Annotated in this window: 57 protein-coding genes (2 of these 57 only partly in view); 49 read left to right on the forward strand and 8 right to left on the reverse strand. The window is 72.2% G+C overall.

Annotated features, from left to right (window positions below):
- Both aroC and ACFY1S_RS27180 read left to right on the forward strand, forming a co-directional pair.
- On the forward strand, nt 1-830 hold the 3' portion of the coding sequence (gene aroC, locus ACFY1S_RS27175) for a chorismate synthase (protein WP_357987556.1). The gene continues 349 nt to the left of window position 1, outside the view; only the last 830 of its 1179 coding nucleotides appear in the window; the start codon falls outside the window, past its left edge; the stop codon is at nt 828-830.
- Nucleotides 830-1333 carry a shikimate kinase gene (locus ACFY1S_RS27180; protein WP_387123459.1) on the forward strand — a complete coding sequence of 168 codons (504 nt, stop codon included), beginning with the start codon at nt 830-832 and terminating at the stop codon, nt 1331-1333. Before aroC ends, ACFY1S_RS27180 begins: the two co-directional genes overlap by 1 nt.
- 6 nt (nt 1334-1339) lie before the next feature.
- Here the strand turns inward: ACFY1S_RS27180 and ACFY1S_RS27185 are convergent, their stop codons facing one another.
- Nucleotides 1340-2068: an alpha/beta fold hydrolase gene (locus ACFY1S_RS27185; RefSeq protein ID WP_387123461.1), complete on the reverse strand. Its 729-nt coding sequence runs from the start codon at nt 2066-2068 to the stop codon at nt 1340-1342.
- 79 nt (nt 2069-2147) lie between these two features.
- Here ACFY1S_RS27185 and ACFY1S_RS27190 point away from each other — a divergent pair, with 79 nt between their 5' ends.
- From ACFY1S_RS27190 to nusB, 5 genes are all read left to right on the forward strand, one after another.
- The gene (locus tag ACFY1S_RS27190) at nt 2148-3146 is read left to right on the forward strand and encodes a helix-turn-helix transcriptional regulator (protein ID WP_387123463.1); all 999 of its coding nucleotides are present in this window, start codon (nt 2148-2150) and stop codon (nt 3144-3146) included.
- 10 nt (nt 3147-3156) lie between these two features.
- Entirely contained in the window at nt 3157-4236 is a 1080-nt protein-coding gene (gene aroB / locus ACFY1S_RS27195) for a 3-dehydroquinate synthase (RefSeq protein ID WP_387123465.1), read from the forward strand.
- Nucleotides 4237-4292: 56 nt separating this feature from the next.
- Nucleotides 4293-4718 carry a type II 3-dehydroquinate dehydratase gene (gene aroQ / locus ACFY1S_RS27200; protein ID WP_387123467.1) on the forward strand — a complete coding sequence of 142 codons (426 nt, stop codon included), beginning with the start codon at nt 4293-4295 and terminating at the stop codon, nt 4716-4718.
- 86 nt (nt 4719-4804) lie between these two features.
- Nucleotides 4805-5362, forward strand: coding sequence for an elongation factor P (gene efp, locus ACFY1S_RS27205; RefSeq protein WP_007458344.1), 558 nt, complete (start codon nt 4805-4807; stop codon nt 5360-5362).
- A gap of 23 nt (nt 5363-5385) precedes the next feature.
- Nucleotides 5386-5796 carry a transcription antitermination factor NusB gene (nusB, locus tag ACFY1S_RS27210; protein WP_184188983.1) on the forward strand — a complete coding sequence of 137 codons (411 nt, stop codon included), beginning with the start codon at nt 5386-5388 and terminating at the stop codon, nt 5794-5796.
- Nucleotides 5797-5863: 67 nt separating this feature from the next.
- Here nusB and ACFY1S_RS27215 read toward each other — a convergent pair whose 3' ends face one another.
- Nucleotides 5864-6352 carry a transcriptional regulator gene (locus ACFY1S_RS27215; RefSeq protein ID WP_007458348.1) on the reverse strand — a complete coding sequence of 163 codons (489 nt, stop codon included), beginning with the start codon at nt 6350-6352 and terminating at the stop codon, nt 5864-5866.
- Between the two features lie 289 nt (nt 6353-6641).
- On the opposite strand from ACFY1S_RS27215, the gene pyrR reads away from it, so the two are divergent.
- The 19 genes from pyrR (at nt 6642) to ACFY1S_RS27310 (ending at nt 29037) form a co-directional block, all read left to right on the forward strand.
- On the forward strand, nt 6642-7223 hold the full coding sequence (gene pyrR / locus ACFY1S_RS27220) for a bifunctional pyr operon transcriptional regulator/uracil phosphoribosyltransferase PyrR (protein ID WP_387123469.1): 582 nt from the start codon (nt 6642-6644) through the stop codon (nt 7221-7223).
- Between the two features lie 61 nt (nt 7224-7284).
- Nucleotides 7285-8211: an aspartate carbamoyltransferase catalytic subunit gene (locus tag ACFY1S_RS27225; protein WP_364371088.1), complete on the forward strand. Its 927-nt coding sequence runs from the start codon at nt 7285-7287 to the stop codon at nt 8209-8211.
- Nucleotides 8208-9485: a dihydroorotase gene (locus ACFY1S_RS27230; protein WP_387123471.1), complete on the forward strand. Its 1278-nt coding sequence runs from the start codon at nt 8208-8210 to the stop codon at nt 9483-9485. The genes ACFY1S_RS27225 and ACFY1S_RS27230 overlap by 4 nt, the downstream gene beginning before the upstream one ends.
- A 55-nt stretch (nt 9486-9540) precedes the next feature.
- A complete protein-coding gene (gene carA / locus ACFY1S_RS27235; RefSeq protein WP_387123473.1) occupies nt 9541-10704 on the forward strand; it encodes a glutamine-hydrolyzing carbamoyl-phosphate synthase small subunit in 1164 nt (387 codons plus the stop codon).
- Nucleotides 10697-14044, forward strand: coding sequence for a carbamoyl-phosphate synthase large subunit (gene carB / locus ACFY1S_RS27240; protein ID WP_387123475.1), 3348 nt, complete (start codon nt 10697-10699; stop codon nt 14042-14044). Before carA ends, carB begins: the two co-directional genes overlap by 8 nt.
- Nucleotides 14041-15087, forward strand: coding sequence for a quinone-dependent dihydroorotate dehydrogenase (locus ACFY1S_RS27245; protein WP_364371076.1), 1047 nt, complete (start codon nt 14041-14043; stop codon nt 15085-15087). Before carB ends, ACFY1S_RS27245 begins: the two co-directional genes overlap by 4 nt.
- A gap of 373 nt (nt 15088-15460) precedes the next feature.
- The gene (locus ACFY1S_RS27250; protein ID WP_387123478.1) at nt 15461-16735 is read left to right on the forward strand and encodes an adenosylmethionine--8-amino-7-oxononanoate transaminase; all 1275 of its coding nucleotides are present in this window, start codon (nt 15461-15463) and stop codon (nt 16733-16735) included.
- Between the two features lie 18 nt (nt 16736-16753).
- The gene (gene pyrF / locus ACFY1S_RS27255; protein WP_387123480.1) at nt 16754-17590 is read left to right on the forward strand and encodes an orotidine-5'-phosphate decarboxylase; all 837 of its coding nucleotides are present in this window, start codon (nt 16754-16756) and stop codon (nt 17588-17590) included.
- A gap of 178 nt (nt 17591-17768) precedes the next feature.
- Nucleotides 17769-18086, forward strand: coding sequence for an integration host factor, actinobacterial type (gene mihF, locus ACFY1S_RS27260; RefSeq protein WP_007458370.1), 318 nt, complete (start codon nt 17769-17771; stop codon nt 18084-18086).
- A 25-nt stretch (nt 18087-18111) separates the two neighbouring features.
- The gene (locus ACFY1S_RS27265; protein WP_387123482.1) at nt 18112-18645 is read left to right on the forward strand and encodes a guanylate kinase; all 534 of its coding nucleotides are present in this window, start codon (nt 18112-18114) and stop codon (nt 18643-18645) included.
- Between the two features lie 64 nt (nt 18646-18709).
- Nucleotides 18710-18973, forward strand: a complete 264-nt coding sequence (gene rpoZ / locus ACFY1S_RS27270; protein WP_007075826.1) for a DNA-directed RNA polymerase subunit omega — start codon at nt 18710-18712, stop codon at nt 18971-18973.
- A 14-nt stretch (nt 18974-18987) separates the two neighbouring features.
- On the forward strand, nt 18988-20199 hold the full coding sequence (gene coaBC, locus ACFY1S_RS27275; RefSeq protein WP_387123484.1) for a bifunctional phosphopantothenoylcysteine decarboxylase/phosphopantothenate--cysteine ligase CoaBC: 1212 nt from the start codon (nt 18988-18990) through the stop codon (nt 20197-20199).
- An 87-nt stretch (nt 20200-20286) separates the two neighbouring features.
- Nucleotides 20287-21480, forward strand: coding sequence for a methionine adenosyltransferase (gene metK / locus ACFY1S_RS27280; protein ID WP_387123486.1), 1194 nt, complete (start codon nt 20287-20289; stop codon nt 21478-21480).
- A 59-nt stretch (nt 21481-21539) separates the two neighbouring features.
- Entirely contained in the window at nt 21540-23483 is a 1944-nt protein-coding gene (locus ACFY1S_RS27285) for a primosomal protein N' (protein WP_387123488.1), read from the forward strand.
- 252 nt (nt 23484-23735) lie between these two features.
- Nucleotides 23736-24719: an AAA family ATPase gene (locus tag ACFY1S_RS27290; RefSeq protein ID WP_387123490.1), complete on the forward strand. Its 984-nt coding sequence runs from the start codon at nt 23736-23738 to the stop codon at nt 24717-24719.
- An 87-nt stretch (nt 24720-24806) separates the two neighbouring features.
- The gene (locus ACFY1S_RS27295; RefSeq protein ID WP_387123492.1) at nt 24807-26075 is read left to right on the forward strand and encodes a cytochrome P450; all 1269 of its coding nucleotides are present in this window, start codon (nt 24807-24809) and stop codon (nt 26073-26075) included.
- Between the two features lie 45 nt (nt 26076-26120).
- Nucleotides 26121-26681: a peptide deformylase gene (gene def / locus ACFY1S_RS27300; RefSeq protein WP_387123494.1), complete on the forward strand. Its 561-nt coding sequence runs from the start codon at nt 26121-26123 to the stop codon at nt 26679-26681.
- Nucleotides 26682-26686: 5 nt separating this feature from the next.
- Nucleotides 26687-27613 carry a methionyl-tRNA formyltransferase gene (gene fmt, locus ACFY1S_RS27305; RefSeq protein ID WP_387123495.1) on the forward strand — a complete coding sequence of 309 codons (927 nt, stop codon included), beginning with the start codon at nt 26687-26689 and terminating at the stop codon, nt 27611-27613.
- A gap of 71 nt (nt 27614-27684) precedes the next feature.
- Nucleotides 27685-29037: an RsmB/NOP family class I SAM-dependent RNA methyltransferase gene (locus ACFY1S_RS27310; RefSeq protein ID WP_387123496.1), complete on the forward strand. Its 1353-nt coding sequence runs from the start codon at nt 27685-27687 to the stop codon at nt 29035-29037.
- Nucleotides 29038-29088: 51 nt separating this feature from the next.
- Here the strand turns inward: ACFY1S_RS27310 and ACFY1S_RS27315 are convergent, their stop codons facing one another.
- On the reverse strand, nt 29089-29979 hold the full coding sequence (locus ACFY1S_RS27315) for a septum formation family protein (RefSeq protein WP_387123497.1): 891 nt from the start codon (nt 29977-29979) through the stop codon (nt 29089-29091).
- A gap of 85 nt (nt 29980-30064) precedes the next feature.
- On the reverse strand, nt 30065-30955 hold the full coding sequence (locus ACFY1S_RS27320) for a septum formation family protein (protein WP_364371038.1): 891 nt from the start codon (nt 30953-30955) through the stop codon (nt 30065-30067).
- A 253-nt stretch (nt 30956-31208) separates the two neighbouring features.
- Between ACFY1S_RS27320 and rpe the strand changes: the two genes are divergently transcribed.
- From rpe to ribH, 7 genes are all read left to right on the forward strand, one after another.
- Complete coding sequence (gene rpe / locus ACFY1S_RS27325; protein WP_364371035.1) at nt 31209-31889, forward strand: ribulose-phosphate 3-epimerase; 681 nt, start codon at nt 31209-31211, stop codon at nt 31887-31889.
- A gap of 1 nt (nt 31890) precedes the next feature.
- Nucleotides 31891-32847: a response regulator gene (locus ACFY1S_RS27330; protein WP_387123500.1), complete on the forward strand. Its 957-nt coding sequence runs from the start codon at nt 31891-31893 to the stop codon at nt 32845-32847.
- A gap of 409 nt (nt 32848-33256) precedes the next feature.
- On the forward strand, nt 33257-34318 hold the full coding sequence (gene ribD, locus ACFY1S_RS27335; protein WP_387123502.1) for a bifunctional diaminohydroxyphosphoribosylaminopyrimidine deaminase/5-amino-6-(5-phosphoribosylamino)uracil reductase RibD: 1062 nt from the start codon (nt 33257-33259) through the stop codon (nt 34316-34318).
- A 1-nt stretch (nt 34319) separates the two neighbouring features.
- Nucleotides 34320-34937, forward strand: a complete 618-nt coding sequence (locus ACFY1S_RS27340) for a riboflavin synthase (protein ID WP_387123504.1) — start codon at nt 34320-34322, stop codon at nt 34935-34937.
- Nucleotides 34937-35626, forward strand: a complete 690-nt coding sequence (gene pnuC / locus ACFY1S_RS27345; RefSeq protein WP_387123506.1) for a nicotinamide riboside transporter PnuC — start codon at nt 34937-34939, stop codon at nt 35624-35626. Before ACFY1S_RS27340 ends, pnuC begins: the two co-directional genes overlap by 1 nt.
- Before the next feature lie 67 nt (nt 35627-35693).
- A complete protein-coding gene (locus ACFY1S_RS27350; protein WP_387123508.1) occupies nt 35694-36956 on the forward strand; it encodes a bifunctional 3,4-dihydroxy-2-butanone-4-phosphate synthase/GTP cyclohydrolase II in 1263 nt (420 codons plus the stop codon).
- A gap of 2 nt (nt 36957-36958) precedes the next feature.
- Nucleotides 36959-37459: a 6,7-dimethyl-8-ribityllumazine synthase gene (gene ribH / locus ACFY1S_RS27355; protein ID WP_387123583.1), complete on the forward strand. Its 501-nt coding sequence runs from the start codon at nt 36959-36961 to the stop codon at nt 37457-37459.
- Nucleotides 37460-37487: 28 nt separating this feature from the next.
- Here the strand turns inward: ribH and ACFY1S_RS27360 are convergent, their stop codons facing one another.
- The 3 genes from ACFY1S_RS27360 to ACFY1S_RS27370 are packed head-to-tail and all read right to left on the reverse strand — an operon-like array spanning nt 37488 to nt 39939.
- On the reverse strand, nt 37488-38231 hold the full coding sequence (locus tag ACFY1S_RS27360; protein ID WP_364371020.1) for an amino acid ABC transporter ATP-binding protein: 744 nt from the start codon (nt 38229-38231) through the stop codon (nt 37488-37490).
- Nucleotides 38231-39079 (reverse strand): amino acid ABC transporter permease, encoded by an 849-nt coding sequence (locus ACFY1S_RS27365; RefSeq protein WP_387123510.1) that lies wholly within the window; start codon nt 39077-39079, stop codon nt 38231-38233. The genes ACFY1S_RS27360 and ACFY1S_RS27365 overlap by 1 nt, the downstream gene beginning before the upstream one ends.
- Nucleotides 39076-39939 carry a transporter substrate-binding domain-containing protein gene (locus tag ACFY1S_RS27370; RefSeq protein ID WP_387123512.1) on the reverse strand — a complete coding sequence of 288 codons (864 nt, stop codon included), beginning with the start codon at nt 39937-39939 and terminating at the stop codon, nt 39076-39078. Before ACFY1S_RS27370 ends, ACFY1S_RS27365 begins: the two co-directional genes overlap by 4 nt.
- A 115-nt stretch (nt 39940-40054) precedes the next feature.
- On the opposite strand from ACFY1S_RS27370, the gene ACFY1S_RS27375 reads away from it, so the two are divergent.
- The 9 genes from ACFY1S_RS27375 to pheT all read left to right on the forward strand — a co-directional run bounded on the left by ACFY1S_RS27375 (nt 40055) and on the right by pheT (nt 48426).
- Entirely contained in the window at nt 40055-40336 is a 282-nt protein-coding gene (locus ACFY1S_RS27375; protein WP_387123585.1) for a phosphoribosyl-ATP diphosphatase, read from the forward strand.
- Between the two features lie 47 nt (nt 40337-40383).
- Entirely contained in the window at nt 40384-41229 is an 846-nt protein-coding gene (gene hisG, locus ACFY1S_RS27380) for an ATP phosphoribosyltransferase (protein WP_364371012.1), read from the forward strand.
- A 204-nt stretch (nt 41230-41433) separates the two neighbouring features.
- Nucleotides 41434-41907, forward strand: a complete 474-nt coding sequence (locus ACFY1S_RS27385) for a PH domain-containing protein (protein ID WP_387123514.1) — start codon at nt 41434-41436, stop codon at nt 41905-41907.
- Nucleotides 41908-42352: 445 nt separating this feature from the next.
- Nucleotides 42353-43000, forward strand: a complete 648-nt coding sequence (gene infC / locus ACFY1S_RS27390) for a translation initiation factor IF-3 (RefSeq protein ID WP_364371006.1) — start codon at nt 42353-42355, stop codon at nt 42998-43000.
- A 19-nt stretch (nt 43001-43019) separates the two neighbouring features.
- Nucleotides 43020-43214 carry a 50S ribosomal protein L35 gene (gene rpmI / locus ACFY1S_RS27395; RefSeq protein WP_030488428.1) on the forward strand — a complete coding sequence of 65 codons (195 nt, stop codon included), beginning with the start codon at nt 43020-43022 and terminating at the stop codon, nt 43212-43214.
- A gap of 32 nt (nt 43215-43246) precedes the next feature.
- A complete protein-coding gene (gene rplT, locus ACFY1S_RS27400) occupies nt 43247-43639 on the forward strand; it encodes a 50S ribosomal protein L20 (RefSeq protein ID WP_007458417.1) in 393 nt (130 codons plus the stop codon).
- An 83-nt stretch (nt 43640-43722) separates the two neighbouring features.
- Complete coding sequence (locus ACFY1S_RS27405) at nt 43723-44520, forward strand: TrmH family RNA methyltransferase (RefSeq protein ID WP_387123517.1); 798 nt, start codon at nt 43723-43725, stop codon at nt 44518-44520.
- 214 nt (nt 44521-44734) lie between these two features.
- A complete protein-coding gene (gene pheS / locus ACFY1S_RS27410) occupies nt 44735-45802 on the forward strand; it encodes a phenylalanine--tRNA ligase subunit alpha (protein WP_363615810.1) in 1068 nt (355 codons plus the stop codon).
- 41 nt (nt 45803-45843) lie between these two features.
- Nucleotides 45844-48426, forward strand: a complete 2583-nt coding sequence (gene pheT, locus ACFY1S_RS27415) for a phenylalanine--tRNA ligase subunit beta (RefSeq protein WP_387123519.1) — start codon at nt 45844-45846, stop codon at nt 48424-48426.
- 45 nt (nt 48427-48471) lie between these two features.
- Here the strand turns inward: pheT and ACFY1S_RS27420 are convergent, their stop codons facing one another.
- Nucleotides 48472-49341: a Crp/Fnr family transcriptional regulator gene (locus ACFY1S_RS27420; protein WP_387123521.1), complete on the reverse strand. Its 870-nt coding sequence runs from the start codon at nt 49339-49341 to the stop codon at nt 48472-48474.
- Between the two features lie 230 nt (nt 49342-49571).
- On the opposite strand from ACFY1S_RS27420, the gene ACFY1S_RS27425 reads away from it, so the two are divergent.
- From ACFY1S_RS27425 to ACFY1S_RS27455, 7 genes are all read left to right on the forward strand, one after another.
- On the forward strand, nt 49572-50357 hold the full coding sequence (locus tag ACFY1S_RS27425) for a hypothetical protein (RefSeq protein ID WP_387123523.1): 786 nt from the start codon (nt 49572-49574) through the stop codon (nt 50355-50357).
- Entirely contained in the window at nt 50354-52657 is a 2304-nt protein-coding gene (locus tag ACFY1S_RS27430; RefSeq protein WP_387123525.1) for a hypothetical protein, read from the forward strand. The genes ACFY1S_RS27425 and ACFY1S_RS27430 overlap by 4 nt, the downstream gene beginning before the upstream one ends.
- A gap of 140 nt (nt 52658-52797) precedes the next feature.
- Entirely contained in the window at nt 52798-53484 is a 687-nt protein-coding gene (locus ACFY1S_RS27435) for a hypothetical protein (RefSeq protein ID WP_387123527.1), read from the forward strand.
- Nucleotides 53485-53636: 152 nt separating this feature from the next.
- A complete protein-coding gene (gene argC, locus ACFY1S_RS27440; RefSeq protein ID WP_387123529.1) occupies nt 53637-54638 on the forward strand; it encodes an N-acetyl-gamma-glutamyl-phosphate reductase in 1002 nt (333 codons plus the stop codon).
- Nucleotides 54635-55807: a bifunctional glutamate N-acetyltransferase/amino-acid acetyltransferase ArgJ gene (gene argJ / locus ACFY1S_RS27445; RefSeq protein ID WP_387123531.1), complete on the forward strand. Its 1173-nt coding sequence runs from the start codon at nt 54635-54637 to the stop codon at nt 55805-55807. Before argC ends, argJ begins: the two co-directional genes overlap by 4 nt.
- Entirely contained in the window at nt 55804-56691 is an 888-nt protein-coding gene (gene argB, locus ACFY1S_RS27450) for an acetylglutamate kinase (RefSeq protein ID WP_387123533.1), read from the forward strand. Before argJ ends, argB begins: the two co-directional genes overlap by 4 nt.
- On the forward strand, nt 56688-56935 hold the beginning of the coding sequence (locus tag ACFY1S_RS27455) for an acetylornithine transaminase (protein ID WP_387123535.1). Its footprint extends 1015 nt past the window's final position; only the first 248 of its 1263 coding nucleotides appear in the window; its start codon is at nt 56688-56690; its stop codon lies off the right edge, out of view. The genes argB and ACFY1S_RS27455 overlap by 4 nt, the downstream gene beginning before the upstream one ends.

A 56935-nucleotide genomic window follows, 5' to 3' on the forward strand; every position in this document is an offset into this window, starting at 1 on the left:
ACCTGGCCGGCATGCAGAAGTACGGCCACACCGACGCCCGCCCGATCCTGGAACGCGCCAGCGCCCGGGAGACCGCCGCCCGGGTCGCCGTCGGCGCGGTCGCCAAGGCGCTGATCCGTCAGGCGCTCGGCATCGAGATCGTCTCGCACGTCGTCGAGCTGGGACCGGTGGCCGCGAAGCCCGGGCTGCGCCCGACCCCGGCCGACGCCGCCCGCATCGACGCCGACCCGCTGCGCTGCCTCGACCCGGACGCCAGCGCCCTGATGGTCGCCGAGGTGGACGCCGCGAAGAAGGCAGCCGACACCCTCGGCGGCGTGGTCGAGGTCCTGGCGTACGGGGTGCCGCCGGGCCTGGGCAGCCACGTGCAGTGGGACCGCAAGCTCGACGCCCGGCTGGCCACCGCGCTGATGTCCATCCAGGCGATCAAGGGCGTGGAGATCGGCGACGGTTGGCAGCAGGCCCGCTCCCGGGGCTCCGAGGCGCACGACGAGATCATCCCCTCGGCGACAGGCGTCCGACGGGTCACCGACCGCGCCGGTGGGCTGGAGGGCGGCATCACCACGGGCGAGCCGCTGCGGGTGCGCGCCGCCATGAAGCCGATCTCGTCACTGAACCGGGCGCTGGCCACCGTGGACGTCACCACCGGCGAGCCGGCCACCGCGATCAACCAACGCTCGGACGTCTGCGCGGTGCCCGCCGCGGCGGTCGTCGCCGAGGCGATGGTGGCGCTGGTGCTCGCCGAGGCGGCCACCGAGAAGTTCGGCGGAGACTCGATCACCGAGATCCGCCGCAACCTGGCCGGCTACCTCGACGCGCTGGTCATCCGCTGATGGCGCCGGTCGTCGTGCTGGTCGGCGCGCCGGGCTGCGGCAAGACCACCGTCGGGCAGGCGCTCGCGGCCGCCCTCGGGGTGGAGTTCCGCGACACCGACGCCGACATCGAGTCGATGGCCGGCAAGCCCATCCCGGAGATCTTCATCGACGAGGGTGAGGCGCACTTCCGTACCCTCGAGCGGGCCGCCGTGGCCGCGGCGCTCGCCGCCGGCACGGGCGTGCTCGCCCTCGGCGGCGGCGCGGTCCTGGCCGAGGAGAACCGCGCCGCACTGGTGGGCCACCGGGTGGTGCACCTGTCCGTGGAGCTGCCCGACGCCGTGAAGCGGGTCGGGCTCGGCGCCGGCCGACCCCTGCTGGCGATCAACCCGCGGGCCACCCTCAAACACCTGCTGGACCAGCGCCGGCCGCTCTACGCGGAGGTGGCCACCGAGACGGTGGTCACCGACGGCCGGACCCCGGCGCAGGTCGTCGCCGAGGTCGCCGCGCTGCTGCCCCGCTGACCCGGCTCAGCCCCGGGCGGCCGCGTCGAGCACGTCGGCAAGCGCCTTCGGTTCGCTGAGCATCGGCCAGTGCCCGGTGGGCAGCTCGAACAGCTGACCATCGGCGAGCCCGGTGAAGAACGGGTGGCCCTCGTCGATCATCTCCCGCACCACGCTGAGCGGGAAGGTGCTGGCGACCAGGGCGGTGGGCACCGGGCGGCCGCCGGTGCGCCGGACCGGATCGGTGGCCGTGCGCAGCGGCTGCGGGGTGGCGCGGAAGCGCAGGACGGCGAGTGTCGCCTCGTCCAACCCGGCCAGGTTGCTCGGGTCGGCCACCGGATCCCAGGCGGGCGGCGGCAGCAGGTGCCCGTCGCCGATCGCCTCCCGCAGCCGCTGCTGCTCAGGTGGGGGGACGGTGTCGAACTGCGCGGTGCCGTCCGGCAACGGTCCACTCTCCACGTAGACCACGCGGGCGACGCGCTGCGGGATGCGGTCGGCGGCCTGCGCGACAGGCATCCCACCGCCGGAATGCCCGACCAGCAGCACGTCGTGCAGGTCCTCGACCTCGATCAGCCGGACGATGTCGGTCGTGTGCGTCTCCAGGCTCACCTCCGGCCCGGCGAGGTGGTCGCGCTCGGCCAACCCGGTAAGGGTCATCGGGTAGACGTCATGCCCCTGCGCGCGCAGCAGTCCGGTCACCTCCCGCCACGCCCACGCACCCAACCAGAACCCCGGCACCAGCACGAACGTCGCCATCTGTCGCTCCTTCTCTCGGCTACCGACAGACCGTACGATCGAAACCGGACAACATCCGCCCGGTTTCCAGGAGTTTTCCGTGTCCCATCCCGCTGGCCGGGTGCTCGCCCTGCTCGAACTGCTCCAGGCCCGGCACCGGGCCACGGCCGGCGAACTCGCCGGCCGGCTCGGCGTCGACGAGCGGACCGTGCGCCGCTACGCGGCGACCCTGGTCGAGCTGGGCATCCCGGTCACCGCCGACCGGGGCCGACACGGCGGCTACCGCCTGCACCCCGGCTTCAAACTGCCGCCGCTGATGCTCACCGACGACGAGGCGGTCGCCGTGCTGCTCGGCCTGGTCGTCGCCGAACGGGTAGGTCTCGCCACCGAGCAGCCGGCCACGGCGACGGCGCTGGCGAAGATCCGCCGGGTGCTGCCGGCGGCACTCGCCGACCGGCTGACCGCCGTGCAGGAGCACCTCGGCTTCACCCTGCGGCCGCCCGGATCGGAGCCCCGGCCCGCGTCCGGCACCCTGCTCGCCCTGGCCGAGGCCGCCCGGCACCGGCGGCGGGTGGCACTCGACTACCGATCCTGGCGCGGTGAGCGGACGCACCGGGAGCTCGACCCGTACGGCCTGGTCTTCCACGCCGGCCGCTGGTACGTCACAGGCCACGACCACCGGCGCGGGGAGGTCCGCACCTTCCGGCTGGAGCGCGTCGGCGCCGTCACCCCCGGCACTGCGACGTTCACGGTGCCGGACGGCTTCGACCCGGTGGACCGGGTGACCCGGTCGCTGGCCGGCGTGCCGTACACCCACGAGGTCGAGGTGCTGGTGGAGACCGACCTGGTCGCCGCCCGCCGCCGCATCCCGCCGAGCGTGGCCGAGTTGACCGCCACCGCCGACGGGGTGCTGCTGCGGGCCCGGGCCGAGAGCCTGCCCGGGATGGCGGCGCTGCTCGCCGGTCTGGGCTGCCCGTTCACCGTGCGACACCCGGACGCGCTGCGCGCCGCCGTGGCCGAGCACGCCCGCCTGCTCGCCGGCTGGGCGGGCCGGCCAGCAGGTGGGCAGCCACCCGCACCACGCCGTCCGCTCGACTAGGCTGCCGGCGATGGACGAGGTGACCCGGATCCCGGTCGGCGGCGAGCGGCCGTACGACGTGCTTGTGGGACGCGACCTGCTGGGCGCGCTGCCCGGCCTGCTGCCCGGCGCGAGTCGGGCGGCGGTGCTGCACGCGCCCCCGCTCAAGGCCCTGGCGGACGCGCTCGGCGAGCGGCTGCGCGCGGCCGGCGTCGAGCCGCTTCCGATCGAAGTGCCCGACGCCGAGTCGGGCAAGCAGATCGACGTGGCCGCCGCCTGCTGGGACCGGCTCGGTGCGGCGGGCTTCACCCGTACCGACGCGGTGGTAGGCGTGGGCGGCGGCGCGGTGACCGACCTGGCCGGTTTCGTCGCGGCCTGCTGGCTGCGCGGCGTGCGCTGGGTGCCGGTGGCCACCTCACTGCTGGGCATGGTTGACGCGGCGGTGGGCGGCAAGACGGGCATCAACACGACCGCCGGCAAGAACCTGGTCGGCGCGTTCCACCCGCCGGTCGGGGTGCTCGCCGACCTGGCCACCCTGGACAGCCTGCCCGCGGTCGACCTGAGGGCGGGGCTCGCCGAGGTGGTCAAGTGCGGGTTCATCGCCGACCCGGTGATCCTGGACCTGATCGAGGGTGACCCGGCGGCCGCCACCGACCCCCGGGGGCCGGTGAGCCGGGAGCTGATCGAGCGGGCGATCCGGGTCAAGGCCGACGTGGTCGCCGGCGACCTGCGTGAGTCGGGCCCGCGGGAGGTGCTCAACTACGGGCACACCCTCGCGCACGCCATCGAGCAGAACGAGGGCTACCGCTGGCGGCACGGCCACGCCGTCTCCGTCGGCCTGGTGTACGCGGCCGCGCTGGCCCGCCTCGCCGGCCGGCTCGACGCGCCGACCGCCGAGCGGCATCGAGGCACCCTGACCGCGCTCGGTCTGCCGGTGAGCTACCCGGCCGACGCCTGGGAGCGGCTGCTTGCCGTCATGCGGGTGGACAAGAAGGCCCGGGGCAGCCGGCTGCGGTTCGTGGTGCTGGACGGGCTGGCCCGCCCGGCGATGCTGGAGGGCCCGGACGACGCGCTGCTGGAGGCCGCCTACCGGGAGGCGGTGGCTCCGTGAGCGCGAGGAGTGAGCCGGGTTTGCGAGCCCCGCAGTCGCGAAAGAACGACGGTCCCGTGAGGGTGTACGTCCTGAACGGGCCGAACCTGGGTCGGCTGGGCACCCGGGAGCCGGCGGTGTACGGCTCGACCACCTACGCCGATCTCGTGGCGCTCTGCGAGGAGACCGGCCGGGAGCTGGGGCTGGACGTGACGGTCCGGCAGACCGACGCCGAACACGAACTGCTCGGCTGGCTGCACGCCGCGGCCGACGAGGAGGCCGCGGTGGTGCTGAACCCGGCCGCCTGGTCGCACTACTCGTACGCGGTGCGGGACGCCTGCGCCATGCTGCGCGGGCCGCTGGTGGAGGTGCACCTGTCCAACATCCACGCCCGCGAGGAGTTCCGGCACCATTCGGTGGTCTCCGCCGTGGCGACCGGTGTGATCTGCGGTCTCGGCATTGACGGTTATCGTCTCGCGCTGCACCATCTGGCCGCCCGTTGAAGGGCCGCCCCGAGCGGGGGCGGGCCGATTCGACGCAGCTAGTAGACTCGTAGGGTCTGTCCGCCAATTGATGATCAAGGCAGGAAATGGCCTCCACCAACGACCTCAAAAACGGCCTGGTACTCAACCTTGACGGCGAGCTCTGGGCCGTCGTCGAGTTCCAGCACGTCAAGCCCGGTAAGGGTGGTGCCTTCGTGCGCACCACGCTGAAGAACGTGCTGTCCGGGAAGGTGGTCGACAAGACCTTCAACGCGGGCACCAAGGTCGAGACCGCGACCGTGGACAAGCGCACGATGCAGTACCTGTACGCCGACGGCGAGGACTTCGTCTTCATGGATCTGGAGACCTTCGACCAGATCACCGTTCCCGGTGGCACCGTTGGTGAGGCAGCCAACTACCTGCTGCCCGAGGCGGAGGCGACAGTCGCCCAGCACGAGGGTGTGCCGCTCTACATCGAGCTGCCCACAAGCGTCGTGCTGGAGGTCACCTACACCGAGCCCGGCCTTCAGGGCGACCGCTCGACCGGCGGGACCAAGCCGGCGACCGTGGAGACCGGTGCCACCGTGCCGGTTCCGCTGTTCATCACCACCGGCGAGAAGATCAAGGTCGACACCCGCGACGGCCGTTACCTCGGCCGCGCCTGATGGCCGAGGGTTCCAAGCAGCAGATGCCGGCGCGCCGCAAGGCGCGCAAGCGGGCGCTGGATGTCCTCTACGAGGCCGACCTGCGGGACAAGCCTCCGGTGGAGGTGCTCGCCGGTTACGTGCAGCGGATCGAGCAGCCCCGACCGGAGCACCTCGGCTACGCCGTCGGCCTGGTCGAGGGTGTCGCCGAGCACCTCAACCGGATCGACGAACTGATCGCCAGCTACGCCGAGGGGTGGACCCTGGAGCGGATGCCCGTGGTCGACCGCAACCTCGCCCGGATCGCCGTGTACGAGCTGCTCTACGTCGACGAGATCGACGACGCGGTGGCGATCAGCGAGGCCGTGGAGCTGGCCCGGCAGATGTCGACAGACGATTCGCCGCGCTTCCTCAACGGGGTACTCGGCCGGATCGCCGAGTACGCCACCCGCTGAGTCACCACCCGCAGCACCGAAAGGGCCCGTGCCGTACGGCACGGGCCCTTTCGGGTGAAGCGACAGCTCAGGAGGCGAAGAACGCCCGGGGGTCGGCCACCAGCACGCCGTGCTCGGTGAGCCGCTCGATCAGACCCGACGGCGAGGCGTCGTAGACGATCGCGAGCGCCCGCAGGTCGTCGGCGCGGATGGAGAGCACCCGACCGTTGTAGTCACCGCGCTGCTGCTGGATCGCGCGGGCGTAGCGGGCCACGTAGGCCAGGTCCTCGGAGGCCTCGTCGTAGAGCCGCTCCAGGTCCAGGACGATCTTGCTGGTGGGCTCGTGACGGACACCACTGCCGTCGGGCAGCAGTTCCGAGACGGGGACACGGTAGAACTCGGCCAGCTCGGCCAGACGGGAAACCGTCACGGCCCGGTCGCCGCGCTCGTACGAGCCGACCACCACTGCCTTCCACCGCCCGTTCGACTTCTCCTCCACGCCCTGCAGGGACAGACCCTGCTGCTGGCGGATGGAGCGCAGGCGGGCGCCCAGAGACTTGGCGTATTCAGAGGGCATTCGGACACTCCCAGTGCTGCTCGGGGTTCTCCCGTCGATCGCTACGGAGCGTGACGGTACGGGGATTGCGACACCTGGTCAAGTGGTCGTGACCTTACCGTTGGGGAGCACCGGGGGAGTTATCCCCATTTCGTCGACCTGATCCGGTGGTCAGTGGCCGCCGGCCATCGGCCCGGTGACCACTGGTAACGTGGCGTGAAGCCCCGGCCCAGGTCCGCTACCGCGGTCCGCCGGAGGTGCCCGACATCCTTTAACGACCCGTCCCGTGAGGCGGGGAAGGAGGTCCGCCGTGGCGTACCCACCGGCTGCCCGTTCGTCACCACCGCGACAACCCTCGGTGAAGGTGATCCTCGCCAGCGCCGACGTGCAACGCGTGGTAGACCGCATCGCCCACCAGATCCTGGAGAAGACCCAGGGCGCCGCCAACACGGTGCTGCTGGGGATTCCCACCAGAGGTACGCCTCTCGCTCGGCGGCTCGCCAACCGGATCAGCACCTTCGAGGACGTCGTCGTTCCGGTGGGTGTGCTCGACATCACGCTCTACCGCGACGACCTGCGCCGGCACGCCACCCGCGCGATCGGCCCGACCCAGGTGCCCACCGGCGGCATCGACGGCAAGCGGGTCATCCTCGTCGACGACGTGCTCTTCTCCGGCCGCACCGTGCGGGCCGCGCTCGACGCGCTCAACGACGTCGGCCGCCCGGCGTCCGTGCAACTCGCCGTCCTGGTCGACCGCGGGCACCGGGAGCTGCCGATCCGCGCCGACTACGTCGGCAAGAACATCCCGACCTCGCTCTCCGAGAGCGTGAAGGTGACGCTCGCCGAGACCGACGGGACGGACGAGGTCAAGTTGTACGGGGGTGCGCGGTGAGCGCGAGGAGTGCAGCGCAGCGGAGCACCGCAGTCGCGAACGAAAGGCAGGCGCAGCTCTCATGATCAGGCACCTGCTCTCCGGCGCCGACCTGGACGCCGACACCGCCACCGAGATCCTGGACACCGCCGCCGAGATGGCCACGGTGGCCGGCCGGGAGATCAAGAAGTTGCCGGCCCTGCGCGGCCGTACGGTGGTGAACCTCTTCTACGAGGACTCGACCCGTACCCGGATCTCCTTCGAGGCGGCGGCGAAGCGTCTCAGCGCCGATGTGATCAATTTTTCCGCGAAGGGGTCGAGCGTCACCAAGGGCGAGAGCCTGAAGGACACCGCGCTGACCCTGCAGGCCATGGGCGCCGACGCGGTGGTCGTCAGGCACCCGGCCTCCGGAGCGCCGCACCGCCTCGCGAACTGGGTGGACGGGTCGGTGGTCAACGCCGGCGACGGCACCCACGAGCACCCCACCCAGGCGCTGCTCGACGCGTACACCATGCGGTCCCGGCTGGGCCGGCTCGCCGGCCTGTCGGTAGCGGTCGTCGGGGACGTGCTGCACTCCCGGGTGGCCCGCTCCAACGTCCTGCTGCTGTCCACCCTCGGCGCCAAGGTCACCCTGGTCGGCCCGCCCACCCTCATCCCGGTGGACATCGCGGCGGCGCTCGCCCCCGGCACGGACGTCTCCTACGACCTCGACTCGGTGGTGCCGAACGTGGACGTGGTGATGATGCTGCGCGTCCAGCGGGAACGGATGAACGACTCCTACTTCCCCTCCGCGCGCGAGTACGCCCGCCGCTACGGCCTGGACGGCCCGCGCATGCGCCGGCTGCCCGAGCACGCGATCGTCATGCACCCCGGCCCGATGAACCGCGGGATGGAGATCACCCCCGAGGTGGCCGACTCACCCCGATCCACAATCGTCGAACAGGTCACCAACGGGGTCTCCGTGCGGATGGCTGTTCTGTACCTGCTGCTCGGAGGGAACAACAGGTGACCGCGTACCTGATCGCCAACGTGAGCGTCGTCGGCGCCGCGCCGACCGACCTGCTGATCCGCGACGGCGTCGTCGCCGAGGTCGGCCCCGACCTGTCCGCGCCGGACGCCACAGTCGTCGACGGCACCGGGCTGGTCGCCCTGCCCGGCCTCGTCGACCTGCACACCCACCTGCGCGAGCCCGGCCGCGAGGACGCCGAGACCGTCGAATCCGGATCCCGCGCGGCGGCGCTGGGCGGCTACACGGCGGTCTGCGCGATGGCGAACACCTCGCCTGTCGCCGACACCGCGGGCGTGGTCGAGCAGGTCTGGCGGCTCGGCCGCGAGGCCGGACTTGTCGACGTGCAGCCCGTCGGCGCGGTCACCGTCGGGCTGGCCGGCGAGCGCCTCGCCGAACTCGGCGCGATGGCCGACTCCGCGGCCCGGGTGCGGATCTTCTCCGACGACGGGCACTGCGTCGCCGACCCGAAGCTGATGCGCCGCGCCCTGGAGTACGTCAAGGCGTTCGACGGGATCATCGCCCAGCACGCCGAGGAGCCCCGGCTCACCGAGGGCGCCCAGATGCACGAGGGTGAGGTCTCCACCCGACTCGGTCTGATCGGCTGGCCGGCCGTCGCCGAGGAGGCGATCATCGCCCGGGACGTGCTGCTCGCCGAGCACGTGGGCAGCCGACTGCACGTCTGCCACGTCTCCACCGCCGGCAGCGTCGAGGTGCTGCGCCAGGCGAAGGCCCGTGGGGTACGCGTCACCGCCGAGGTCACCCCGCACCACCTGCTGCTCACCGACGAGCGCGCGCAGACGTACGACCCCGTGTTCAAGGTCAACCCGCCGTTGCGGACGGCGGCGGACATCGCCGCGCTGCGGGCCGCGCTCGCCGACGGCGTGATCGACATCATCGCCACCGACCACGCCCCGCACGCCGTGGAGGACAAGGAGTGCGAGTGGGCGTACGCCCGCCCGGGGATGCTCGGTCTGGAGACCGCCCTGTCCATCGCCCTGGACGTGCTCGGCCCCGAGTGGGACCTGATCGCCGAGCGGATGTCGCGTACCCCCGCCCGGATCGCCGGGCTGACCGGGCACGGCGTCGACCCGGCGCCAGGCGTGCCGGCCAACCTGACACTCATCGACCCGGCCGCCCGCCGCACCATCGAGCCGGCGGAGCTGGCCAGTCGCAGTCGCAACACCCCGTACGCCCGCATGACGCTGCCAGGTCGCATCGTGGCGACCTTCCTGCGCGGCGAGCCGACGGTCCTGGACGGAAAGGCAGTTCGGTGAGCGCGAGGAGTGCAGCGAAGCGGAGCCCCGCAGTCGCGAACGAAAGGCAAGCACAGTGACCCGCAGACGTTCCGCGATCCTCGTTCTCGAGGACGGGCGCACGTTCCCCGGTGAGGCGTACGGCAGTGTCGGTGAGACCTTCGGCGAGGCGGTCTTCAACACTGGCATGACCGGCTACCAGGAGACCCTCACCGACCCGTCCTACCACCGACAGGTGGTGGTGCAGACCGCGCCGCACATCGGCAACACAGGGGTCAACGGAGAGGACGACGAGTCCGGCCGGATCTGGGTGGCGGGCTACGTCGTGCGCGACCCCGCCCGGATCGGCTCGAACTGGCGGGCCACCGGCTCACTGGAGGACCGGCTCGCCACCGAAGGTGTGGTGGGCATCAGTGGGGTGGACACCCGGGCGCTGACCCGGCACCTGCGCGAGCGGGGCGCCATGCGGGTCGGCATCTCCAGTGTGGACACCGATCCGCAGAGCCTGCTGGCCCGGGTCCGCCAGTCACCGCAGATGGTCGGCGCGGACCTGTCCGCCGAGGTGACCACCGCCCAGCCGTACGTCGTCGAGGCGGTAGGCGAGCACCGGTTCACCGTGGCGGCGCTCGACCTGGGCATCAAGCGCAACGTGCCGCGCCGGCTCGCCGCGCGCGGGGTGACCACCCACGTCCTGCCTGCCTCGTCGAGCATCGACGACCTGCTCGCCACCGGGGCGGACGCGGTCTTCTTCTCGCCCGGTCCGGGTGACCCGGGGACCGCCGACGGGCCGGTGGCGTTGGCCCGGGAGGTGCTGACCCGGCGGATCCCGCTGTTCGGCATCTGCTTCGGCAGCCAGATCCTCGGCCGGGCGCTGGGCTTCAGCACGTACAAGCTGGGCTACGGCCACCGGGGCATCAACCAGCCGGTGCTCGACCGGGCCACCGGCAAGGTCGAGGTGACCAGCCACAACCACGGCTTCGCGGTGCGGGTGCCCGGCGCGGGTGCCGGCGCGGTCGTCCCCGACCAGGTGATCGACACCGAGTTCGGTGGCGTCCAGGTGTCCCACGTCTGCCTCAATGACAACGTGGTCGAAGGGCTGCGGGCGATCGACGTGCCCGCGTTCACCGTGCAGTACCACCCGGAGGCGGCGGCCGGCCCGCACGACGCGGACTACCTCTTCGACCGTTTCGCCGAACTGATCGAAGGCCTGACCCACAGCAGGGGGCGCAGCAATGCCTAAGCGGACCGATCTCAAGCACATCCTCGTGATCGGCTCCGGGCCGATCGTCATCGGGCAGGCCTGCGAGTTCGACTACTCCGGCACCCAGGCCTGCCGGGTGCTGCGCAGCGAGGGGATCCGGGTCAGCCTGGTCAACTCCAACCCGGCGACGATCATGACGGACCCGGAGTTCGCCGACGCCACCTACGTCGAGCCGATCACCCCGGAGTTCGTGGAGCTGGTCATCGCCAAGGAACGCCCGGACGCGATCCTCGCGACCCTCGGCGGGCAGACCGCGCTGAACACGGCTGTCGCCCTGCACGAGGGCGGCGTCCTGGAGAAGTACGGCGTCGAGCTGATCGGTGCCAACATCGACGCCATCAACCGGGGCGAGGACCGGCAGCTGTTCAAGGAGATCGTCGCGAAGGCAGGCGTACGCCTCGGTGTCGACGACCCGGCCGCGCTGGTGCCCCGCTCCCGGGTCTGCCACTCGATGGACGAGGTCGAGGCGACAGTCGCCGAGCTGGGCCTGCCGGTGGTGATCCGGCCGTCGTTCACCATGGGTGGGCTGGGCTCCGGCATGGCGCACACCCCTGAGGACCTGGCCCGCATCGCCGGCGACGGCCTGGCCGCCAGCCCGGTGCACGAGGTCCTCATCGAGGAGAGCGTGCTCGGCTGGAAGGAGTACGAACTCGAGCTGATGCGCGACCGGCACGACAACGTCGTGGTGGTCTGCTCGATCGAGAACATCGACCCGATGGGCGTGCACACCGGCGACAGCGTCACGGTGGCCCCCGCCATGACGCTCACCGACAGGGAGTACCAGCGCCTGCGTGACCTGGGCATCGCCGTGCTGCGCGAGGTCGGGGTGGACACCGGCGGTTGCAACATCCAGTTCGCGGTCAACCCGGTCGACGGCCGGATCGTCGTGATCGAGATGAACCCCCGGGTGTCGCGCTCCTCGGCGCTGGCATCCAAGGCGACAGGCTTCCCGATCGCGAAGATCGCCGCCAAGCTGGCCATCGGCTACACCCTCGACGAGATCCCCAACGACATCACGTTGAAGACCCCTGCGGCCTTCGAGCCGACCCTCGACTACGTGGTCGTGAAGATCCCCCGGTTCGCGTTCGAGAAGTTCCCCGGAGCGGACCCGGAGCTGACCACCACCATGAAGTCGGTGGGCGAGGCCATGAGCCTCGGGCGTAACTTCACCGAGGCGCTGAACAAGGCGATGCGCTCGATGGAAACCGGATCATCTGGTTTCTGGACCACTCCGGACCCGGCGGGCGTCACTCTGGCGGACACCCTCGCCGCGCTGCGCATCCCGCACGACGGCCGGCTGTACACAGTCGAGCGGGCGCTGCGCCTCGGCGCGTCGATCGCCGAGGTCGCCGAGGCGTCCGGCGGGATCGACCCCTGGTTCCTGGACCAGATCGTCGCGCTGATCGAGCTGCGCGCCGAGATCCTGGACGCCCCGGTGCTCGACGCCGACCTGCTGCGCCGGGCCAAGCGGGCCGGCCTGTCCGACCGGCAGCTCGCCGCGCTGCGCCCGGAGTTGGCCGCCGAGGACGGCGTCCGCGCCCTGCGACACCGCCTCGACGTACGCCCGGTCTACAAGACGGTGGACACCTGCGCGGCCGAGTTCGAGGCGACCACGCCGTACCACTACTCGTCGTACGACTCCGAGACCGAGGTCGTGCCGTCGGACCGGCCGAAGGTGCTGATCCTGGGCTCCGGCCCGAACCGGATCGGTCAGGGCATCGAGTTCGACTACTCCTGCGTGCACGCGGTCCAAGCGTTGCGGTCGGCCGGTTACGAGACCGTCATGGTCAACTGCAACCCGGAGACGGTCTCCACCGACTACGACACCGCCGACCGGCTCTACTTCGAGCCGCTGACCTTCGAGGACGTGCTGGAGGCCTGGCACGCGGAGGACTCGTCCGGCCGGGCGGCCGGCGGGCCGGGTGTGGTCGGTGTGGTCGTGCAGCTCGGCGGGCAGACCCCGCTGGGCCTGGCGCAGCGACTCAAGAACGCCGGCGTACCTGTGGTCGGCACCTCCCCGGAGTCGATCCACCTCGCCGAGGAGCGGGGCGCGTTCGGCGCGGTGCTGGCCCGGGCCGGGCTGCGCGCGCCGGCGCACGGCATGGCCACGTCCTACGACGAGGCCAAGGCGATCGCCGACGAGATCGGCTACCCGGTGCTGGTCCGCCCGTCGTACGTACTGGGCGGTCGGGGCATGGAGATCGTCTACGACGACCCGACGCTGCGCGACTACATCGGCCGGGCCACCGACATCTCCCCGGACCACCCGGTGCTTGTGGACCGGTTCCTCGACGACGCCATCGAGATCGACGTGGACGCGCTCTGCGACGCCGACGGTGAGGTCTACGTCGGCGGGGTGATGGAGCACATCGAGGAGGCCGGCATCCACTCCGGCGACTCGTCCTGCGCGCTGCCGCCGATCACCCTCGCCGGCTCGCACCTGGCCGAGGTGCGCCGCTACACCGAGGCCATCGCGCGGGGCGTCGGCGTCCGAGGCCTGCTCAACGTGCAGTACGCGCTCAAGGACGACATGCTCTACGTCCTGGAGGCCAACCCGCGCGCGTCGCGGACGGTCCCGTTCGTCTCCAAGGCCACGGCGGTGCCGCTGGCCAAGGCGGCGGCCCGGATCGCGCTCGGCGCGAGCATCGCCGAGCTGCGCGCCGAGGGCCTGTTGCCGGCGACCGGGGACGGGGGCACCATGCCCGCCGACGCGCCGATCGCGGTCAAGGAGGCGGTGCTGCCGTTCAAGCGCTTCCGTACCCGCGCCGGCAAGGGCATCGACTCGCTGCTCGGGCCGGAGATGAAGTCGACGGGCGAGGTGATGGGCATCGACACCAACTTCGGGCACGCCTTCGCCAAGAGCCAGTCTGCCGCGTACGGGTCGCTGCCGACCGCCGGGAAGATCTTCGTCTCGGTGGCCAACCGGGACAAGCGCGGCATGATCTTCCCGATCAAGCGGCTGGCCGATCTGGGCTTCGAGATCGTGGCGACCACCGGCACGGCCGAGGTGCTGCGCCGGCACGGCATCGCCTGCGAGCAGATCCGCAAGCACTACGAGGCCGGTGAGGGCGACGACGCGGTGTCGCTGATCCTCCGCGGCGACGTGGCGCTGGTGATCAACACGCCGCAGGGTTCGGGTGCCAGTGCCCGCTCGGACGGGTACGAGATCCGCAGCGCGGCAGTCACCGCGGACATCCCGTGCATCACCACGGTCCCCGGCGCGGCGGCGGCCGTGATGGGCGTCGAGGCGCGCATTCGCGGTGACATGCAGGTCCGCCCGTTGCAGGATCTGCACGCCACCCTGCGGGCGGCCCAGTGACAGTGTTCGAGCGGGTGGTGCGGCCCCAGCTGTTCCGCCTCGGCGGCGGGGACGCCGAGGCGGCCCACGAGTGGACGTTGCGGAGGCTTGCCGCGCTCTCCCGGCGTCCGGCGGCGTTGGCGGCCCTGCGGGCCCGTTACGCGGTCCAGGCGCCGCGCACGGTGTTCGGCGTGCGGTTCCCCAACCCGGTGGGGCTGGCCGCAGGCATGGACAAGGACGGCGCGGCACTGCCGGCGTGGCCGGCCCTCGGCTTCGGTTTCGTCGAGGTCGGCACGGTCACCGCGCACGCCCAGCCGGGCAACCCCCGGCCCCGGCTGTTCCGGCTACCGGCCAGCGAGGCGGTGGTCAACCGGATGGGCTTCAACAACGCCGGCGCCGAGGCGCTGGCCGCCCGGCTGGCGGCGCTGCCGCGCCCGCTCGGGGTGCCGCTGGGCATCTCGCTGGGCAAGTCGAAGGTGACTCCGTTGGACGAGGCGGTCGAGGACTACCTGGCCTCGTACCGGGCGCTGCGCGGGCACGGCGACTACTTCGCGGTGAACGTCTCCTCGCCGAACACGCCGGGCCTGCGGTCCCTTCAGGACCGGGCGCACCTGGACGCGCTGCTCGCCGCTCTGGTGGGGGAGAAGCCGGTGCTCGTCAAGATCGCACCGGATCTGACCGACGCGGCCATCGCCGAGCTGCTGGAGGTGTGCCTGGCGCGGGGCGCGGCCGGGGTGATCGCCACCAACACCACACTGGCCCGTGCCGGGCTGGCCACTGTGGACGCCGAACGCGGCGCCGAGGCCGGCGGTCTCTCCGGCCGGCCACTGACCGCGCGGGCCCGCGACGTGGTCGCGTTCGTGCACTCCGAGACCGGTGGCCGGCTGCCGATCATCGGGGTCGGCGGGGTGCTGGACCCGGACGACGCGGCGCGGATGTTCGACGCCGGGGCGGCCCTGGTGCAGCTCTACACCGGCTTCATCTACCGGGGTCCGGCCCTGGTGCGGGCAGCCGCCCGCGCGACGGCCACAGCGGCGGCACCGGACCCGGTCGCCGGCCGGTGACCGCCCGCGGCACGGTGCGGGCCCGGCGCAACAGGCCGTCGAGCCCGCTCCGCGCCGAGGACCACACCCCCACCACCGCCCCTTTGCTCTGCACCCACGGGCGCACCACCTGGCGAGCGACACCCGACCATCGCGTGTCGCGCCCGCGTGTGTCGCGTCTGGGGGTGTCGTGCCCGGGGCTGTCGCCCCTGAGGCTGTCGCACCCGGGGTTGTCGCGCGTGGGGCTGTCACGCCTGGGGGTGCCCCATCCGCAGGCGCCACATCCGGCGGTGTCGCCTCCGGGGGTGCAGAGCAAAGGTGGTGGCGGGGGAGGGGTTCGAGGCCCCCGCGAAAGGTCCGCCGTCCGGACCGTTCCTGGCGCGAAGGAGTACGTGTGACACCCGAGGAGATCCTGGCCGCCGACCGGGCGCACGTCTGGCACCCGTATGCCGCGCTGCCGCCGGCGAACCCGCCGTACGTGGTGCGCAGCGCGGAGGGGGTGCGGCTGCGGCTCGCCGACGGCCGGGAGGTCGTGGACGGGATGTCGTCCTGGTGGGCGGCGATCCACGGGTACCGGCACCCGGTGCTGGACGCGGCGGTCACCGACCAGCTCGGCCGGATGAGCCACGTGATGTTCGGCGGGCTCACCCACGAGCCCGCGGTGCGACTCGCCCAAAACCTGGTCGAGCTGACGCCTGACGGCCTGGAACATGTCTTCCTGGCCGACTCCGGCTCGGTAAGCGTCGAGGTGGCGGTGAAGATGTGCCTGCAGTACCAGCGGGCCGTCGGACGGCCGCAGCGGCGCCGGCTGGCGACCTGGCGAGGCGGCTACCACGGCGACACGTTCCACCCGATGAGCGTCTGCGACCCCGAGGGCGGCATGCACCACCTCTGGGGCGACGTGCTGCCCCGGCAGGTCTTCGCGCCGGTCCCCCCGGGCGGCTTCACCGACCCGCCCGACGAGGCGTACGTGGCGGCGCTCGTGGACACCGTCGAGCGGCACGCCGACGAGGTGGCCGCGGTGATCGTGGAGCCGGTGGTGCAGGGCGCCGGCGGGATGCGCTTTCACCACCCGGGTTACCTGCGCGTCCTGCGCGAGGTGACCCGGGCGCACGGGATCCTGCTGATCTTCGACGAAATCGCCACCGGCTTCGGCCGTACCGGCGAGATGTTCGCCGCCGAGCACGCCGGCGTCACCCCTGACGTGCTGTGCGTGGGCAAGGCGCTCACCGGCGGGTACCTGACCCTCGCCGCGACGCTGTGCACCCCCGAGGTCGCCCGGGGCATCTCCGCGGGCGGCGTGCTGGCGCACGGACCCACGTTCATGGGCAACCCCCTGGCGTGCGCGGTCGCCAACGCCTCCATCGGTCTGCTGCGGGCCGGGGACTGGGCGGCGCAGGTCGCGAGGGTGGGCGCCGGTCTACGCGCCGGCCTGGAGCCGCTGCGCGGCGCGCCCGGGGTGGCGGACGTGCGGGTGCTCGGCGCGATCGGCGTGGTCCAGCTCGACCACGAGGTCGACCTCGGCGCGGCCACCACCGCGGCCGTCGAGCGGGGGGTGTGGTTGCGGCCGTTCCGCGACCTGGTCTACACGATGCCGCCGTACGTCACCGACGACGCCGACCTGGCCCGGATCACGTCCGGGGTGGCGGCGGCGGTGGCGGCCGGCTGACGAGAGAGGAAGTACGCGATGGAGACCTTCGGAACCCGACTGCACCGGGCGGTCATCGAACGGGGACCGCTCTGCGTGGGCATCGACCCGCATCCCGCTCTGCTGGCCCGCTGGGGCCTCGAGGACGACGTCCAGGGTCTTGACCGGTTCACCCGGACCGTCGTGGACGCCCTCGGTGACCGGGTTGCGGTGGTCAAGCCGCAGTCGGCCTTTTTCGAGCGTTTCGGCTCCTGCGGAGTGGCTGTTCTTGAGTCAACTATCCGACAGTTACGTAATGCCGGTTCGCTCGTTCTGCTGGACGTCAAGCGCGGCGACATCGGCTCGACGGTCCAGGCGTACGCCTCCGCGTACCTCGATCCATCCAGCCCGATGTATGTCGACGCGGTCACGGCGAGCCCCTACCTGGGAGTAGGTTCGCTGGCCCCGATGTTCGAGCTGGCAGCCGAGCGCGGCGGCGGTGTCTTCGTGCTCGCCCTCACCTCCAACCCCGAGGGAGCCGCCGTGCAGCGCGCCCGCACGGCCGACGGGCGCACCGTAGCGCAGACCGTGATCGACGAGATTTCCCAGCTCAACAAGGGTGCGGAGCCGCTCGGCAGCTTCGGTTTGGTGGTCGGCGCGACCATCGGTGACACCGGTCACGACCTCTCCGGCGTGGGGGGTCCGCTGCTCGCGCCGGGGCTCGGCGCGCAGGGTGCCGGGGCGGCCGATCTGCGTACCGTCTTCGGTCCGAGCCTCGCCGCGGTGCTTCCCTCGTACTCCCGGGAAGTGCTCTCGGCGGGCCCCGACGTCGCCGGGCTGCGGGCCGCCGCGGACCGGGTGCTCGGCGAGTGTCGGGCCGTTCTGGCTGCCCCGTGACTGACTGACGGCTCGGTCACTTTGTGTTGATCATCACGCGCCCACGTTGCCGAAAGCTCCGTTGACCGCTAGTTTTCCCCGCGCTGGGAACCACGGACCCCTTGGTTCACAGCGACACCACGTTTCACAGATGCGGCGGTGCGCCCCGCCCGCCGCGATAGGGACCTGAGGAGAACTGGTGCCGCTCCCGTCACTGACCCCCGAACAGCGCGCTGCCGCGCTCGAGAAGGCCGCGGAGATCCGCAAGGCCCGTGCCGAGCTGAAGGAGCAGCTCAAGCAGGGCAAGACCACCCTTGGTGCCGTCCTCGAGCGCGCCGAGAGCGACGACGTCGTGGGCAAGCTCAAGGTTTCGGCCGTCCTGCAGGCGATGCCGGGCATCGGCAAGATCCGGGCTACCCAGATCATGGAGAAGCTCAAGATCGCTGACAGCCGTCGCCTGCGTGGCCTCGGCGAGCAGCAGCGCAAGGCACTGCTTGGAGAGTTCGCCGCCAACTGAACCTGGCAGCGTGTAGAAACAAGCAGTGAGCACGGATGACGAGGCGCGCCCGGCGGCTCGGCTCACTGTCCTGGCTGGACCTTCGGGTTCCGGCAGGGAGAGTGTCGTCGAGCTCGTCCGGGCGCGTTCTCCGTCCGTGTGGATCCCGGTGCAGGCCACGACCAGGCCGCGCCGGGAGCACGAGGTGGACGGCGTCGACCGGGTGTTCCTCGCCCCGGCCGAGTTCGACCGCCGGCTCGCCGCCGGCGAGCTGCTGGAGTGGTCAAGGGCCGGCCCACATCGCCGGGGTACGCCGTATCCGCCGCTGCGCGCCCGGCTCGACACCGGGCAGCAGGTGCTGCTCCCGCTCGACCTGCGCGGCGCCCCTCTGATCCGGGCGCGCCTGCCCGACGCCCGGCTGGTGTTGCTGAGCCCGCCCGGGCAACCGCCCGACGCCGCCGTCGTGGGCCGGTTCGACCACGCCCTGACGCACGACCACACCGAGCGGGTCGTCGACGAGCTGGTAGGCTTACTCGGTTCTTCTTATCCGGATCCGGCCTGGTCGCGCGTGCGCGGCTGACCGCCGGCCACCGTTGAGACTCAGCACCGCGTCCGCGCGGCTCGAAAGACGCAGAGGTTAATTCGTGGGATCCATCGCCAACCCCGAAGGCATCACCAACCCGCCGATCGACGAGCTCCTCGAGAAGACGACGTCGAAGTACGCGCTTGTCATCTTCGCCGCCAAGCGGGCGCGCCAGGTCAACGCCTACTACAGCCAGCTCGGTGAGGGCCTGCTCGAGTACGTCGGCCCGCTCGTGGAGACCACCCCCCAGGAGAAGCCCCTCTCCATCGCCATGCGCGAGATCAACGCGGGCCTGCTGACGGCCGAGCCGACCGACCAGCCGTAAGCCCGCAACCGTCGATGTCCGCCTCGATCGTCCTCGGGGTCGGCGGCGGCATCGCCGCCTACAAGGCGTGTGAGCTGCTGCGACTCTTCACCGAGTCGGGCCACCGGGTCCGCGTCGTGCCGACCGCGTCGGCGCTCCGCTTCGTCGGAGCGCCGACCTGGGCAGCGTTGTCCGGCCAGCCGGTCGCCGACGACGTCTGGTCCGACGTGCACGAGGTCCCGCACGTGCGCCTCGGCCAGCAGGCCGACCTGGTGGTGGTCGCGCCGACCACCACAGACCTGCTCGCCAGGGCCGCGCACGGGCTCGCCGACGACCTGCTGACCAACACGCTGCTGACCGCCCGCTGCCCGGTGCTGCTGGCCCCGGCCATGCACACCGAGATGTGGGAGCACCCGGCCACGGTGGCGAACGTCGCCACACTGCGCGCCCGCGGGGTCCGGGTCATCGAGCCGGCCGTCGGGCGGCTCACCGGCGCGGACAGCGGCAAGGGCCGGCTGCCCGACCCGGCGGAGATCTTCGCCGTGGCCCGTCGGGTCCTCGCCCGGGGCGCCTTCGCACCCACCGACGACCTGGCCGGCCGGCGGGTGGTCGTCACCGCCGGTGGCACCCGCGAACCGCTGGACCCGGTCCGCTTCCTCGGTAACCGCTCCTCCGGCAAGCAGGGCTACGCCTTCGCCCGCGCGGCGGTCGCCCGGGGCGCCCGGGTCACCCTGATCGCGGCGAACGTCTCCCTCCCCGACCCCGCGGGGGTCGACCTGGTCCGCGTCGGCTCCACCGCCGAACTGCGCGAGGCGACGGTCAAGGCCGCCGACCAGGCCGACGCGGTGGTGATGGCGGCGGCTCCGGCCGATTTCCGGCCGGCGACGTACGCGCCTGGCAAAATCAAGAAGTCGGACGACGGCGTCGCTCCCACAATCGAACTCGTCACGAATCCGGACATCGCCGCCGAGCTCGGCCAGCGCAAACGACACGGGCAGGTGCTTGTCGTGTTCGCCGCCGAGACCGGCGACGCCGAGGCCAACGGTCGGGCGAAGCTCGCCCGGAAGCGGGCCGACCTCATCGTCATCAACGAGGTCGGCACCGACAAGGTCTTCGGGGCCGACACCAACACGGTGACGGTCATCGGCGCGGACGGCTCGGTCAGCCGGCTGCCGGAGCAGGCCAAGGAGGACGTCGCCGACACCGTGTGGGACCTCGTCGTGGCGCGGCTGGCCGACCGCTCCTGACGGGTGGAACAGGGCGGAACCGATCCCGACACCTGCCGCAGTCGTGACTAGACTGCCGCGGAACGACATCACACGCTTAGGAGTGCCGTGACACGCCGCCTCTTCACGTCCGAATCGGTCACGGAAGGCCACCCGGACAAGATCGCCGACCAGATCAGCGATGGCATCCTCGACGCCCTGCTCGCCGAGGACCCGCACAGCCGGGTAGCGGTCGAGACCATGATCACCACCGGCCAGGTGCACATCGCCGGCGAGGTGACCACCAAGGCGTACGCCGACATCCCGACGATCGTCCGCCGGACCATCCTCGACATCGGCTACGACTCGTCGAAGAAGGGCTTCGACGGTGCCTCCTGCGGCGTCAGTGTCTCCATCGGCGCCCAGTCCGAGGACATCGCCCAGGGCGTGGACAACGCCTTCGAGCTGCGTACCGGCGCGTCGGAGAGCGCGCTCGACGCGCAGGGCGCCGGCGACCAGGGCATGATGTTCGGCTTCGCCTGCTCGGAGACGCCCGAGCTGATGCCGCTGCCGATCGCCCTCGCGCACCGTCTGGCGCGCCGGCTCGCCGCGGTCCGCAAGGACGGCACGATCCCGTACCTGCGCCCGGACGGCAAGACCCAGGTCACCATCGAGTACGAGGGGCTGCGCCCGGTCCGGTTGAACACGGTGGTCGTGTCCAGTCAGCACGCCGCGGACATCTCCCTGGACTCGCTGCTCACCCCGGACGTGCGTGACCACGTCATCGCCCCGGAGCTGGAGAGCCTCGGTCTGGACACCGACGGCTACCGGCTGCTCGTCAACCCGACCGGCCGGTTCGAGATCGGCGGCCCGATGGGGGACGCGGGCCTCACCGGCCGCAAGATCATCGTCGACACGTACGGCGGGTACGCCCGGCACGGCGGCGGCGCGTTCTCCGGCAAGGACCCGTCGAAGGTGGACCGCTCGGCCGCGTACGCGATGCGTTGGGTGGCCAAGAACGTGGTCGCCGCCGGCCTGGCCGAGCGGTGTGAGGCGCAGGTCGCCTACGCCATCGGCAAGGCGCACCCGGTGAGCCTGTTCATCGAGACGTTCGGCACCGAGACGGTGCCCGTCTCCTCGATCGAGAAGGCCGTCGGCGAGGTGTTCGACCTGCGCCCGGCCGCGATCATCCGGGACCTCAACCTGCTCCGCCCCATCTACCAGCAGACCGCCGCGTACGGCCACTTCGGCCGGGAGCTGCCGGACCTGACGTGGGAGAGCACCGACCGGGCCGCCGACCTCAAGTCGGCCGCGGGAGCCTGACCGCCACCAGGCGTAGCGACCGGCGACCCGCGGACGGGTCGCCGGTCGCGCGCGTCTGCGTGGACGTTCCCCTGGCGCACCTGGACCGGCCGTTCGACTACCTGGTGCCTGCCGAGCTGGACGACGTGGCGGTGCCCGGCACCCGGGTGAAGGTGCGCTTCGCGGGGCAGCTCGTCGACGGGTGGCTGCTGTCCCGCGCCGACGACTCCGGGCACACCGGCCGGCTGGCGTACCTGGAGAAGGTGGTCTCCCCGGAGCCGGTGCTGGCGCCGGAGATCGCCCGGCTGGCCCGCGCGGTGGCCGACAGGTACGCGGGCAGCCTCGCCGACGTGCTGCGGCTCGCGGTGCCGCCCCGGCACGCCCGGGTGGAGAAGGAGCCCCGCGACGACGAGCCGACGTCCGTCGCCCCCGCCGAAGGGCCGACCGCCGCCGAGGAGGAGGTCGCTGACCCGGGGGACCCGCGCGGGTGGCGGGACTACCCGACCGGCCCGGCCCTGCTGCGGGCGCTCACCGACGGCCGGGCGCCCCGCGCGGTCTGGTCGGCGTTGCCCGGCGAGGACTGGGCCGCCCGCTATGCCGACGCTGTAGCCGCGACGGTGGCCGGTGGGCGGGGCGCCGTGGTGGTGGTGCCCGACGCCCGCGACCTCGACCGGCTCGACGCCGCGCTCACGGCCGTCCTCGGTCCGGGGCGGCACGTCAGCCTCTCCGCCGCGCTCGGGCCGGCCCGGCGGTACCGGGCGTTCCTCGCCGCCCGGCGCGGGCGGGTGCCTGTGGTGATCGGCACCCGGGCGGCGATGTTCGCCCCGGTGGACCGGCTCGGCCTGGTCGCCGTCTGGGATGACGGCGACGACCTGCACTCCGAGCCCCGCGCGCCCTATCCGCACGCCCGCGACGTCCTGCTCACCCGCGCCCAGCTCGCCGAGGCCGGTGCGCTCGTCGGTGGGTTCGCCCGCACCGCCGAGGCGCAGCTGCTGCTGGAGACCGGCTGGGCGCGGGAGGTCGTGGCGGACCGGGCGACGGTGCGCGCCCGGGTTCCGGCCATCGCGCCGACCGGCGACGACCCCCAGTTGGCCCGTGACCCGGGCGCGGCGACCGCCCGGCTGCCCAGCCTGGCCTGGACGGCCGCCCGGGACGCCGTCCGGGCGGACCTGCCGGTGCTGGTGCAGGTGCCCCGGCGCGGCTACCTGCCGTCGATCGCGTGCGCCGACTGCCGTACGCCGGCGCGCTGCGCGCACTGCGCCGGCCCGCTGGCGCTGCCCTCGGCCGGCGGCACCCCGGCCTGCCGCTGGTGCGCCCGGGTGGCCCCCGCGTACGCCTGCCCGCAGTGCGGGGGGCGGCGGCTGCGGGCCGCGGTGACCGGCGCGCGGCGGACGGCCGAGGAGTTGGGGCGGGCGTTCCCCGGCGTGCCGGTGCGCACCTCGGGGCGGGAGGAGGTGCTCACCGAGGTGCCCGGCGGGGCGGCCCTGGTGGTGGCCACCCCGGGCGCGGAGCCGGTCGCCGAGGGCGGGTACGGCGCGGTGCTGCTGCTCGACTCGTGGGCGTTGCTGACCCGGGCCGACCTGCGGGCCGGTGAGGAGGCTCTGCGGCGCTGGCTGGCCGCGGCAGCGCTGGCCCGGCCGGCCCCGGCGGGCCGGGTGGTGGTGGTCGCCGACGGCGCGTTGGCCCCGGTGCAGGCGCTGCTGCGCTGGGACGCGGCCTGGTTCGCCGTCCGCGAGCTGGCCGAGCGCCGGGAGCTGGGCTTCCCTCCGGCGGTGCGGATGGCGAGCGTCACCGGCCCGGCGGAGGCCGTGGCCGACCTGCTCGCCGCCGCCCGGCTGCCCGTCGATGCCGAGGTGCTCGGGCCGGTGCCCGCCGACGAGGGCCGGGAGCGGATGCTCGTCCGGGTGCCCCGGGCCCGGGCCGCCGCGCTGGCCGAGGCGCTGCACTCGGCCGCCGGGGCGCGGGCCGCCCGCAAGGCCGCCGATCCGGTCCGCCTCCAGGTCGATCCGCTGAGCCTGTTCTGACCGGTTCGGCCGCCGCCGGCGGCCCCCGACCTGCTCGGCGGGGGTGGCGCCCGCACACCGCGTCCGGCTGAGCGCCGCCGCTCGGGTGGTAGCATCGCCCGTCATGCCCGGGCGTACGACGGTTCCTGGTTGCGGTACGGCGTCGAAAGCGCCGGACCGGAGCCACCGCAGGACGGCGACGGTGGCGGGAACGCGTCGGTCGGACGCGATGTCGATGATGTCAAACAGCCGGTTATCAGGGGTGGACCAGTCGTGACCGTTCGACAATCGATCGTCTTCAACGGCGACCTCGGCAGCGGCAAGAGCACCGTGTCGGTGGAGATCGCCAAGCGGCTCGGGATGCGCCGGGTCAGCGTCGGTGACCTCTACCGGGAGATGGCGCAGCAGCGGCAGATGACCGCCCTGCAACTCAACCTGCACGCCGAGCTGGACCAGGCGGTCGACGGCTACGTCGACCAGCTCCAGCGGGACATCGCCGCCTCAGGCGAAAGTCTGATCATGGATTCGCGGCTGGCCTGGCACTTCTTCACCGACGCGCTCAAGGTCCACATGATCACCGAGCCGGGTGAGGCGGCCCGCCGCGTGCTGGCCCGGCCCTCCGGCCCGGCCGAGAGCTACGCCTCGCTCGAAGAGGCCAAGGCCAAGCTCCGCGAGCGCAGCGAGAGCGAGCGCAGCCGGTTCATCGTCAGGTACGGGGTCGACAAGGCCCGCCTGCGCAACTACGACCTGGTGTGCGACACCACCCGCGCGTCGGCTGCCGAGGTGATCGAGCACATCGTCGCCGCGTACGAGGGGACGCTCGGCGCCGAGGTGCTGCGCGACGGCCCGCCGCTGCTGCTGCTCGACCCGGCCCGGGTCTACCCGACCGAGGACATCGCCACGCTGCGCGGACTGTGGGACACCGAGTTCGTCGGTGAGGTCGCCGAGGCCGGTGACGAGGGGCTGGAGCCGTTGAAGATCGGCTTCACGGGTGAGTACTTCTTCGTCGTCGACGGCCACCGCCGGCTCAGCGCCGCCCTGCAGAGCGGCTTCTCCCTCGTGCCGGCCCAGCTCGTCGCGGAGGTCGACGAGCAGGTGGTGGGCGGCATGACCGCCATCGACTACTTCGCCGCGCAGGTGCGTCCCGGCCTGGTCTACGACTGGGAGGCGGCCCACCGGATCCAGCTGCCGCTGCCGGAGCCCGCCCTGCTCGGCGGCGACGCGGTGCTCGCGGGGGACCCGAGCGTCAGCGCCTGACCCGACGTCGGCTCCCGAGCGGGGGTGCCGGGCGCCGGCGGCGTGGGCATGATGGAGCCTTCGACGTATCGACGGGGGAGGCCGGTCATGGACGCTGCCGAGGCGCTCACACTGCTCATGTCACCGCAGGGGCGGGTCGACCCCTACCCGACGTACGAGCGGCTGCGCGCGCACGGACCCGTGGTGCAGGCGCTGCCCGGCCTGTACGTGGTGACCGGCTACCCGGAGGTCGACGAGCTGCTGCGCGACCCCCGGCTCGGGGTGCTCGACGACGCCCTGCGGGACCAGATGTGGCCGAACTGGCGGCAGAGCCCCGCCGTGTCGTCGATCGCCAGGTCGATGCTGCGGACCAACCCGCCCGACCACAGCCGGATGCGTCGGCTGGCCGCCGGGGCGTTCAGTCCGCGCCGGATCGCCGGGATGCGCGACGTGGTGCGGGCGCAGGCCGAGGAGCTGCTCGACGCGATCGTCGAGCGCGCCGGGGGCGGCGGCCCGGTCGACGTGCTCGCCGACTTCGCGTACCCGCTGCCGGTCGGGGTGATCTGCGCGCTGCTCGGCGTGCCGGCGGCCGACCGGCCGCTGTTCCGGCGGTGGGCCGGGGACCTCACCGGGGTGCTGGAGCCGGAGATCACCACCGAGGAGCTGGCGGTCGCCGACGCGGGCGCCGCCGAGCTGCGCGACTACTTCGTCGAGCTGATCGTCGCCCGACGCCGGGCGCCGGCCGACGACCTGACCACCGCGCTGGTCCAGGTGCACGACGCCGACGGTGAACGGCTCACCGGCGACGAGCTGCTGGCCAACCTCGTGGTGCTGCTGGTGGCCGGCTTCGAGACCACCACCAACCTGCTCGGTAACGGCCTCGTCGTGCTGCTGCGCCACCCGGCGGCCGCCGACGCGCTGCGCGCCGACCCCGCGCTCGCCCCGGCGTACGTCGAGGAGCTGTTGCGCTACGACTCCCCGGTGCAGCTGACCACCCGGACCAGCACCGCGCCGGTGCGCTGCGGCGGGCTCGACCTGCCGGCCGGCAGCACGGCGCTGCTGCTGCTCGGCGCGGCCAACCGCGACCCGCGCCGGTTCCCCGACCCGGGGAGTTTCGACCCGAGCCGAGGGCAGGCGCATCCGCTGTCCTTCGGTGCCGGCCCGCACTACTGCCTCGGCGCCGGCCTGGCCCGGCTGGAGGCGCAGCTGGCGTTCCCGATGCTGCTGCGCCGGCTGCCCGAGCTGGCTTTGGCCGAGCCGCCCCGGCACCGGACCCGGCTGACCCTGCGCGGCTACGAGAGCCTGCTGGTGACGCTTGGCACACCGGCACCGGCCGATCGAGGTGCGCCGGCCGGTGCGCGCCCGGGCACTCCGTAGACTGGTACGGCACCGCCCGTCCCACCCATGAAGGAGCCGTCCCGCGTGACCGTCCAGCCCATCCGTCTTTTTGGGGATCCGGTGCTGCGCACGCCGGCCGATCCGGTTGTCGACTTCGACGTCGAGCTGCGTAGGCTCGTCGCCGACCTCACCGACACGATGCGTGAGCAGAACGGCGCCGGCCTGGCCGCCCCGCAGCTCGGTGTGAGCCTGCGGGTGTTCGCCTTCGACGTCGACGACGTGCTCGGGCACCTGGTCAACCCGGTCCTGGAGTTCCCCGACGAGGAGGAGCAGGACGGCCCCGAGGGCTGCCTGTCCATCCCCGGGCTCTACTTCGACACCAAGCGCCGACAGAACGTCATCGCCAAGGGCTTCAACGGCTACGGCGACCCGATGCAGATCGTCGGCACCGGCCTGATGGCCCGCTGTGTGCAGCACGAGACCGACCACCTCGACGGTGTGCTCTTCCTGGACCGGCTCGACTCCGCCGGCCGCAAGGAGGCCATGAAGGCGATCCGTCAGGCCGAGTGGTACGACCCGGCCGCCCCGCCGGTGGTCAAGGTCAACCCGCACGGCGCGGGCAGCCCCTTCGGTCTGGGTCGGTGACCCGGATGCGTGTGATCTTCGCCGGTACGCCGGCAGTCGCCGTCCCCGCGCTGACCGCCGTCGCCGTCTCCCGGCACGAGTTGGTTGCCGTGGTCACCCGACCCGACGCGCCCGCCGGGCGTGGGCGGGGCCTGTCCCGCTCCCCGGTGGGCGAGTGGGCCGACGAGCACGGCGTGGAGGTGCTCACGCCGGCCCGCCCCCGCGATCCGGAGTTCCTCGACCGGCTGCGCGAGCTGGCACCGGACTGCGTGCCCGTTGTCGCGTACGGCGCGCTGGTGCCGCCGGCCGCCCTGGAGATCCCCCGGTACGGCTGGATCAACCTGCACTTTTCGCTGTTGCCGGCCTGGCGGGGTGCCGCGCCCGTGCAGCACGCCGTCCTGCACGGTGACGAGCTGACCGGCGCCAGCGTCTTCCAGCTGGAGCAGGGCCTGGACACCGGCCCGGTGTACGGCACCCTTACCGACGAGGTCCGCCCCACCGACACGTCCGGTGACCTGCTGGCGCGGCTCGCCGACTCCGGCGCCGGGCTGCTCGTGGCGGTGCTCGACGCGATAGCCGACGGCACCGCCCGCGCCGAGCCGCAGCCCGCCGACGGGGTGTCGCTGGCGCCGAAGCTGACTGTGGACGACGCCCGGGTCCGCTGGGCCGACCCGGCGTTCGCCGTGGACCGCCGGATCCGGGCGTGCACGCCCGCGCCGGGTGCCTGGACGACGTTCCGGGGCGAGCGGGTGAAACTCGGCCCGGTCGTGCCGGTGCCCGACGGGCCGGAGTTGAAGCCGGGGGAGTTGCTTGTTGAGAAGGCCCGGGTGCTTGCCGGTACGGCCACCGCGCCGGTGCGACTCGGCGAGGTGCGTGCCGCGGGCAAGCGGGCCATGTCGGCGACCGACTGGGCGCGGGGCGTCCGCGTCGATGCCGGCGAGGACCTGGCGTGACGGCCCCGGAGGGGACCCGTCCGCCGCGCTCGACAGGTCGTGGTGGGGACCGCCGGCCGGTACGACCGCCGATGGACCGTCCGCGCCGTGCGGCGTACGAGGCGGTGGCGGCGGTGCACCGCGACGACGCGTTCGCCAACCTGGTGCTGCCGATCATCCTGCGCGAGGAGGGGCTGTTCGGCAGGGACGCGGCCTTCGCCACCGAGCTGACCTACGGCACGCTGCGTCACCTGGGCACGTTGGACGCGATCCTCACCGACGCGGCCGGGCGGGACGTGGCCCGGATCGACCCGCCGGTCCGCGACGCGCTGCGGATCGGGGCGTACCAGCTCCTGCACACCCGGGTGCCGCCGCACGCCGCGGTCTCCTCGACGGTGGACCTGGTCCGCGCCGTCGCGCCGGGTGCCACCGGGTTCGCCAACGCGGTGCTGCGGGAGGTGTCGACCCGCGACTCCGACGGCTGGGTGGCGAAGATCGCCCCGCCGATGGAGACCGACCCGGTCGGGCACCTGGCGGTCGCGTACAGCCACCCGCAGTGGATCGTGCGGGCCTTCTCCGAGGCGCTCGACGGTGACCTGGGTGAGACGGCACGCCTCCTGATCGAGGACAACGAGCGGCCGCCTGTGCACCTGTGCGCCCGGCCCGGCCTGATCGACCCGGTGGAGCTGGCCGACCAGGTCGGCGGCGCGCCTGGCGCGTTCTCGCCGTACGCCGTCTATCTGCCCGGCGGCGCGCCTGGCGACGTGCCGGCGGTGGCGGACGGCCGCGCCCACGTCCAGGACGAGGGCTCCCAGCTGGTGGCCGCCGCCCTGGCCGACGCGCCGCTGGACGGCCCGGACGGGCGCTGGTTGGACCTGTGTGCCGGTCCCGGCGGCAAGGCCGGGCTGCTCGGCGCGCTTGCCGCGCAGCGCGGCGCCCGGGTGACCGCTGTGGAGGTGGCCGAGCACCGGGCCCGGCTGGTGTCCCAGGCGACCCGGGGGCTGCCGGTGGCCGTGCTGGCCACCGACGGCCGTGAGGTCGGCGCGGACCCGAAGCTGCCCGAGGGGCACTTCGACCGGGTCCTGGTGGACGCCCCCTGCACCGGGTTGGGGTCGCTGCGCCGCCGGCCGGAGTCCCGCTGGCGTCGCCAGCCCTCGGACCTGCCGCCGTTGACCCGGCTGCAACGTGAGCTGCTCGGCGCGGCGCTGCGGGCGGCCCGCCCGGGCGGGCTGGTCGCCTACGTCACGTGCTCGCCGCACACCGTCGAGACGCACGTGACGGTCACCGAGGCGGCCCGCCGCAGCGGTGTGTCGGTGGACTTCGTCGACGCCCGACCGCTGCTGCCGGCCGGCATGCCGGGCCTCGGCGACGGCCCGACGGTGCAGCTGTGGCCGCACCGGCACGGCACCGACGCGATGTTCCTCGCCGTCCTGCGTAAGGGCTGACGCGACACCGCACCCGGCCGGGTCCGGCCGGGTGCGGTCGTGCCCGGCCGGTCAGGTGACCGGGAGACCCTTCGTGCCCGCGTTGCGCAGCGAACGGGTCAGGTTCCGGTCGCTGATCCACAGGAAGCACTGCACGCCCCGGTTCCCGTTCTTCCACTCCTGCTCGTACGGCTGGTAGTAGATCGTCCCGGCGCGGAAGTCGAGCTGCGAGTTGTCCGGCACCTTGGCGAACTTCGCGGTCATCGTCTGGCAGGCCCGGTGGGTCCGCTTGGTGGTGCGGGTGAACTCGGCGTAGCTGATGTCCGGGGCCTGCCAGATCCCGACGAACTCGGCGTGATGCTTGGCGGTGCAGGGCACCGCGACCATCTCGTCGATGTCGTCCTTGACGAGCTTGGGGTTGAAGCAGCGGTACGCCAACGGCGCCGCCCCGGTCAACGATCCGCGGAGACTGCCGGTGCGCAGGTCGACTGCCGTGTCGTCGATGCTGGCGATCTCGGTGACGTCGCAGCGGTACCAGCGGGCCCCGCCGGCCCAGGCGGACGCGGATGGCAGGACGACGGTCAGGCCGAGCCGGCCGGAGCGCCAGTCCGCGCCGACGGCCTTGCTGACCTCCTTGTCGCAGCCGGCCTGCGCGGCCCGCATGCCCTCCGAGCCGGGCGGCGGGGGTGTGCCGCGCTCCGCGCCCTTACCGGTGAGGGTGCCGACGAACAGGGTCTCCACGCGGTGCGACTCGGCGCACGACATCGGGTTGTAGCCGGTGAGGAAACCGACCTGCTGCGAGGAGTGGTGGCAGACGTCGGCGGCGGGAACGAACTGCTGCGCCGCGACGGGCGCGGGCCAGTCGTCGGTGAGGTTGCTGTCGACCCCGGCCGGCGCGCCACACCCGGCGAGCGCCAGGGCAACCGCCGCGCCACCGGCAACCGCCGTCAACCACCGTCGCATCTCCGACCTCCCGCCGCTGGTGGCCTCCGGTCGACCCCTCGGCCGGTCGGTAGCGCCACGGCGCAGCAGCATACGGCACCGATGCTCAGATCGCCGGTAGTCCCTCGGGGCCGACGCCGCGCATCGAACGGGTGAGCTTGCGGTCGTCGCTCCACAGGAAACACCGCACGCCCCGGTCACCCTCCTCCCACTCCCGTTGCGACGGTGGGTAGTAGATGGACCCGGCCCGGTACGGCAGGTCGGCGTTGTTCGGCACGTCGGCGTACGCGGCGATCAGGGCCATGCAGCGGCGGTGCGCCTGCTCGGCGGAGCGGGTGAACTCGGCCCAGCTCATGTCGCGCTCGGTGTAGACGCCGACGAACTCGGCCCGGTGCGGTTCGGTGCACAGCACGGGCGCCATGTAGTTGAGGTTGTCGCCGATCAGTTTGGGGTCGAAGCAGCGGTGCGTCAGTGGGGCGTCGCCGATCAGGGCCCCGCGCAGGCTGCCGCTGCGGTTCACCGGGCGGGTGTTGTCGATGCTGTCGGTCTCGCTCAGGTCGCAGCGGAACCAGCGGCCGCCGCCGGCCCAGGCGGGTGCGGACGGCAGCGCGAGGGACAGGCTGAGCCGTGCGGTGTGCCAGTCGCCGCCGAGCACCTCCCGGGCCCGCTGGTCGCACTCGGCGCGGGCGGCGCGCAGCGCCGGTGAGCCCGGACCGGGCCGGGTCCTGGTCGACGCGGCGGGGCCGGTGAAGGCGCCGACGTGGATCGCCTCGGCCAGGTGGCTGCGCGCGCAGTCCACCGTCTCGTACGTGCTGGCCTGCACGATGGAGGTGATGCGCGGCAGGCAGGTGTCGGTGGCCGGGGTGAACGGCTGGGGGGCGCCCAGTCCGGGCCAGTCGTCGGTCAGGTCACCGTCCGCGCCCCGGGCCGGCCCGCAGCCGGTCAGCAGCACCGTCGTGACGCACACCAACGCCAGCACTCCGAGCCACCGTCGCATCGTCCGCCTCCCGGGAGCTGGCGGCCGGTCACCGCGCCCCGCGGCGAGACCCCGGCGGGCGTGCAGCCTACGGCACCGTCCCGGTTGGAGTGTCGTCGCGTTTCCGTCGATCGGCCAGTAGCTGATGTCTGTTCGTCCGGATTCGCCAGTCCGGATCGACCAATTCTGCACCACTGGTCACTGCCGGGTCACAGCGCGTCCGAGGTGGTGCCGCGATGCGGGCGGCGGGTGGCCGCGTTCGTACACTGGCCTCGTGACCGTACCGCCGCCGATCGTCGCGCCGAGCATCCTGGCCGCCGATTTCGCCCGTCTCGCCGAAGAGGTCCGCGCCGTCCAGGACGCCGCGGACTGGTTGCACGTGGACGTGATGGACAACCATTTCGTGCCGAACCTGACGATCGGTCTGCCTGTGGTGCAGAGCCTGCGGGCGGTCACCGAGATGCCGTTCGACGTGCACCTGATGATCGAGGACCCGCGCCGCTGGGCCCCCGGCTACGCCGACGCCGGGGCGTACAACGTGACGTTCCACGCCGAGGCGTGCGACGACCCGGTGGCACTGGCGAAGGATCTGCGTTCGGCGGGCGCGAAGGCCGGACTGGCCATCGACCGGGACACCCCGATCGAGCCGTACCTGGACCTGCTGCCCAGCTTCGACACCCTGCTGATCATGACGATCAAGGCGGGCTTCGGCGGGCAGCGGTTCATCCCCCAGCTGCTGGACAAGGTCCGCGCCGCCCGCCGGCACGTCGACACCGGGCACCTGGAGCTGCGCATCGAGGTGGACGGCGGGATCGCCGCCGACACCATCGAGCAGGCGGCGTCCGCCGGCGCCGACGCGTTCGTGGCCGGCACCGCCGTGTACGGCGCCGCCGACCCGGCCCAGGCCGTACGGCACCTGCGGGCACTCGCGGAACGCGCGACTCCCGGGGCCTGAGGTGGAGCCCGACGGCGACCGCAAGGACATCATCCTCGTCGTCGACGACGACGAGGACATCGCTCGTTTCGTCGAGTTCAACCTGCGGTTGCACGGCTTCGACGTGATCCACGCCAGCGACGGCCAGGAGGCCCTGGAGGTCATCGAGCGGCAGCGGCCCGACCTGGCCGTGGTCGACCTCATGATGCCCCGCATCGACGGGTTGGAGCTGACCCGGCGGCTGCGCGCCGACCCGATGACCTCCGCCCTGCCGGTGATCATGCTGACCGCGAAGGGCATGACCGTGGACAAGGTGCACGGGCTCAGCGCCGGCGCCGACGACTACCTGGTCAAGCCGTTCGACACCGCCGAGCTGGTGGCCCGCGTCTCGTCGACCCTGCGCCGCAACAAGGAGTTCCGGGAGGTCTCGCCGCTGACCGGGCTGCCCGGCAACAGCCGGATCCGGCGGGAGATCAGCGACCGGGTCCGGCACGGCGTGGACTACGCGGTCGGCTACATCGACATCGACCGGTTCAAGAGCGTCAACGACAGGTACGGCTTCGTCCGCGGCGACGACTTCATCTCCGCCCTGGCCCGCAGCCTGCACCGGGCCGTTGTCGCGGTGGGGTTGCCGCCGGCCTTCCTCGGCCACGTCGGCGGCGACGACTTCGTCATCGTCTGCGCGCCGGACCAGGTCCGTCCGCTGACCTCCCGGGCGGTGGTCGACTTCGAGAAGTCGGCCGACACGCTCTACGACCCGACCGACCGGGAGCGGGGCTTCGTCGAGTTGAAGGATCGACGGGGCACGATCCGCCGGGCCGCCCTGGTCACCCTCTCCATCGGGGTCTCCCTCTCCGACTCCGGCAAGCGGTTCACCGACCCCCTGGAAGCCATCGCGGTGGCCTCGGAGATGAAGACGGTAGCCAAGAGCCAGCCCGGTTCGTACGTGGCGGTGGACCGGCGGCGCGGCGTCACCTGACGCGTGATCCCGCTGTGAAGTAGCTCGCCTGGATAAGGACACACCGTGTCCGGCGTGTAAGACTGCGAGGTACCCACCACGCGCTGGCGGGACTCGGTGAAATTCCGAACCGGCGGTGATCCACGGTCCGACCGTGGTCAGCCCGCGACCCGGACGGCTTCGGCCGGCCGGTGGACCTGGTGAAACTCCGGGGCCGACGGTTGGGAGCGGTTCGTCCGCACCCAGACAGTCCGGATGGGAGACAGCGCGCGGGACGGACGGGTCCGCCCGGCCGCTGGCGTCAGCGTGCCGTGCCCACCCTCCGGGGCGGCTGTGCCGTTCCCGGAATCCGCCACCGCCTGCCCGCGGCCCATGCCGCCTCCCTGACCGCCAGCGCGCGGACCGGCGAGTGAGAGGGCGGGAAAGGGCGATGGCCAGCGTCTCCGTCGACGAGGCGATGCGGCGTGCGATCGAGCTGGCCGCACGGGGGTTGGGCACGACCAGCCCCAACCCGGTGGTCGGCTGTGTGCTGCTCGACGAGGACGGTCAGGTCGTCGGGGAGGGCTTCCACGCCTACGCCGGCGGGCCGCACGCAGAGATCGTCGCGTTGGCCCAGGCCGGGCAGCGCGCCAAGGGCGGCACCGCGGTCGTCACTCTGGAACCCTGCAACCACACAGGCCGCACCGGGCCCTGCAGCACCGCGCTTGTCCAGGCCGGGGTGGCCCGGGTGGTCATCGCCGTGCCCGACCCCAACCCGGTGGCCTCCGGCGGTGCCGCCACGTTGCGCTCCGCAGGGGTCCGGGTCGACCTGGGGGTACGCGGCGACGAGGCCGAGGCCGGCAACGTCGCGTGGCTGACCTCGATGCGCCGGGGCTGGCCGTACGTCATCTGGAAGTACGCCGCCACCCTTGACGGGCGCTCCGCCGCGGCGGACGGCACCAGCATGTGGATCACCTCGGAGGCGGCCCGGATCGACGTGCACGCGCTGCGCGGCACCGTCGACGCGGTCCTCGCCGGGGTGGGCACCGTACTCGCCGACGATCCCCGGCTGACCGCCCGCAACCTGCGCGACGGCAGCCTGGCCATCCGGCAGCCGCTGCGGGTGGTGGTGGACAGCTCGGGACGTACCCCGGCCGACGCCCGGGTCCGCGACGGTGCCGCCCGGACGTGGATCGCGACGGCCGCGGAGGTCGGCGCCGGCCCGGACGGCCGGGTCGACCTGCCGGCGCTGCTCGCGGCGCTGCACCAGCGCGGGGTCCGCGCGGTGCTCCTGGAGGGAGGCCCCCGGCTGGCCGGCGCGTTCCTCGCCGCCGGGCTGGTCGACAAGATCATCGGGTACGTCGCGCCCCGGCTGCTCGGCGCCGGCCCCACGGCCCTGCTCGACGCGGGAGTGACGACCATCGCTGAGGCAATCGATCTGGAGTTCGTCGACGTTACGCAGGTCGGTCCGGACCTCCGGATCACCGCTTTGCCCCGTAAGAGGGAGGGCTGACATGTTCACCGGCATTGTCGAGGAAATGGGCGAGGTCGTCCGGGTGACGGCGACGGCGGGCGATTCGGCGCTTGTCGCCGTACGCGGCCCGCTTGTCACCTCCGACACCCGGCACGGCGACTCCATCGCCGTCAACGGCGTCTGCCTGACCGTGGTGGACGTCGCCGACGGCGTCTTCACCGCCGACGTGATGGGCGAGACGCTGCGCCGCTCCGCGCTTGGCGCGCTGCGCGCCGGCGATCCGGTGAACCTGGAGCGGGCGGCCGCGCTGGGCAGCCGGCTAGGCGGGCACCTCGTGCAGGGCCACGTGGACGGCGTCGGGGAGGTGCTCTCCCGGGAGCCGGCCGAGAAGTGGGAGACGGTCCGGTTCCGGCTGCCCGCGGCCCTGGCCCGGTACGTGGTGGAGAAGGGCTCCATCACCATCGACGGCGTCTCGCTCACCGTCGCCGAGGTGGGCGCGGACGAGTTCGCGGTCGGGCTGATCCCGACCACCCTCGCGCTGACCACGCTCGGCGCGAAGGGCGTCGGCGACCCGGTCAACCTGGAGGTCGACGTGCTGGCGAAGTACGTGGAGCGGCTGCTTGGCGCCCGCGTGGCCGAGACCGGCGGGGTGGCCTGATGGGCACTCTCGGTTGGCTGCTCGACGCCCAGGTGCACATCGCCGGGTCGCCCGTGCTGGTCCGGGAGATCGTCGGCAACGCGTTCGGGCTGGTCTCCGCGCTGCTCGGGCTGCGCCGGCTGGTCTGGGCGTGGCCGGTCGGCATGATCGGCAACGCGCTGCTGCTCACCGTCTTCCTGGGCGGGGTGTTCGCCACGCCGCAGGCGCACGACCTGTACGGGCAGGCCGGTAGGCAGGTGTTCTTCTTCGCGGTCAGCGTCTACGGCTGGTGGCGCTGGCGGCGCAACCGTCGCACCGACGCCGGGCACGCCGCGGTACTGCCGCGCTGGGCCACCTGGCGGGAGCGACTGGCGATGCTGCTGGCCGCCGCCGTCGGCACGGCCGCCGCCTACCCGGTGCTCGCCGCGCTGGGCTCCTGGGGCCCGCTGCCGGACGCCTGGATCCTCACCGGCAGCCTGCTTGCCACCTACGGCATGGCCCGCGGCTGGGTGGAGTTCTGGCTGGTCTGGATCGCCGTGGACGCGGTGGGTGTGCCACTGCTGCTGCGCGGCGGGTTCTACCCGTCGGCAGCCATGTACCTGATCTACGGCGCGCTCTGCGCCTGGGGATTCGCCGCCTGGTGGCGCACCTCGCGCGTCACCGGGCCGGCCAAGCCCCGAACGCCCATCTACACGGAGGCTGTCGCATGAGCGAGCGAATCATCAGGCTCAGCCCGTTGGTGTCCCACGACGCCACCGAGCGCAGCGGAGCGGCGGCATGAGCGCCTTCGGGAGTATCGAGCAGGCGATCGTCGAGATCGCGGCCGGACGGCCGGTCGTCGTCGTCGACGACGCCGACCGCGAGAACGAGGGCGACCTGATCTTCGCGGCCGGGTTGGCCACGCCGGAACTGATGGCGTTCATGGTGCGCCACACCTCCGGATACGTCTGCGTGGCGTTGACCGAGAGCGAGGCCGACCGGCTCGACCTGCCGCCGATGCACCACACCAACCAGGACCGGCGCGGCACCGCGTACACGGTGACCGTGGACGCCCGGGAGGGCGTCAGCACCGGCATCTCGGCGGCCGACCGCGCGCACACCAGCCGGCTGCTCGCCGACGCCGCGACCGACCCGACCGACCTGGCCCGCCCCGGGCACGTGGTGCCGCTGCGCGCCCGCGAGGGCGGGGTCCTGCGCCGCCCCGGGCACACCGAGGCCGCCGTCGACCTGACCCGGCTCGCCGCGCTGAGCCCCGCCGGCGTGCTGTGCGAGCTGGTCAACGACGACGGCACCATGATGCGGCTGCCGGACCTGGAGAAGTTCTCCGCCGAGCACGGCCTCACCCTGATCACCATCGCCGACCTGATCGCCTACCGGCGGCGCACCGAGAAGCAGGTCGAGCTGGTCGCCGACGCCCGGATGCCCACCCGGCACGGGGTGTTCCGTGCCCTGGGCTACCGCGCCGAGCACGACCCGGCCGAGCACGTCGCGATGGTCCTGGGCGACCTCGGCGACGGCCAGGACGTCCTGGTCCGGGTGCACTCCGAATGCCTGACCGGCGATGTGTTCGGCTCGCTGCGCTGCGACTGCGGCCCCCAGTTGGACGCCGCGCTGGCCCGCGTCGCCCGCGAGGGCCGGGGCGTGGTGCTCTACGTCCGGGGACACGAGGGGCGCGGCATCGGGCTGCTGCACAAGCTCCAGGCGTACCAGTTGCAGGACCAGGGCCGCGACACGGTGGACGCCAACCTCGACCTGGGTCTGCCGGCCGATGCCCGCGACTACGGCACCGGCGCGCAGATCCTCTACGACCTGGGTGTGCGCTCGATGCGGCTGTTGACCAACAACCCGGCCAAGCGGGCCGGGCTGGAGGGCTACGGGTTGACCATCACCGGCCGGGAGGGGCTGCCGGCCGGCGCGCACCCGGAGAACCTGCGCTACCTGCGCACCAAGCGGGACCGGATGGGTCACCTGCTGGAATTGGGTGAGGCGACCGAGGCGCCGATGGGGCGTCCGGTCGCCAACGACGAGATCGGAGCATGACGATGGCGGGTTTCGGTGAGCCGGGGGTCGACGTGGTGGACGCCGCGGGGCTGACCGTCGGTGTGGTGGCCGCCCGGTGGCACGGCGAGCTGACCGACCACATGCTCGAGCGTGCGGTAGCCGCCGCCGAGGCGTGCGGGGCGCGTGCGGTGGTCGCCCGGGTCGCCGGCTCGGTCGAGCTGCCCGTGGTCGCCCAGGCCCTCGCGCGCCGCTGCGACGTCGTGGTCGCGCTCGGGGTGGTGGTCCGGGGCGCCACCGCCCACTTCGACTACGTCTGCCGTTCGGTCACCGACGGGCTGACCCGGGTGGCGTTGGACGAGGGCAAGCCGGTCGCCCACGGGGTGCTCACCGTGGAGACCATCGAGCAGGCCCGGGACCGGGCCGGGCTGCCCGGCTCGGTCGAGGACAAGGGCTGGTCGGCCACCGTCGCCGCGCTCGACGCCGCCCTCGCCGTCCGGACCGTGGCCGCCGGCAACGCCCAGCGGGTCGGCTTCGGCGGCTGACCGGCACGGGCTCGCGCCGGCCGGCTCGTCAGAGCCGGCCGGCCTCGATGATCCGGCGCAGGAACTGCCGCGTCCGGGGCTGCGTCGGCTCACCGAGCACCTGCTCGGGTGGGCCGCTCTCGACGACCCGTCCCGCGTCGAGGAAGCAGACCTCGTCGGCGACCTCCCTGGCGAAACCCATCTCGTGGGTGGCCAGCACCATCGTCATCCCGTCGGCCTTGAGGTCCCGGATCATCGCCAGCACCTCACCGACGAGTTCCGGGTCCAGCGCCGAGGTCACCTCGTCCAGCAGCATCAGTCGCGGCGAGTTCGCCAACGCCCGCACGATCGCCACCCGTTGCTGCTGCCCGCCCGAGAGCCGGTCCGGGTACGCGTCCGCCCTGGCGCCCAGCCCCACCCGGTCGAGGAGTTCGCGGGCCTGCGCCTCGGCCTCCGCGCGGGCCCTCCGGTGCACCCGACGCGGGGCGAGGGTGATGTTCTCCAGCACGCTCAGATGCGGAAACAGGTTGTACGCCTGGAACACCATGCCGATCCGCCTGCGTACCCGGTCGGCGTCCACCCGGGGGTCGGAGATGTCCTCGCCGTCCAGCTCGATGGTGCCGTCGTCGAGGTCGTCGAGGAGGTTCACGCAGCGCAGCAGTGTGGACTTGCCCGACCCGGACGCGCCGATCAGCGCGACCACCTGATGCTCGGCGACAGTCAGGTCGAGCCCGTCGAGCACGACGGTGCCGGCGTACTCCTTGCGCAGTCCCCGGCAGCGCAGCAGCGCCATCACGAGCCTCCCGACTGTCGACGGGCCGAGCGCAGCGTCACCCAGTCGGTGACCGCGACCAGCGGGATCGCGAGCAGCACGAAGAGCACCCCCGCCACGACGTACGGCGTGTAGTTGAACGTCTGCGCCGTGGCGATCTGGGCGGCGCGGACGGCGTCGATCGGCCCGGCGAGCGAGACCAGACCGACGTCCTTTTGCAACGCCACCACGTCGTTGAGCAGCGGCGGCGCCACCCGACGGACCGCCTGCGGCAGGACCACGTGCCGCATCGTCTGCCGGTACGTCAGGCCCAGAGACCGGGCCGCAGCGAGCTGGCTGGGGTGCACCGACTCGATGCCGGCCCGGAACACCTCGGCGAGGTAGCCGCCGTAGGTGAGCACCAGCGCGAGCCCGCCCAGCACCAGCACCGGCGGCATGCCCTGCAGACGCAGCCCTGGCACGCCGAGGGTGAGCAGGTACAGCACGATGATCAACGGTAGCCCGCGGAAGGTGTACGTGTAGCCGGCGGCCAGCGCCCGGACCGGAAAGAAGATCGGCCCGCGCAGCGTGCGCAGCACGGCGATCACCAGCCCGAGCAGCAGCGCGCCGGCCGCGCAACACACCAGCAGCCGTACGTTGAGCCAGAGCCCGGCCAGCACCGCGGGCAGCGCGTCCCGGGCGATCTCCGGGTCCAGAAAGGACCGCCGCACCCGCTCCCAGCCCGGCGCCCCGGTCACCGCGACGACCAGCAGCGTGCCGAGCGCCGCCGTCGAGGACGCCGCCACCAGCACGCTGAAGACCGTCTGCCGCCGCCGGTACGCTGCCCGCCGCTGCTGGGCCTCGGAGGGGATGTGATCCAGCAGGGTCACCTGAGCTCGGCCGCCCCCGCCACCTGCGCGAGCCACTTCTGCTCCAGCTGGGTGAGCGTGCCCGCCTCGCTGAGCTGCCCGATCGCGCCGCTCACGCAGGACGTCAGCGGGGAGTTCCGGTCCAGCAGCAGCCCGAACGCCTCCGGCACACCGACCTGCGGCACCTGCCCGACGATAGTCGCGTCGGTGATCTCCGCACCGGTGATGAAGAACGCGGTCGGCAGGTCCACCACGAGACCGTCGAGCTGCCCGTTCTGCAGAGCCTTCTTGGCGTCGTCGTTGCTGTTGTAGACCTGCGGCTTCGCGCTCGGCTTGATCACGTCGGTGATCGCCTGGTAGCTGGTGGTCCCCACCTGGGCGCCGAGTCGGGCGTCGCGCAGGTCGGCCAACGACGTCCTACCGGCGATCTTCGACGACTTCAGCGCGATGACGCTCTGGCGCACCAGGTAGTACGGCGCGGAGAAGTCCACCGCCTGCTTGCGCTCCTCGGTGATGGAGAACTGGTTGATGTCGAAGTCGAAGGTCTTCGGCCCGGGCGCGATCGCGGAGTCGAACTTGACCCGGGTCCACGTCACGTCGGCGCGGGAGTAGCCCAGCTTCTCGGCCACCGCGTACGCGACGGCGGCCTCGAAGCCCTCGCCGTTGTCCGGCTTGTCCTGCCGGAACCACGGCTCGTAGGCGGGCTGGTCGGTGGCGATGGTGAGCTTGCCCGGCGTACGCGTGGGCAGGCTCTCCTTCGCGCAGGACGGCGTCGCCGTGACATTCGGGGTCGGTGTCTCCTGCTGGGGCGCGCACCCGGCGGTGGCGGCGGCGACGGCACCGGCGAGGGTGAGCGCGACGAGACGAGAGCTGCTGGCCATGGCGGACAGCGTAGAGCTCAACGAGCGTCGATCGAAGATTGTCCCACCATGTTGATAGGGAATTGCCCGTCTGCCGGATGCCGGCGGACCCGGGGGAGGGGCGTCACCCGGGCGGCTGGAAGAATCGCTAGCCGTGAAGACGTTCGAGGAGTTGTTCGCCGAGTTGCAGGCCAAGGCCGCAGCGGGCACCCCCGGCTCGGGCACCGTCGCCGCCCTGGAGAAAGGCGTGCATTTCATCGGCAAGAAGGTCGTCGAGGAGGCGGCCGAGTCGTGGATGGCCGCCGAGCACGAGGGGCCGCAGCGCACCGCCGAGGAGATCTCCCAGCTGCTCTACCAGGTCCAGGTCCTGATGCTGGCCAGCGGTCTGGAGCTCAAGGACGTCTACCGACATCTGTGAGTGCCCCCACCCGTTGATCGCCATCCGGATCGAAGGAGCACTCCGTCATGCTGCGTGTCGCCATCCCCAACAAGGGCACCCTGGCCGAACCGGCCGCCCAGATGCTGCGCGAGGCGGGCTACCGCCAGCGCACCGACCCCAAGGACCTCGTCTGCCGTGACGAGGCCAACGACGTCGAATTCTTCTACCTGCGTCCCAAGGACATCGCCACCTACGTCGGCTCCGGTGACCTCGACCTCGGCATCACCGGCCGGGACCTGCTGATCGACTCGGCAGCGCCCGCCGAGGAGGTCGTCGACCTCGCGTTCGGCCGGGCCACCTTCCGCTTCGCCGCCCGCCCCGACGACATCGCCTCCGTACAGGACCTGGGCGGTCACCGGATCGCCACCGCGTACCCGGGGCTCGTCGAGCGGCACCTCGCTGACCTGGGTCTCAAGGCCGAGGTGATCCGCCTCGACGGTGCGGTGGAGAACGCCGTACGCCTCGGCGTCGCCGACGTGGTCGCCGACGTCGTGGAGACCGGCGCCACCCTGCGCCAGGCCGGCCTCGTGGTCTTCGGGGAGCCGCTGCTGCGCTCCTCGGCCGTGCTGGTCCGCCGGGCCGGCGCGCCCGCGCACCAGCAGGCCGAGCAGTTGCTGCGCCGCCTGCACGGCGTGCTGGTGGCCCGCCGCTACGTGATGCTCGCCTACGACGTGCCGGCCGGCCTCCTGGACCGGGCCAGCGGCCTCACCCCGGGCATCGAGTCGCCCACCGTGTCGCCCCTGCACCGCGAGGGTTGGGTGGCCGTGCAGGCGATGGTGCTCCGCGACGACGTGCACCGGATCATGGACGAGCTGTACGACCTGGGCGCCCGCGCCATCCTGGTCACCAACATCCACGCCTGCCGTCTCTGACCAGTCGGTCCCGCTCCCGTGGGTGGTGCCGCCCACGGGAGCGGGCTGCGCGGTAGGTCTGCGTGCGCAACTCCAGCCCGTCCCGTCCGGCCCGCGAGCGGCGCGGCGCGGCGGGGCGCGACCGCGCGGCGGCGCGAGCCGCGCTGAGTGGTGGCTCGGCGGGTGGTGCGGTCGGTCGCCGGGTACGGATGGCAGACTGGTGGGGTGAGTGAAACCGAGCTGGTCCGCCTGAAGCCCCGCCGTATCCGGGTGGTCTGCTGGTCGGCGGCGGTCGCCCTGGTGGTGGTGTTCGCTCTCATCGCCACCTCGTTGAGCGGGCCGACCGGCGACGGCTACGGCAGTTTCCAACGCGGTGACCAGATCGCCATGATCGGCCTGGGTGTCTTCGGCGCGCTGGGCTTCTTGTTGTTCACCCGCCCACGCGTGGAGGCTGACGCGCGTGGCGTCCGGGTGCGCAACGTCGTCAGCTCGTACGAGCTGCCCTGGGAGGTCGTCCGGGGCGTGCGCTTCGACCGGGGCGCGCCGTGGGCCAGCCTGGAGTTGCACGACGACGACCTGCTGCCGATGGTCGCCCTTCAGGCCGCCGACAAGGAGCTGGCCGTCGACGGGGTCCGTGCTCTGCGCCGGCTGCACGAGGCGCACCTGGCCCGCCTCGCCGAACGCGCGGCAGGCCGCTGACTCCGCGCCGCCCGATCCGCACGGCTGAGCCGGTCCGGCCCCGGGTGGAACGCGGGGAAGCCGTGCGCCAAACCAACTTAGAAACCAGGGAACCAGAACCGGAAACCGGAAGCCGTGACGCCCCGGGTGTCCCGGTTTGGGTGCGCCCGGGGGTGGGGTGTAGTGTTGCGGGGTCGACCAGGCTGTCTCCGCGTGCGAGCAGACAGCCACGAAAGCGGAGCGCCTGCTCCCACCCGAGTCGCCGCCACGGTGGCCGGGTCCGGTCCCCGGTTCCGGGCGCGTCCCGGTTCCGGATGCGCGATCCTGTGATCGTGCTGACCGGTCGAGCGGGCCCTGGCATGCGCCGGGGCCTTCTGCTTTCCAGGATGACCCCCACCCGGGGGCCGCGAGGGTCGGCAACTGAGCAGAAACGACTCGAGGAGGCCCCATCAGCGTCGAACCACGCGTGAACGATCAGATCCGGGCACGTGAGGTCCGACTGGTCGGCCCCGAGGGTGAGCAGGTGGGCATCGTCCCGCTGGAGCGCGCCCTTCAGCTGGCCGCGGACGTCGATCTGGACCTGGTCGAGGTTGCGCCGATGGCGCGCCCGCCGGTGTGCAAGCTCATGGACTTCGGCAAGTTCAAGTACGAGAGCGCACTCAAGGCGCGCGAAGCGCGGCGTAACCAGCAGCAGACCGTCATCAAGGAAATGAAGCTTCGGCCGAAGATCGACCCGCACGACTACGAGACCAAGAAGGGTCACGTGGTGCGGTTCCTCAAGGCGGGCGACAAGGTCAAGGTGACGATCATGTTCCGTGGTCGCGAGCAGAGTCGCCCGGAGCTGGGTTACCGGCTCCTGCGTCGGCTCGAGTCCGAGATCACGGACCTGGGATACGTCGAGGCCGCTCCGAAGCAGGACGGTCGAAACATGATCATGGTTCTCGCTCCGCATCGGGCCGTCAAGGCCTCCGCGGTCGCCGCTACGGCGTCCCGCGGTGCACCTCGGGACCGGGGGGCGGACGAGTCCGCGCCGGCCACCGATGAGACCGCGGCGGGCGGCGAGACCGCAGCAGCCGTTGACGGTGGCACCGCCACCGACACCAGCGGCGAGTAACAGGGGAGAGACGTTCCACATGCCGAAGATGAAGAGCCACACGGGTATGGGTAAGCGGGTCCGGGTCACCGGCAAGGGCAAGATCGTTGCCCAGCAGGCTGGCCTGCGCCACAACCTGGAGAAGAAGCCCTCCACCCAGACCCGCCGGCTGACCGGCACGGTCGTGCTGGCCAAGGCCGACGTCAAGCGCATCAAGAAGCTGCTCGGCCGCTGACGCGCGCCACCTTTACGTAAGAAGGAGTTGAGATGGCACGCGTCAAGCGGGCTGTGAACGCCCAGAAGAAGCGTCGTACCCTGCTGGAGACCGCGAGCGGTTACCGCGGTCAGCGCTCCCGGCTGTACCGCAAGGCCAAGGAGCAGGTGCTGCACTCGATGCAGTACGCCTACCGGGACCGTCGCGACCGCAAGGGTGACTTCCGGCAGCTGTGGATCCAGCGGATCAACGCGGGCGCCCGTGCGAACGGGATGACCTACAACCGCCTGATCCAGGGCCTGCGTCTGGCCGGCATCGAGGTCGACCGCAAGATCCTGGCCGACATGGCTGTCAACGACGCCGCCTCGTTCGCGGCGATCGTCGAGCTGGCCCGGGCCGCGGTCACGGCCGAGGGCACTGGCGGCGCGGCGGCTCAGGCCGCCTGATCCCCACGCACCAGAGCGAGGCGCCTTTCGTGTCGGCACCGCCGGCCGAGGGGCGCCTCGATCGTGCCGGAGGAGCGCACACCATGGCCTTCACCCCGCGTACCCCCAGGGTTGTCGCCGCCCGCCGTCTGCAACGCCGCCGGGACCGCGACGCCACAGGCCGGTTCCTGGCCGAGGGCCCCCAGGCGGTCCGCGAGGCCCTGGCAAGGCCGGGGGTCGTCACCGAGCTTTTCGGTACGCCCACCGCGCTGGACCGGCACCCGGAGCTGGCCGCCACGGCGGCCCGCGCCGACGTGCCCGTCTCCGAGGTGACCGACGACGCTCTCGCCGCGCTGGCCGAGACCGTCGCCCCGCAGGGGCTGGTCGCGGTCTGCCGGCACCTCGACGTGTCGTTGGAGCAGGCCCTCGCGGGCGCGCCCCGGCTGGTGGCGGTGCTCGCGGAGATCCGCGACCCGGGCAACGCCGGCACGGTGCTGCGCACCGCCGACGCGGCCGGTGCGGGCGCGGTGGTCTTCGCCGGCGACGCCGTCGACCCGTACAACGGCAAGTGCGTGCGGGCGTCCGCCGGCAGCCTCTTCCACGTCGACGTGGTCCGCGCGCCCGACCCGGTCGAGGTGGTCGACGCGCTGCGCGCCGCCGGGCTGTCGATCTTCGCGACCACGGGGTACGGCGACAGCGACCTGGACGACCTGACCGACTACGGACGGCTCGTCGGGCCCACCGCCTGGCTGTTCGGCTCGGAGGCGCACGGCCTGCCCGAGGCGTTGACCGCCGCCGCTGACGCCCGCGTGCGGGTGCCGCTGTACGGGCGCGCCGAGAGCCTCAACCTGGCTGCCGCAGCCGCGGTATGCCTGTACGCTTCAGCGAGAGCACAGCGCTGAGGCATGCCCGGCGCGACTGACAGCAGGGGAGAGCGTCCGCCCATGAACGCGCCACGGCGTTCGTTTAGCCAGCCCGCCGGTGTCGGCGGGCGGCGGGCCTGACCTGCTCCCTGCGCAACTCCTACCGGCGGGCTGCGGCACAGCCGCGCGTCCGTAGACTCGCCTAGCCGCCCCGGTGAGGGCTGGCGCCGCCGTGAGGGAGTGCCCGTACGCCATGAGCTACCGCAACGATCCGTACGACCCGAAGCAGGTCGCCCTGCTCGACCCCGCCGCCCTGGCCGAAGCCGTCGCGGACGCCACGAAGGCGTTCGAGGCCGCCGCCGACCCGGACGCGCTTACCGCGCTGCGCCCGGTGCACCTGGGTGACAGGTCACCCGTCTCCCTGGCCCGCCGGGAGATCGGCGCGTTGCCGCCTGCCGCGAAGTCCGACGCCGGTAAGCGGGTGAACGAGGCCCGCCGGGCGATCGAGTCCGCGTACGCCGAGCGCGCCGAGGTGGTGGAGCGCGAGCAGGCCGAGCGCGTGCTCGTCGAGGAGCGGGTGGACGTCACCTTGCCGTACGACAGGCGTCCGCGCGGCGCCCGGCATCCACTGAGCACCCTGATGGAGTCGATAAGCGACCTGTTCGTCGGGATGGGCTACGAGGTGGCCGAGGGGCCCGAGGTCGATCTGGAGTGGGTCAACTTCGACGCGTTGAACATCCCCGCCGACCACCCGGCGCGCGGGTTGATGGACACGTTCCACATCGCGCCGGAGGGGTCCGGCCTTGTTCTCCGTACGCACACCTCCACGGTGCAGACCCGCACCATGCTCAGCCGCAAGCCGCCGATCTACGTGATCGTGCCCGGCCGCGTCTACCGCACCGACGAGATCGACGCCACGCACAGCCCGGTGTTCCACCAGGCCGAGGGTCTCGTCGTGGACAAGGGCATCACGATGGCGCACCTGCGGGGCACGCTCGACCACTTCGCCCGGGCGATGTTCGGCCCGGAGGCGAAGACCCGGTGGCGGCCGCACTACTTCCCGTTCACCGAGCCGTCAGCGGAGTTCGACGTGTGGTTCCCGGAGCACCGCGACGGTCCGCAGTGGGTCGAGTGGGGTGGCTGCGGCATGGTCAACCCGCGCGTGCTGCGCGCCTGCGGAGTCGACCCGGAGGTCTACTCCGGATTCGCCTTCGGCATGGGCATCGACCGGACTCTGATGGTCCGGCACGGGGTCAGCGACATCCGCCATCTCTTCGAGGGCGACGTGCGGTTCAGCCGGGCGCTCGGGACCGGGGCGTAGGGCGATGCGGGTACGAGACACGGGAACGGTGGTCTGAAGTCATGCGAGTTTCTGTCAGTTGGCTGCGGGAGTACGTCGACCTCCCCGCCGACCTGCCCACCGGTGATCTGGAGCAGGCCCTTGTCGACCTCGGCATCGAGGTCGAGTCCGTGGTGGACCTGGCCGCGTCGGTCACCGGTCAGCTCGTCGTCGGCGAGGTGCGCGAGATCGAGGAGCTGACCGGCTTCAAGAAGCCGATCCGGTTCTGCCGGGTGGACGTGGGCGCCGCCAACGGCACAGGCGAGCCCCAGGAAATCGTCTGCGGGGCGCGCAACTTCGCCGTCGGTGACCGCGTGGTGGTGATCCTGCCCGGCGGTGTGCTGCCCGGCGGGTTCGCCATCGGCGCCCGCAAGACGTACGGGCACAACTCGGCGGGCATGATCTGCTCGGCGAAGGAGCTGGGCCTGGGCGACGACCACTCCGGCATCATCGTGCTGCCGCCGGACGTGGCCGCCAAGCCGGGCGACGACGCCCGCCCGGTCGTGGGCCTCGACGACGTCGTGCTCGAGCTGGAGATCACCCCGGACCGGGGGTACGCGCTGAGCCTGCGCGGCCTGGCCCGGGAGCTGTCGCACGCGTTCGACGTCCCGCTGCGCGACCCGGCCCTGACACCCGCCCCGGGTGGCACGCCGACGCCGGCGTACCCGGTGGAGGTCCGCGACACGGTCGGCTGCGACAGGTTCACGGCCCGCCTGGTGCGGGGCGTCGACCCGAACGCACCCACACCGTCGTGGATGGCCCAGCGACTCGTCACCGCCGGCATCCGCAGCATCTCGCTGCCTGTCGACATCACCAACTACGTGATGCTGGAGCTGGGTCAGCCCATGCACGCGTTCGACGCCGACCGGATCGTCGGGCCGCTCGTGGTCCGCCGCGCCGAGGCGGGGGAGAAGCTGACCACCCTGGACGGCGTCAACCGGGTGCTCGCCGCCGACGACATGGTCATCTGCGACGCTGGGCTGGACAACGCCCTCGCGGGCGAGGGCGCCGGCGTCCCGATCTCCCTCGCGGCGGTGATGGGCGGCGAGACAAGCGAGGTCGACACCGGAACCACCACCAACGTGCTCTTCGAGGCGGCGCACTGGGACCCGGCCATGGTCGGCCGGACCGCCCGCCGGCACAAGCTGTTCAGCGAGGCCGCGAAGCGCTGGGAGCGGGGCGTCGACCCGGCCGTGCCGCTTGTCGCGCTGGAGCGGGCCGTCGGGCTGCTCACCGAGCACGGCGGCGGCACCCCGAGCGCCGAGATCCTGGACATCGACCACGTCCGGCCGCGTACCCCGATCAGCCTGCCGGCGGACTTGCCCACCCGGCGGGTCGGCGTCGAGTACCCGCCGGCGCGGGTCGTCGCCCTGCTGGAACGGGTCGGCTGCACCGTCGCGCAGGGCACCGACCGGTTGTCCGAGGACCCGGGCGCGGTCGGCGTGGCCAGCGGCGCGGGGACGGCGCTCAGCGTCACCCCGCCGACCTGGCGACCCGACCTGACCGACCCGGCCGACCTGGTCGAGGAGGTCGTGCGCCTCGACGGGTACGACAAGGTGCCGTCGGTGCTGCCGACCGCACCCCCCGGTCGCGGCCTGACCCCCCGGCAGCGTCGCCGCCGGGCCGTCGCCGGGTCGCTTGCCGAGCGGGGGTACGTGGAGGTCCTCGCGCACCCGTTCGTGTCGCCGGAACTCGCCGACCAGCTCGGCCTGCCGGCCGACGATCCGCGCCGGCCCGCGGTGCGCCTGGCCAATCCGCTGTCCGAGGAGGAGCCGCTGCTGCGCACCACGCTGCTCGGCCCGCTGCTCGGCATCCTCAAGCGCAACCTCGGGCGGGGTCACCGCGACCTGGCCCTCTACGAGATCGGCGCGGTCTTTCACCCGCGTCTCGGCGCCGGCAGCCCGCCCGCGATGGGCGTGGACCGGCGGCCCACCGACGAGGAGTTCGCCGCGGCCGACGCGGTGGTGCCGGCGCAGCCGGTGCACGTAGCGGTGGTCCTCGCCGGGGACATCGACCCCGCCGGCTGGTGGGGCGCCGGTCGACCGGCGGGCTGGGCGGACGCCATCGAGGCGGCCCGTGACGTGCTGGCCGCCTCCGGGATCCCGGACGAGCGGGTCGAGGTGCGCGCGGCCGAGTACGCGCCGTGGCACCCCGGCCGCTGCGCCGAGCTGCGGGTCGACGACGCGGTCGTCGGGCACGCCGGTGAGCTGCACCCGGCAGTGGTGGCGGCGCTGGAGCTGCCCCGGCGCACCTGCGCCATGGAACTGGACCTCGATGCGCTGCCGCCGACCCCGGTAACGCCCGCGCCGACGGTGTCCGGCTTCCCGCCGGCCCTGATCGACGTGGCCCTGGTGGTGGACGACTCGGTGCCGGCCGAGCAGGTACGCCGCGCGCTGGAGGCAGGCGCCGGCGAGCTGCTGGAGGACGTGCGGCTCTTCGACGTGTACTCCGGCGCGCAGCTCGGCGAGGGCCGCCGGTCACTGGCGTACAAGCTGACCTTCCGGGCTCCGGACCGGACGCTGACCGTCGAGGAGGCCGTGGCGGCCCGGGACGCGGCGGTGGCCGTCGCGGCCGAGCGCTTCGGCGCGACCCTGCGCGGCGCCTGACGCGGACTGACGGGGCCCCTTCCGTCGACTCAGGAAGGGGCCCCGTCAGTCGTCGCTGGATTCCAGATTGCCTAGCCTGCGCAGGCTCGGCAGATCGCGGACGGTGATCCGGCGGTAATCGGTGTCGACCAGACCGTCTGTCCGTAGCTCCCGCAGCGCTTTCTGAATGGATGTTTCAGAAGCGCCGCAGATGGTGGCGAGGTCGGGCTGCGTGAGTCGAACGTCGATGATGACGCCGTCCAGGCCCTGCCGACCGTGGGTACGGCAGAGTTCGGCGATCACGCGGGCAACACGCAGTTTTACCGGGTACGAGGTGAAGTCGATCCGGCGTCGATTGGACCAGCGCAGACGGTCGGACACCATCGCGGCGAGTTCGAGGGCGGCGTCGGGATGGTCCTTGAGGAACCGCTTGAACCGGTCCGGCTGGATGACGCTGTACTTCGCCGGTCCGCACGTCGTGACGGTGGCGGATCGGGGTTCGTTGTTCAGCGCGGACATTTCGCCCACGAGATCGCCACCCACCCGGAGGGACAGCAGAGCGGAACGACCGTCCGGCAGGGACGCGGTCACCTTCGTCAGGCCCTCTTCGAGGAGTACGAGGTGAGATTCCCGTATGCCCTCGTGGATCACGATCTGTCCGGCGGGTACCTGACGACGAACGCCCAGGCCCAGTAGCGTCATCCGAACTGGTGGCGTGAGTCGTTGCAGGAACGTGCCGTAGGGCCATTCGCCGCCGGACGGCTCGGGTGGTCGTCGCATCCGCGGCCTCCTTCCCCAGGGACAGCTGCCGAAGCGTAGCCGTTTCTGTGCGTAGCGCGATGCCCCTGTTTCGGCGACCACCTCGATCAGCAGCCGAACGACTATGAACGCCAGCACCACCATCGGTGACCATTCGAGGGTGAGCAGCAGCTCCACCAGATCCATCCTCATGCGACAAGGACACCGCCGGGCCGCGTCGCTGACTCCCCAGCAGGACGGGATGACTGATTCTCAACTTTCGGCGGTGATGCCGTACTTCTACGGGATCCCGATCAGCCCGCGCCGGTTCGATGGCTCCTGCGGTGCTCGCCCGCTGGGTGAGCCGGGTGGAGAGGGGCGGGAGCTTGATGCAACATCCCGAACGGCGACTGTTGATATCGGTGGACATGGAGAGGTACAGCCGACGGAGCAACCTGCAGCAGTACGAGGCACAGCGGTATTTCCGAGAGTTGCTGCACGAGGCCGCTGGAGCCGTCGGCCTGGACCGCGTGGCCTGGACGACTCAGCAGGCGGGCGACGGCGAACTGGCGGTCGTGCCGCGCGAGGTGTCCGAGTCCCGTGTCATCGGTCGCTTCGTGCCGGAGCTGAACCGGCGGCTGCGCAACCACAACAGCAGCCGCCTCCCGGCCGCCCGGATCCGGCTGAGGGTGGCGGTGCACCAGGGGCTGGTGCACCTCGACGGTGCGAACGGCTTTCCGGGCAACGCCGTCGTCTTCGTCTGCCGGCTGTGCGAGGCCGAGCCCGTCAAGAAGGCGTTGGCCAATTTTCCCGACGCTGGCGTGGCACTCGTCGTCTCGACCGAGATCTTCCGGGACGTGGTCACCGAGTACCCGGAGGAGATGCGGCCAGAGCGTTTCGTGCGGATCGAGGTGGCCCACCCGGACAAGGAATTTCGCGAGTACGCCTGGCTCTGTGTGGTGGACGAGGATCTCACCGCCGTCGCAGTCCAGGGCGTCTCGCAGGCCTCCGGAAATGCTCCTGACCAGGCTGCGGAGAAGCTGGTGGACGCCGCCACGGAGGGGAAGCCGGCGGACAGCGCGGCGGAGCACGGTGGAATTCGTACCGGCGACATCCGCGTCAAGGGGCAGAACGCGATCGGCCCGGGTGCGACGGCGATCGGCTCGGTCGGCCGTGACGCGAACGTCGGCACGAGGAGAGGCAACCGCCGATGAGCGGTCGCTACGCCCCGGTCTCCGCCGACAGCGAGCGGGACCTGGCCGATCTCTGGCACGACGTGCTGGAGGAGGCCTCTGGCGATGACCTGCACGGCGACGTCGACGATCGTGCGGTTCGCGGACCCCGGGACGGATCACCTGCAGCCGTGGAGTCCTTCGATGGCCCCGATGAGCCGACCTCTGCCGCGGAGCCGGACGCGGAGCCGCCGGAGGAAGACGAGCCGGACGACCTCCTGGACCCTGGGGATGTGCTGCGCAGGCTCGCCGGCCTGCTGGGCGGCTCGACGATCGACGTCGGCGACGTTCGGGTCCAGGGGCAGAACGCCACAGGTCCTGGCGCTGTCGCCATCGGAACTGTCAATGTCACCGCCGGGCGATCCGACGGCGCCGGGCGCGTCTGGTTCGAGACCCTCGTCGAGGCCAGCGTCCGTGAGACCGCGAGCGGGTACGCGTACGCGCCGAGCGACCAACGTCTCGACCACCATCTCCAGCATCATCATCTGCTCTGCCTCTCCGGTCCGGCCGGGAGTGGACGGTTCAGCTCGGCCACCCTGGCGGTGGCCCGCAGACACGGGTACGAGCGGGTCCGCGTCCTCGGTGTCGACCAGTTGGCCGATCTGCTCGGCGCGGATGCGCCGCTACCCGCTGGGCACGGCTACGTGCTCCGGCTGAACGAGGTCGCTCTTCGCGAGGTCGACGGGTTCACACTTGTCGCGCTGGCCGCCAGGGCCGAGACCTCCGACACGACGCTGATCCTGATCGGGGACTTCTCCCGGCGGAAGCACGACCTTGTGGGCCACGTCGTGGAACACCGCTCCGCTCCGGCGGTCGAGGTGTTTCGGGCGCAGCTTCGCCAACAGCTCAGAGGGCAGTGCGTCGGATGGTGCATGGGCACGTGCGACGGGCGTTGCGTGGATCGCTACGTGGATGCGGACTGCGTCGGGCATCCACTGCTGTCGGCCTACCTGGCCAGTGAACCCCGACCCGGCGAAGTCGTCGCGATCGTCGCGACGATCGCGCGGACGGTCCCCAAGGGCAGCGCTCTGGCTGAACGGCTGGAGCAGTTTCTGCCGCTCCAACTACGGGAGCGCGCGGCCGAGATCCTCGACGTGCGACGCGGAGGCGAGGAGGTCGACGCGTTCCCTCACGATGAGGTGCGGGCCTTCCGCCTCTCGTGCGCCATTCTTGCCGGACAGCCCGTGACCGAGATACACCAGGCAGCTCAACGTCTTGCCCGGTTCGACTTCCAGGAACCCGCATCGAGCAGCGCCACTTTCCGGGGTTCGGTGCTCGACGCACTGCTGGGGTCGACACTGGGTCAAGCCGTCACCCGGGTGAACGACGCGCGCGTGCCGGGCGGCTGCCGGATCGAATTCTCGGCCGGCGCCGAGCCGCTCCGCTCGGCGTTGCTGGACGTCGCGTGGACGGAATGGTGGTCGCCCAAGCATCTGCTCGACTGGTTGGCGGACCTCATCCGCGGGGACCTCCCGGCGGTCCGACAGGCCGCGGCCGGCGCCATCGGCTGGTCGGCGACACGCGACGTGCAGTCAGCCCTCGACACCGTGGGGGAACTGGCCCGGGAACGGCGGGCAGGGGTCCGGCAGGCTGCGGCGATCGTACTGGTCGCCATGGCGATGCAGCCTGCGTTGCGTACTCGGATTCGGACCGAACTCGGCCAGTGGGCTGCCGGTTCGGCGGCTCACCTACGGGACACCGTGGCGCGTGCCTACAGCCTCGGCCTGGCCCAACTCTGGCCGGAGGCGGCGTTGGTTCAGTTGCGCCAGGTGGCGCAGGCCCGGATGCAGCGGTGGAACAACTCCGTCGTCCGTGGGCTGGTCGAGGTGTACCGCAACGGTCACGCGGCGAGCGTCGTGCCGACGCTCGTGGACTGGACGGTGTCCGTCGACCCCGAGGTGCAGCTCCACGCCGCGAGGACCCTTCGGGTGCTCGCCGACCGCTGGGCAGAACCGCCCAGGGAGCACTGGCCGGAACTGCTGCACCTGGTGCATCAGGGAACGATCGAACTGGCCGACTTGGCCATCCTCTGGGCGACGGCCCTCAGCCTGCCGAAAACGGCGTACCGATCGTGGCGAACTCTCGGCTTCTGGTTGGACCGGGCGGACCAGCAGCCAGCCGTCGCCAGCTACTGCCTTCAACTCGTGAGGCACGTCATCGCTGGACAGCCTGCGCTGCGTCATCGCCTGGACCACCAGCTTCGTCACGTGTGGCGTCCCGTGATGCCCCACAACGACCTGCTCGACGACGTACGACGACTGATCGATGAGGAGACGCGATGACCATGGGCCCCGCCGGTGGTCCCGGCACGAGAACACCCATACCTGGGCAGGTGGAGCGCCGTCGTTGGTGGCATGCGATTTTCCCACCCGCAGAGCTTCCGCTACCTCCCGCCCCGCCACCGCCGGTCGTCCCCGCCGCGGTGACCTTCCGTCAGGACGTCCCGGCGCCGATCCTGGTGCCGGCGAAGGGGGACGCGTTCGACTTCCGCCTGCACGTCGTCTACAACTGGACCGCGCAGAACATGATCTACGAGGAGCTACGGCTCCGCGCCGAGCGCTATCTCGGGTGGGCCGGCGGGATCGTCCGGGAGCGGGCAGTGGACCTGGCCCGTGAACACGAACCGCACCGCTCGCACGACCTCGAACGTGCGCTGAACAACCGCCTCGGCGGTCAACGGTGGCCGCGCGAGGGTGCACTGCCGCACTTCAGCGTGCTCATCCGCGTCAGCCCCGACGAGCGTGTCCGGGAGCGGCTCCGGCCGTACTGGGAGGATCGCATCAGGCTTGAGTGTGATCACGAGTTGCAGAAGATCAGGGCGACCCAGGCGGATGAGCTGACCCGCCGTTGGTGCGCGGTGCTGCAGAATCTCGAGGACGATCCGGTCACCTCGCATGCCGCGCGGTTGACCGGCGAGCAGTTCGCCGAGGTGTTCCGTCGGTATGTGGAGGAACGTCGGGAAACGGTTCCCGATCTCGTGAAGCTCCTGCGCGAGGCCGTCCGGGGGCACGGTGATCTCGGTATGGGGCCCAGCGAGTACACGGAGGCATGGGACGCTGCCCTGCGGACGTACGAGCGACAGCACGGATTGTCCGAGCGGGTGAACTGACGATGGGATGTCCTCTGCCGGAGCGCTCCGGCAGAGGACACCCGAAACTTGGGAAGCGAAACTTGCGTTAATCACCATGCAGTAGTCTGTATTAACTTGCAGTGAATCACCGCTCTTGCTAGCCTGCTCTGCATAGTCATGCGGAGGTGGGTATGGGGATCCGAGTCGCGGTCGCCGGTGCGAGCGGGTACGCCGGGGGTGAGCTGCTGCGCCTGATCGCCGGGCACCCGGAGTTCGACCTGGTCGCCGCCACCGCACACAGCCAGGCCGGGCACCGCGTCGACGTCGTACACCCGCAGCTCACCGGGCTCGACCTGGTGCTCGGGGAGACCGACGCGGCGACCCTGGCCGACGCGGACCTGGTCTTCCTGGCCCTGCCGCACGGTGAGTCGGCGGCCCTCGCGGCCCACCTGCCATCCGAGGTGCGCGTCGTCGACCTCGGCGCCGACCACCGGTTGGCCGACCCGTACGCCTGGGCGCAGTACTACGGCGGCACGCACGCCGGGCAGTGGACCTACGGCCTGCCCGAGCTGCCCGGCCAACGGGAGCTGATCGCCGGCTCCACCCGGGTGGCGAACACGGGCTGCTACGCGGCGGCGATCACGCTGGCGCTCGCCCCGCTCATCGCGGACGGCGCGGCCAACCCGGCCGACGTGGTGGTGGTCGCCGCCTCCGGCACGTCGGGTGCGGGGCGAGCGGCGAAGCCGCACCTGCTGGCAAGCGAGGTGATGGGGGACCTGTCGCCGTACCGGGTCGGCACCCACCAGCACGTACCGGAGATCAAGCAGGCGTCCGGCGCGACCGGGCTGTCGTTCACGCCGGTCCTGGCACCGATGCCGCGCGGCATCCTGGCCACGGTCACGGCGGTGCCGGCGCGCGGCGTCGACCCGCAGGAGGTGCTGGCGCGGGCGTACGCCGACGCGCCGTTCGTGCACGTGTTGCCGGAGGGGCGCTGGCCGCACACGGCCGCCACGCTGGGCTCCAACTCGTGCCACCTCCAGGCGACCGTCGACGTCGACTCAGGCCGGCTGATCGTGGTCAGCGCCCTGGACAACCTGGGCAAGGGCGCGGCCGGCCAGGCCGTGCAGAACGCCAATCTCATGCTCGGCCTGCCGGAGACGACGGGCCTGTCGATCTGGGGAGTCGCACCATGAGCGTCACCACCCCTCGGGGGTTCCGGGCGGCCGGGGTGGCCGCCGGGTTGAAGGCCAGCGGCGGCGCGGACGTCGCTCTGGTGGTCAACGACGGCCCCGACGCCGGTGTGGCAGGTGTCTTCACCACCAACCGGGTCAAGGCGGCGCCGGTGCGCTGGAGCCAGCAGGTCGTCCAGGGTGGCGTGGTTCGGGCGGTGGTGCTCAACTCCGGCGGCGCCAACGCCTGCACCGGCCCGGCCGGTTTCCAGGACACGCACGCCACCGCCGAGCACACCGCCTCCGCGCTGAGCGCGGTCAGCCCGCGGCTGCTCCTCGGTGCCGGGGAGGTGGCGGTCTGCTCCACGGGCCTGATCGGTGAGCGGCTGCCGATGCCGAAGCTGCTGCCCGGTGTCCGTTCGGCGATCCGGGGGTTGTCCCGGGACGGCGGTCTGGCCGCCGCCGAGGCCATCATGACCACCGACACCCGGCCGAAGACCACTGTGGCCCGGGGTAGCGGCTGGACGGTCGGCGGGATGGCCAAGGGCTCCGGCATGCTCGCGCCGGGGATGGCCACCATGCTCTGCGTGCTCACCACGGACGCGGTGGCCGGGCCGGCCACGCTGGACGAGGCGTTGCGGGCGGCCACCCGGGTCACGTTCGACCGGGTCGACTCGGACGGCTGCATGTCCACGAACGACACGGTGCTGCTGCTGTCCAGTGGCGCGAGTGGCATCGAGCCGACGCCGGCCGAGCTGGCCGCCGCGGTCACCGCGGCCTGCCACGACCTGGCCCAGCAGCTCATCGCCGACGCGGAGGGCGCCACGAAGCAGGTCGCCATCGACGTGGTGGGCGCGGCGAGCGAGGACGACGCGGTCGAGGTGGGCCGGTCGGTGGCCCGCAGCAACCTGGTCAAGACCGCGCTGTTCGGCAACGACCCGAACTGGGGTCGGATCCTCGCCTCGGTCGGCACCACGGCCGCCGCCTTCGAGCCGGACGAGGTGGACGTGGCGGTCAACGGCGTCTGGCTGTGCCGGGGCGGTGCCGCCGCCGAGGACCGCTCGAAGGCCGACCTCACCGGGCGGGACGTGACCATCCGGATCGACCTGCACGCCGGTGACTCGACCGCGACGATCTGGACCAACGACCTGTCCCACGCGTACGTGCACGAGAATTCGGCGTACTCGACATGAGTCTCGGTGGTGACCTCACCCGGGCCCAGGTCAAGGCGGAGACGTTGATCGAGGCGCTGCCCTGGTTGGCGCGGTTCTCCGGTTCGACAGTGGTGGTGAAGTACGGCGGCAACGCCATGACCGACCCGGAGTTGCAGCGGGCGTTCGCCGCCGACATGGTCTTCCTGCGGTACGCGGGCCTGAAGCCGGTCGTGGTGCACGGCGGAGGGCCGCAGATCTCGGCCATGCTGGGCCGGCTCGGCATCGCCAGCGAGTTCCGTGGCGGCCTGCGGGTGACCACCGCGGAGGCGATGGACGTCGTCCGGATGGTGCTGGTCGGGCAGGTCGGCCGGGAGCTGGTCGGGCTGATCAACTCGCATGGTCCGTTCGCTGTCGGCCTCTCCGGCGAGGACGCCCGGCTGTTCACCGCGGTGCGCCGCCCGGCGTACGTGGACGGGCAGCCGGTGGACGTCGGCCAGGTCGGCGACGTCGAGTCGGTGGACGTGTCGGCGGTGACCGACCTGATCGACGCCGGCCGGATCCCGGTGATCTCGACTGTCGCGCCGGACGTGGACGGGGTGCTGCACAACCTCAACGCGGACACCGCCGCCGCCGCTCTGGCGATCGCGTTGCGGGCCCGCAAACTCGTCGTGCTCACCGACGTGGCAGGCCTGTACGCCGACTGGCCGGACACCACAAGCCTGGTCTCCGAGATCACCACGGACGACCTGGCGAAGCTGCTGCCCAGCCTCGAGTCGGGGATGGTTCCCAAGATGGAGGCCTGCCTGCGGGCGGTGCGCGGGGGAGTGCCCGCCGCGCACGTCGTCGATGGTCGGGTGGCGCACTCCACGTTGCTTGAGGTGTTCACCTCGGAAGGGTTCGGAACGATGGTGATCGGATCATGAGCGCCCTGGCGCAACGGTGGGGTCAGTCCATGATGGACAACTACGGTACGCCGCCGCTGACCCTGGCGTCCGGTTCCGGCGCGGTGGTGGTCGACGACGCCGGCCGGGAATACCTGGATCTCGTGGGCGGCATCGCGGTGAACTCGCTAGGCCACGCCCACCCGGCAGTGGTGGCCGCCGTGTCGAAGCAGGTCGCCACCCTCGGCCATGTCTCCAACCTCTACATCGCCGAACCCCCGGTCGC

The organism is Micromonospora sp. NPDC000663, assembly GCF_042898105.1.
Taxonomy (GTDB): domain Bacteria; phylum Actinomycetota; class Actinomycetes; order Mycobacteriales; family Micromonosporaceae; genus Micromonospora.

Bases quoted from the DNA above. Each gene is read 5' to 3' on its own strand.
- ACFY1S_RS27180 (WP_387123459.1), top strand. From the start codon at position 830: ATGGCGCCGGTCGTCGTGCTGGTCGGCGCGCCGGGCTGCGGCAAGACC.
- ACFY1S_RS27185 (WP_387123461.1), bottom strand. From the start codon at position 2,068: ATGGCGACGTTCGTGCTGGTGCCGGGGTTCTGGTTGGGTGCGTGGGCG.
- aroB (WP_387123465.1), top strand. From the start codon at position 3,157: ATGGACGAGGTGACCCGGATCCCGGTCGGCGGCGAGCGGCCGTACGAC.
- efp (WP_007458344.1), top strand. From the start codon at position 4,805: ATGGCCTCCACCAACGACCTCAAAAACGGCCTGGTACTCAACCTTGAC.
- nusB (WP_184188983.1), top strand. From the start codon at position 5,386: ATGCCGGCGCGCCGCAAGGCGCGCAAGCGGGCGCTGGATGTCCTCTAC.
- ACFY1S_RS27215 (WP_007458348.1), bottom strand. From the start codon at position 6,352: ATGCCCTCTGAATACGCCAAGTCTCTGGGCGCCCGCCTGCGCTCCATC.
- ACFY1S_RS27225 (WP_364371088.1), top strand. From the start codon at position 7,285: ATGATCAGGCACCTGCTCTCCGGCGCCGACCTGGACGCCGACACCGCC.
- carB (WP_387123475.1), top strand. From the start codon at position 10,697: ATGCCTAAGCGGACCGATCTCAAGCACATCCTCGTGATCGGCTCCGGG.
- pyrF (WP_387123480.1), top strand. From the start codon at position 16,754: ATGGAGACCTTCGGAACCCGACTGCACCGGGCGGTCATCGAACGGGGA.
- coaBC (WP_387123484.1), top strand. From the start codon at position 18,988: ATGTCCGCCTCGATCGTCCTCGGGGTCGGCGGCGGCATCGCCGCCTAC.
- ACFY1S_RS27295 (WP_387123492.1), top strand. From the start codon at position 24,807: ATGGACGCTGCCGAGGCGCTCACACTGCTCATGTCACCGCAGGGGCGG.
- fmt (WP_387123495.1), top strand. From the start codon at position 26,687: ATGCGTGTGATCTTCGCCGGTACGCCGGCAGTCGCCGTCCCCGCGCTG.
- ACFY1S_RS27310 (WP_387123496.1), top strand. From the start codon at position 27,685: ATGGACCGTCCGCGCCGTGCGGCGTACGAGGCGGTGGCGGCGGTGCAC.
- ACFY1S_RS27315 (WP_387123497.1), bottom strand. From the start codon at position 29,979: ATGCGACGGTGGTTGACGGCGGTTGCCGGTGGCGCGGCGGTTGCCCTG.
- ACFY1S_RS27320 (WP_364371038.1), bottom strand. From the start codon at position 30,955: ATGCGACGGTGGCTCGGAGTGCTGGCGTTGGTGTGCGTCACGACGGTG.
- ribD (WP_387123502.1), top strand. From the start codon at position 33,257: ATGGCCAGCGTCTCCGTCGACGAGGCGATGCGGCGTGCGATCGAGCTG.
- ACFY1S_RS27340 (WP_387123504.1), top strand. From the start codon at position 34,320: ATGTTCACCGGCATTGTCGAGGAAATGGGCGAGGTCGTCCGGGTGACG.
- pnuC (WP_387123506.1), top strand. From the start codon at position 34,937: ATGGGCACTCTCGGTTGGCTGCTCGACGCCCAGGTGCACATCGCCGGG.
- ACFY1S_RS27350 (WP_387123508.1), top strand. From the start codon at position 35,694: ATGAGCGCCTTCGGGAGTATCGAGCAGGCGATCGTCGAGATCGCGGCC.
- ribH (WP_387123583.1), top strand. From the start codon at position 36,959: ATGGCGGGTTTCGGTGAGCCGGGGGTCGACGTGGTGGACGCCGCGGGG.
- ACFY1S_RS27360 (WP_364371020.1), bottom strand. From the start codon at position 38,231: ATGGCGCTGCTGCGCTGCCGGGGACTGCGCAAGGAGTACGCCGGCACC.
- ACFY1S_RS27370 (WP_387123512.1), bottom strand. From the start codon at position 39,939: ATGGCCAGCAGCTCTCGTCTCGTCGCGCTCACCCTCGCCGGTGCCGTC.
- hisG (WP_364371012.1), top strand. From the start codon at position 40,384: ATGCTGCGTGTCGCCATCCCCAACAAGGGCACCCTGGCCGAACCGGCC.
- rpmI (WP_030488428.1), top strand. From the start codon at position 43,020: ATGCCGAAGATGAAGAGCCACACGGGTATGGGTAAGCGGGTCCGGGTC.
- rplT (WP_007458417.1), top strand. From the start codon at position 43,247: ATGGCACGCGTCAAGCGGGCTGTGAACGCCCAGAAGAAGCGTCGTACC.
- ACFY1S_RS27405 (WP_387123517.1), top strand. From the start codon at position 43,723: ATGGCCTTCACCCCGCGTACCCCCAGGGTTGTCGCCGCCCGCCGTCTG.
- pheS (WP_363615810.1), top strand. From the start codon at position 44,735: ATGAGCTACCGCAACGATCCGTACGACCCGAAGCAGGTCGCCCTGCTC.
- pheT (WP_387123519.1), top strand. From the start codon at position 45,844: ATGCGAGTTTCTGTCAGTTGGCTGCGGGAGTACGTCGACCTCCCCGCC.
- ACFY1S_RS27425 (WP_387123523.1), top strand. From the start codon at position 49,572: ATGGAGAGGTACAGCCGACGGAGCAACCTGCAGCAGTACGAGGCACAG.
- ACFY1S_RS27430 (WP_387123525.1), top strand. From the start codon at position 50,354: ATGAGCGGTCGCTACGCCCCGGTCTCCGCCGACAGCGAGCGGGACCTG.
- argC (WP_387123529.1), top strand. From the start codon at position 53,637: ATGGGGATCCGAGTCGCGGTCGCCGGTGCGAGCGGGTACGCCGGGGGT.
- argJ (WP_387123531.1), top strand. From the start codon at position 54,635: ATGAGCGTCACCACCCCTCGGGGGTTCCGGGCGGCCGGGGTGGCCGCC.
- argB (WP_387123533.1), top strand. From the start codon at position 55,804: ATGAGTCTCGGTGGTGACCTCACCCGGGCCCAGGTCAAGGCGGAGACG.